The organism is Lentibacillus salicampi (genome assembly GCF_004565465.1).
Lineage (GTDB): Bacteria > Bacillota > Bacilli > Bacillales > Amphibacillaceae > Lentibacillus > Lentibacillus salicampi.
Genome location: NZ_SRHY01000009.1, coordinates 1 through 57,671 on the forward strand (window position 1 = coordinate 1; position 57,671 = coordinate 57,671).

At 43.9% G+C, this 57,671-nt stretch carries 44 protein-coding genes and 1 riboswitch; of the genes, 7 read left to right on the top strand and 37 right to left on the bottom strand.

All coding sequences use genetic code 11. The annotated features are described in order from the left end of the window. Positions 1 to 141: 141 nt before the first annotated feature. Complete coding sequence (locus tag E4U82_RS08150; protein WP_135109706.1) at positions 142 to 669, top strand: hypothetical protein; 528 nt, start codon at positions 142 to 144, stop codon at positions 667 to 669. 320 nt (positions 670 to 989) lie between these two features. Here the strand turns inward: E4U82_RS08150 and E4U82_RS08155 are convergent, their stop codons facing one another. From E4U82_RS08155 to E4U82_RS08240, 18 genes are all read right to left on the bottom strand, one after another. Then, positions 990 to 2,210, bottom strand: a complete 1,221-nt coding sequence (locus E4U82_RS08155) for a threonine synthase (RefSeq protein WP_135109707.1) — start codon at positions 2,208 to 2,210, stop codon at positions 990 to 992. A gap of 212 nt (positions 2,211 to 2,422) precedes the next feature. Next, complete coding sequence (locus E4U82_RS08160) at positions 2,423 to 3,625, bottom strand: Gfo/Idh/MocA family protein (RefSeq protein WP_425339513.1); 1,203 nt, start codon at positions 3,623 to 3,625, stop codon at positions 2,423 to 2,425. A 32-nt stretch (positions 3,626 to 3,657) separates the two neighbouring features. Next, positions 3,658 to 4,392, bottom strand: a complete 735-nt coding sequence (locus E4U82_RS08165; RefSeq protein ID WP_135109709.1) for a GntR family transcriptional regulator — start codon at positions 4,390 to 4,392, stop codon at positions 3,658 to 3,660. Between the two features lie 4 nt (positions 4,393 to 4,396). Continuing rightward, entirely contained in the window at positions 4,397 to 5,545 is a 1,149-nt protein-coding gene (locus E4U82_RS08170; RefSeq protein WP_245183539.1) for a diphosphate--fructose-6-phosphate 1-phosphotransferase, read from the bottom strand. Between the two features lie 17 nt (positions 5,546 to 5,562). Further along, positions 5,563 to 6,909, bottom strand: a complete 1,347-nt coding sequence (sftI, locus tag E4U82_RS08175; protein ID WP_135109711.1) for a sulfoquinovose isomerase — start codon at positions 6,907 to 6,909, stop codon at positions 5,563 to 5,565. Positions 6,910 to 6,940: 31 nt separating this feature from the next. Beyond that, positions 6,941 to 7,750: a carbohydrate ABC transporter permease gene (locus E4U82_RS08180; RefSeq protein WP_209300548.1), complete on the bottom strand. Its 810-nt coding sequence runs from the start codon at positions 7,748 to 7,750 to the stop codon at positions 6,941 to 6,943. 18 nt (positions 7,751 to 7,768) lie between these two features. Continuing rightward, positions 7,769 to 8,644, bottom strand: coding sequence for a carbohydrate ABC transporter permease (locus tag E4U82_RS08185; RefSeq protein ID WP_135109712.1), 876 nt, complete (start codon positions 8,642 to 8,644; stop codon positions 7,769 to 7,771). 49 nt (positions 8,645 to 8,693) lie between these two features. Beyond that, positions 8,694 to 9,971, bottom strand: a complete 1,278-nt coding sequence (locus E4U82_RS08190; protein WP_135109713.1) for an ABC transporter substrate-binding protein — start codon at positions 9,969 to 9,971, stop codon at positions 8,694 to 8,696. 407 nt (positions 9,972 to 10,378) lie between these two features. Continuing rightward, positions 10,379 to 10,756, bottom strand: coding sequence for an asparagine synthase-related protein (locus tag E4U82_RS08195; protein WP_342447727.1), 378 nt, complete (start codon positions 10,754 to 10,756; stop codon positions 10,379 to 10,381). Positions 10,757 to 11,083: 327 nt separating this feature from the next. After that, on the bottom strand, positions 11,084 to 12,211 hold the full coding sequence (locus tag E4U82_RS08200; protein WP_135109715.1) for an N-acetylglucosamine kinase: 1,128 nt from the start codon (positions 12,209 to 12,211) through the stop codon (positions 11,084 to 11,086). After that, a complete protein-coding gene (argH, locus tag E4U82_RS08205) occupies positions 12,201 to 13,724 on the bottom strand; it encodes an argininosuccinate lyase (protein WP_135109716.1) in 1,524 nt (507 codons plus the stop codon). Before argH ends, E4U82_RS08200 begins: the two co-directional genes overlap by 11 nt. Positions 13,725 to 13,771: 47 nt before the next feature. Then, entirely contained in the window at positions 13,772 to 15,496 is a 1,725-nt protein-coding gene (locus E4U82_RS08210; RefSeq protein WP_135109717.1) for an ABC transporter permease, read from the bottom strand. Between the two features lie 4 nt (positions 15,497 to 15,500). After that, positions 15,501 to 16,577 carry an ABC transporter ATP-binding protein gene (locus E4U82_RS08215; protein ID WP_135109762.1) on the bottom strand — a complete coding sequence of 359 codons (1,077 nt, stop codon included), beginning with the start codon at positions 16,575 to 16,577 and terminating at the stop codon, positions 15,501 to 15,503. Between the two features lie 245 nt (positions 16,578 to 16,822). Then, positions 16,823 to 17,554, bottom strand: coding sequence for a creatininase family protein (locus E4U82_RS08220; RefSeq protein ID WP_135109718.1), 732 nt, complete (start codon positions 17,552 to 17,554; stop codon positions 16,823 to 16,825). A 121-nt stretch (positions 17,555 to 17,675) separates the two neighbouring features. Continuing rightward, positions 17,676 to 18,755, bottom strand: a complete 1,080-nt coding sequence (locus E4U82_RS08225) for an extracellular solute-binding protein (protein ID WP_135109719.1) — start codon at positions 18,753 to 18,755, stop codon at positions 17,676 to 17,678. 24 nt (positions 18,756 to 18,779) lie between these two features. Next, the gene (locus E4U82_RS08230; protein WP_135109720.1) at positions 18,780 to 19,937 is read right to left on the bottom strand and encodes an ROK family transcriptional regulator; all 1,158 of its coding nucleotides are present in this window, start codon (positions 19,935 to 19,937) and stop codon (positions 18,780 to 18,782) included. Positions 19,938 to 20,280: 343 nt separating this feature from the next. Beyond that, on the bottom strand, positions 20,281 to 23,061 hold the full coding sequence (locus E4U82_RS08235) for a PIG-L family deacetylase (RefSeq protein WP_135109721.1): 2,781 nt from the start codon (positions 23,059 to 23,061) through the stop codon (positions 20,281 to 20,283). A 379-nt stretch (positions 23,062 to 23,440) separates the two neighbouring features. After that, a complete protein-coding gene (locus E4U82_RS08240) occupies positions 23,441 to 26,869 on the bottom strand; it encodes a hypothetical protein (protein WP_135109722.1) in 3,429 nt (1,142 codons plus the stop codon). Positions 26,870 to 27,272: 403 nt separating this feature from the next. Here E4U82_RS08240 and E4U82_RS08245 point away from each other — a divergent pair, with 403 nt between their 5' ends. Beyond that, positions 27,273 to 28,007, top strand: a complete 735-nt coding sequence (locus tag E4U82_RS08245) for a glucose 1-dehydrogenase (RefSeq protein WP_135109723.1) — start codon at positions 27,273 to 27,275, stop codon at positions 28,005 to 28,007. Positions 28,008 to 28,107: 100 nt separating this feature from the next. Here the strand turns inward: E4U82_RS08245 and prpB are convergent, their stop codons facing one another. From prpB to mmgD, 3 genes are all read right to left on the bottom strand, one after another. Then, complete coding sequence (gene prpB, locus E4U82_RS08250; RefSeq protein ID WP_135109724.1) at positions 28,108 to 29,013, bottom strand: methylisocitrate lyase; 906 nt, start codon at positions 29,011 to 29,013, stop codon at positions 28,108 to 28,110. 86 nt (positions 29,014 to 29,099) lie between these two features. Continuing rightward, on the bottom strand, positions 29,100 to 30,533 hold the full coding sequence (locus tag E4U82_RS08255) for a bifunctional 2-methylcitrate dehydratase/aconitate hydratase (RefSeq protein WP_135109725.1): 1,434 nt from the start codon (positions 30,531 to 30,533) through the stop codon (positions 29,100 to 29,102). 106 nt (positions 30,534 to 30,639) lie between these two features. After that, entirely contained in the window at positions 30,640 to 31,749 is a 1,110-nt protein-coding gene (gene mmgD, locus E4U82_RS08260) for a citrate synthase (RefSeq protein WP_135109726.1), read from the bottom strand. A 163-nt stretch (positions 31,750 to 31,912) separates the two neighbouring features. Between mmgD and E4U82_RS08265 the strand changes: the two genes are divergently transcribed. Further along, on the top strand, positions 31,913 to 32,782 hold the full coding sequence (locus tag E4U82_RS08265; RefSeq protein ID WP_135109727.1) for a LysR family transcriptional regulator: 870 nt from the start codon (positions 31,913 to 31,915) through the stop codon (positions 32,780 to 32,782). A 113-nt stretch (positions 32,783 to 32,895) separates the two neighbouring features. On the opposite strand, the gene E4U82_RS08270 is transcribed toward E4U82_RS08265, so the two are convergent. Then, positions 32,896 to 33,996 carry a carbohydrate kinase gene (locus E4U82_RS08270; RefSeq protein WP_135109728.1) on the bottom strand — a complete coding sequence of 367 codons (1,101 nt, stop codon included), beginning with the start codon at positions 33,994 to 33,996 and terminating at the stop codon, positions 32,896 to 32,898. Positions 33,997 to 34,139: 143 nt separating this feature from the next. On the opposite strand from E4U82_RS08270, the gene E4U82_RS08275 reads away from it, so the two are divergent. The 3 genes from E4U82_RS08275 (at position 34,140) to E4U82_RS08285 (ending at position 37,559) form a co-directional block, all read left to right on the top strand. Beyond that, the gene (locus tag E4U82_RS08275) at positions 34,140 to 35,099 is read left to right on the top strand and encodes a carbohydrate kinase family protein (protein WP_135109729.1); all 960 of its coding nucleotides are present in this window, start codon (positions 34,140 to 34,142) and stop codon (positions 35,097 to 35,099) included. Positions 35,100 to 35,134: 35 nt separating this feature from the next. Next, positions 35,135 to 36,058 (top strand): pseudouridine-5'-phosphate glycosidase, encoded by a 924-nt coding sequence (locus tag E4U82_RS08280; RefSeq protein WP_135109730.1) that lies wholly within the window; start codon positions 35,135 to 35,137, stop codon positions 36,056 to 36,058. A 319-nt stretch (positions 36,059 to 36,377) separates the two neighbouring features. Next, the gene (locus E4U82_RS08285; RefSeq protein ID WP_135109731.1) at positions 36,378 to 37,559 is read left to right on the top strand and encodes a NupC/NupG family nucleoside CNT transporter; all 1,182 of its coding nucleotides are present in this window, start codon (positions 36,378 to 36,380) and stop codon (positions 37,557 to 37,559) included. Positions 37,560 to 37,772: 213 nt separating this feature from the next. Here E4U82_RS08285 and E4U82_RS08290 read toward each other — a convergent pair whose 3' ends face one another. From E4U82_RS08290 to E4U82_RS08330, 9 genes are all read right to left on the bottom strand, one after another. Further along, entirely contained in the window at positions 37,773 to 38,204 is a 432-nt protein-coding gene (locus E4U82_RS08290) for a glycosyltransferase family 2 protein (RefSeq protein WP_135109732.1), read from the bottom strand. Between the two features lie 521 nt (positions 38,205 to 38,725). After that, positions 38,726 to 39,328: an adenylyl-sulfate kinase gene (cysC, locus tag E4U82_RS08295; RefSeq protein ID WP_135109733.1), complete on the bottom strand. Its 603-nt coding sequence runs from the start codon at positions 39,326 to 39,328 to the stop codon at positions 38,726 to 38,728. 73 nt (positions 39,329 to 39,401) lie between these two features. Beyond that, positions 39,402 to 41,180, bottom strand: a complete 1,779-nt coding sequence (locus E4U82_RS08300) for an SLC13 family permease (RefSeq protein ID WP_135109734.1) — start codon at positions 41,178 to 41,180, stop codon at positions 39,402 to 39,404. 60 nt (positions 41,181 to 41,240) lie between these two features. After that, a complete protein-coding gene (gene sat, locus E4U82_RS08305; protein ID WP_135109735.1) occupies positions 41,241 to 42,398 on the bottom strand; it encodes a sulfate adenylyltransferase in 1,158 nt (385 codons plus the stop codon). 374 nt (positions 42,399 to 42,772) lie between these two features. After that, positions 42,773 to 44,200 carry an aldehyde dehydrogenase family protein gene (locus E4U82_RS08310; RefSeq protein ID WP_135109736.1) on the bottom strand — a complete coding sequence of 476 codons (1,428 nt, stop codon included), beginning with the start codon at positions 44,198 to 44,200 and terminating at the stop codon, positions 42,773 to 42,775. A gap of 180 nt (positions 44,201 to 44,380) precedes the next feature. Further along, on the bottom strand, positions 44,381 to 46,045 hold the full coding sequence (locus tag E4U82_RS08315; protein ID WP_135109737.1) for a peptide ABC transporter substrate-binding protein: 1,665 nt from the start codon (positions 46,043 to 46,045) through the stop codon (positions 44,381 to 44,383). A 113-nt stretch (positions 46,046 to 46,158) separates the two neighbouring features. Continuing rightward, positions 46,159 to 46,262: riboswitch (TPP riboswitch) on the bottom strand. Between the two features lie 134 nt (positions 46,263 to 46,396). Beyond that, positions 46,397 to 47,305 carry an EamA family transporter gene (locus E4U82_RS08320; RefSeq protein WP_135109738.1) on the bottom strand — a complete coding sequence of 303 codons (909 nt, stop codon included), beginning with the start codon at positions 47,303 to 47,305 and terminating at the stop codon, positions 46,397 to 46,399. Positions 47,306 to 47,775: 470 nt separating this feature from the next. After that, entirely contained in the window at positions 47,776 to 49,182 is a 1,407-nt protein-coding gene (locus tag E4U82_RS08325) for an MDR family MFS transporter (RefSeq protein WP_135109739.1), read from the bottom strand. Between the two features lie 166 nt (positions 49,183 to 49,348). Continuing rightward, the gene (locus tag E4U82_RS08330; RefSeq protein ID WP_135109740.1) at positions 49,349 to 50,827 is read right to left on the bottom strand and encodes a peptide MFS transporter; all 1,479 of its coding nucleotides are present in this window, start codon (positions 50,825 to 50,827) and stop codon (positions 49,349 to 49,351) included. A 308-nt stretch (positions 50,828 to 51,135) separates the two neighbouring features. Between E4U82_RS08330 and E4U82_RS08335 the strand changes: the two genes are divergently transcribed. Next, on the top strand, positions 51,136 to 51,486 hold the full coding sequence (locus E4U82_RS08335; protein WP_135109741.1) for a SpoIIAA family protein: 351 nt from the start codon (positions 51,136 to 51,138) through the stop codon (positions 51,484 to 51,486). A gap of 372 nt (positions 51,487 to 51,858) precedes the next feature. On the opposite strand, the gene E4U82_RS08340 is transcribed toward E4U82_RS08335, so the two are convergent. The 6 genes from E4U82_RS08340 to E4U82_RS08365 form a co-directional block, all read right to left on the bottom strand. Further along, positions 51,859 to 52,755, bottom strand: coding sequence for a glycine betaine ABC transporter substrate-binding protein (locus E4U82_RS08340; RefSeq protein WP_135109742.1), 897 nt, complete (start codon positions 52,753 to 52,755; stop codon positions 51,859 to 51,861). 199 nt (positions 52,756 to 52,954) lie between these two features. Further along, a complete protein-coding gene (locus E4U82_RS08345) occupies positions 52,955 to 54,196 on the bottom strand; it encodes an NAD(P)/FAD-dependent oxidoreductase (RefSeq protein ID WP_135109743.1) in 1,242 nt (413 codons plus the stop codon). Positions 54,197 to 54,200: 4 nt separating this feature from the next. Next, positions 54,201 to 54,551, bottom strand: a complete 351-nt coding sequence (locus E4U82_RS08350) for a Rieske (2Fe-2S) protein (RefSeq protein WP_135109744.1) — start codon at positions 54,549 to 54,551, stop codon at positions 54,201 to 54,203. A gap of 67 nt (positions 54,552 to 54,618) precedes the next feature. Continuing rightward, complete coding sequence (gene betB, locus E4U82_RS08355) at positions 54,619 to 56,082, bottom strand: betaine-aldehyde dehydrogenase (RefSeq protein WP_135109745.1); 1,464 nt, start codon at positions 56,080 to 56,082, stop codon at positions 54,619 to 54,621. A gap of 30 nt (positions 56,083 to 56,112) precedes the next feature. Further along, a complete protein-coding gene (locus E4U82_RS08360; protein ID WP_135109746.1) occupies positions 56,113 to 56,469 on the bottom strand; it encodes a Rieske (2Fe-2S) protein in 357 nt (118 codons plus the stop codon). Continuing rightward, on the bottom strand, positions 56,469 to 57,566 hold the full coding sequence (locus E4U82_RS08365; protein ID WP_135109747.1) for an amidohydrolase family protein: 1,098 nt from the start codon (positions 57,564 to 57,566) through the stop codon (positions 56,469 to 56,471). Before E4U82_RS08365 ends, E4U82_RS08360 begins: the two co-directional genes overlap by 1 nt. Positions 57,567 to 57,671 lie beyond the last annotated feature (105 nt).

Below are 57,671 nucleotides of genomic sequence, written 5' to 3' on the forward strand. Positions count from 1 at the left end.
CCTCAATTTTGGCTTGTTTTTTGTGGTAAATTAACAATACCTTATATTTGAGTGTGCTGCCACTTTAATTTACTGAGATATTTGAGAGGGATGGTTTTAAGCCATCGCGATAGCGATTTTGTTCAATAATAGAATCGATACATGGACAAGGATGGTGTCGTCTTTGGATCAATATTTATTCAAACTGGACAAGGAATTGCTGGATTTGCAGGCCATAGAAATGGACGGGACATTGTGCACTTTTTTGGGGATCTGATTATAACCGATGAGACGTTTGAAATGGAAAACGACCGCGGCTTGAAGCGGACATTTACTATCAACTGGGATGAACGATTGCTTCAGGGACGGGGCATCAAAGGATTTTTCTCCAACTATACAGCAACTCATTTATGGATTGGTCAGACCGAAGCGCAACACATTAAAGTTGCTGAACGTGAACAACCGTCACTCCCCGGAGACAATCATTATTACAATGCGCTGATCGCGGAAAATGATAAACGCAAAAACCGGAAAGGCCTGAGTGAAACAAAACAGCAGGAATTTAGCGCCAAAACAGGAACCATCGAACTGGAACGGGACAAACAGCTTGAAGAAATCTATAACAAAGCAAACGGCGAAGTCCAAATCAGCCTTGAAAACGCCATTGTCTATTTCGTTCCGCTCCTGTAATATACCGTCAATCAGCAGCTAAGAGGGAATCAGAACCTGGAGAAACTCTATTATAATCCGGTTACGAAGGGGTTTTTCAAATAGTGGACGTTGGTTAATGTAACATCCAAACCTTACCGAATTTAGCCTGAACTCTATGTCTTAACCATAAATTGGAACACGGGGGTCAGACCCTTTGCCCCCGTGGCGAAGCACCTCTATTTATCCTGTTTAGCACCTGAGCTAACGCGAAAGTCCAAGCTTTTAAAGCTACATAAAGGTCTTCGTTCGCACCTGGAAATACGGGTCACGAAATAGCGGATCCCTGAATAGGTATTGTTCTACTTCTCAACCCTGCTTATTGTATCTTCTTTCTCCAACATTTCCGGCTCCACCTGAACCGTATCCGGATACTTTATCCCGGTACCTGTATTCAGGGCAACGACTGTTTCATTCGGATTGATCCAGCCGTTTTCCTGCAGCCTGCGTACAGCTGCAAATGTGGCAGCACCTTCCGGACAGATAAAGTTTCCTTCCATCTGTGCAACTTTCTCCTGCTCCCGAACCATCGATTCATCATCAACAGCAGCCGCACAGCCATCGGTATCGTAAAGTGCATCCAATACCAGAAAATCACCCAATGCTTTCGGAACGTTGATACCGAAAGCAAGTGTCTCGGAATCCTTCCAGAACTCGGATTCACGCTTTCCTTCCTCCCATGCTTTGACAATTGGGGCGCATCCTGCAGACTGAACGGCTACCAATCGGGGCAGTTCTCCTTTTACCCAGCCCAGTTCTTTTAATTCTTTCAGAGCCTTGTGGATGCCAATTAATCCGACACCACCGCCAGTCGGGTATAGGATGACATCCGGCATTTCCCAATTAAGCTGTTCCGAAATTTCCAATCCCATCGTTTTCTTGCCTTCAATCCGATAAGGTTCCTTCAAGGTAGACGCATCGTACAGGTTGTAATCCTTCACCGCTTTTCCAACGATCTTCCCGGCATCACTAATCAGTCCATTGACTAAATAAAGATTGGCTCCTGATAATGCGACTTCATTCCGGGTGATCTTCGGCGCATCATTCGGCATCACAATGGTCGATTCAATTCCTGCCCTGGCAGCATACAGCCCCCATGCTGCGCCGGCATTTCCATTCGTTGGCATGGCCAATTCTTTCACGCCAATTTCTTTTGCCTTTGATACCCCGACAGCTGCACCCCTCGCCTTGAAAGTTCCTGTTGGGATTAGCCCCTCATCCTTCATGTACAGATTCTCGACAGTCATGTCACTTCCGAGTTCACGAAAGGGTATTAATGGTGTCATCCCCTCGCCTAATGACACAACATTGAATTGTTCTTTAACAGGCAATAATTCATGATAACGCCATAGCGTCGGTTCTCGTGATGTTAAATCATCAGCCGTCACATTTTTCTTCACCTCGTCCAGGTCATAGTCCACTAATAAAGGTGAACCGCACGTGCAAAGTTGATTCTGTTCCTTTGTATCAAATGTATTATCGCATTTCGGACAATAAAGATGCGAAATATAACTGTACTTCAAAAATATCCACCCCCATTTTTACTTTTCTTAGTTGTCTATCATATTAAACTTTCATACAAAAAATCCGTATTTAATATGATTCTATTATATAAAAAGCCTTTATCTGTTATGCCGCAGGAAGCGTTAAAAATAGATACATGAAATTTGTCAGTCATACCTCTTTTTTGTTAAGCCGCTTGCTCCAGGTAGACTACCGCTAATACTTAACGGTCTTATACTTTGGAATAAATATCTTGTTCCAGCATTTTATTTATACTGATCACCTCACCGGTTTTTATTGAATGTTCAGCAGCTTCTCCAACAACAATGGACCAAAACCCTTCTTCAACCGAAGCTGTCGGTTTATGATTCCCTTCCATATTATCTATAAAATGCTTATGTTCGTAGTAAGTGCCACCACTATGGCCACTTTCCTGTATGACGGTTGGATAGCAGGGATTTGTTGTTTTTGCTGCACCATCTTCGCCACTTAATATTTCCAGATACGAATTATTATGATTCAAAGGTAGAAAATTTTCATTTTCATATGCTTTCAGTCTGCCTTTATCGCCACATACCATGATCTCTTCATAAAACATCGGTGCGAACATGCATAAGTTAAACTGGGTTTTGATACCATTTTCGTAAAGGATATTAACCATCGCGTTGTCAATGATATTCGACTTGTTTCCTTCATACTCGAAGTCTTTATAATTGACGTCCATACCGCCTGTTGCATAAACCTTTTCCGGCTTCGACTGGGCGAACAAATTCAGTAAATCAAAATAATGGCAGCATTTTTCAATGAACGTTCCGCCCGAATATTCGGTGAATTTGTTCCACTGATTGACTTTATCCAAAAACGGCACGCGATGCTCCACAATGCTGATACTTTTGATGTCACCGGCTGATTTTCTTTCCAGCATTTCATGGATGGCTTCCGTATAGATAGGTTTATGACGGTATTGAAGACCGATTTGAAAAACAGATTGATAGTCTTTTGCCATCTCTTTTATCTCCCAGGCATCCCCCAGTGTTGTTGCCATCGGTTTTTCCAATAAAATATGCTTACCTGACTTAACAGCCTCTTTGACAATATCAATATGCGTAAAATTCGGCGTACAAATGATCAGTCCGTCGACTTCCGGGTCATGGCAGGCATTTTCCAACGTATCGTATACTTTTAATTCTTTCTCGTCAGGGTATTCCTCCCTGAAAAATCGACATGTATTGTTTATGCTGTCTTCACTGAGATCAAATATGCCATTGATCCCCGCTCGTCCTTCCAGCATGGTAACCATTATATGCTCCTGACCAATCATTCCCGCGCCAATGATGTTAAATTTATATTTGGGGCTTTTTTTTGAAAATAAATACTTATCCTTTTCTGATAAATGATCTGATTTGAAAAAGCCGGTATAAAAATTGTTGTTCAACCGGGACACCTCCTGCTTTTTAATTGCTCCTTTTATCTTTTCAGCTCAATATCATAATGATACTGATCACTTCGGTATTTTGTTACGGTATATTCAATCGGGTGGTTACTCATGCCAAAACTCAATCGGTTCATTTCAAGCATTGCTTCACCTGGCCGTATACCCAGCAAATCCGCCTCATCCTGAGTGGCGTTAATAGCAGCTATTTTTTCATTTGCCTTGTTCAAATAAATATTATGATCTTCCAGGATTTCATAATACCGTGCTTCATCCAGGTCATATTGCATTAAAATATTTCCAATGTCATACGGCCAACAGGTACGCTCCAAAGCAATCGGGGTCTCATCAGCAAACCGGATACGTTCCACCAGGAGAATCAATTCGTCTTCTTTCACCTCAAGCATTGTCTTTTCGGTATACAGTTGGTCTTTAAATCCTGCCCTTATCAGTTTTGATTGAGGGACCTGACCTCTTTTGACGACTTCTTCGGCAAACCCTTTGAGCCGCCCTAAACGACCGACTAATTTCTGAGGTTTGACAATCGTTCCCCGGCCTTGTGTTTTTTCCAGTAACCCGGTTTGAACAAGAATGGAAATGGACTGCCTGACTGTCGTTCGGCTTACATTGAATTCCTTCATCAGTTCACGCTCGGTAGGGATGAGTGACTGTTCTCTCCATTCACCATTCTGAATGCGTTTAACCAGTATATCCTTTATTTGAAGGTATAAGGCTTCATTTTTGTTATGATCCAATTCATATATCTCCATGCCTTTATCTCCTTTGCAATGGCGGCGGATAAGAGGCTAAGTCATATCCAACTAGCGGACGCAGCCACTCATGATATGCTTCCTGGTCATCCAAAAATGCTTTAGGAAGTTTCCGTTCACCGTTTTGGACAATTGTTTTCAATGAAACCGGTATAAACTTGATTCCATATGAAGAGCTTTTGGACCGCTGCAACGACACCATGACATCCGATACGTCATTAATAAGCCAGCAGGCACCTACTTGGCCGACTTGAACAGCCTCTTTAAAGTCAGTTGGAGATACAGAAACAGAACAGCTTCTTTGGTTCATCCCCAGCAGTTCGGAGCGCACCATGACATCCATTTTTTCCTTGACGGCATGTTCAATCTCCTTCGAAATGCCGCCTAAAACGGAACGGCCGTTGACACGATCTTTAGCTACCTGATTTCCTGTCTCCCAGCATACACCTTCACTGACAACAATGAGTGCAACCCCGTAATCCTTGATTGCCCTCCTGATATGATGCATTAAAAGCTCCGGTTCCAGCGATTTTTCGGGCAGCACGATAAAATGTGGGCTGTCATGATCGTATTCTTTGAGAAGACCGGAAGCAGCGCTCAGCCAGCCCGCATTCCTGCCCATTGTTTCAATAATCCGCACTTGTTCAAAATTATTCATTGTCAAAAGATCGCGCCCCATATCCCTTGTTACTTGAGCCACGTATCGTGCGGCACTGCCAAAACCCGGTGAATGATCTGTTCCGCCAAGATCGTTATCAACGGTTTTTGGAAGACCTAATATTTGCAGTGGATAGCGTTGACGATCAGATTCATCTTTTATTTTATCCAGTGCCTCCATCGTTCCATTGCCACCAATGAACACAAGCGTATCAACCTGAAAATCCCTGAGTGTCCTGACAGATTCAGCTATTCCTTCTTCACTTAACGCATAACGGCCGGCACCCAGCGCTGCTCCGGGGATTTTTTCATGCGTCAGTACATTGTCAATCACCTGAGCATCGGCCTGTCGAAACATTTTGTTGGCTAATCCTTCAAAACCATTCATGATGAATGTAAGGGAGTGGTCCTGATATAACGCACGGACAAACCCTGCCAATGTAGCATTAATCACGGCTGTCGGACCCCCAGCTTGCCCTATAGCGATTTGCTTCATCAATCCCTCTACTCCCTTCAATCTATTGTGTACACAGATACCGGCATTTTGAGCTGCCTGCCCAATTCAACCAGATCATCGGCAATGTCTGCATAAACGAGACCATAATGCGGTTCAAACCCTTCATCCATCAGTCCATAAAGCGTGTCGGTTACATCCGTTTCCAGTTGAACCTCGACTGAAGTGCCATTAAAACGCTGAGGTGTATCAAGTGCCTCGCCCCGCATAACAAGGAGTCTGTATCCATCCGTTGTATACCCGACCCGGAATATGGTCACTTTGCCTGGTTTGAGGCCGAATTCCATTGTAAATCCAAGCTTGCGATTAGGATGGACGCCGGGCTGAGCACCCTGCTCAGGATGAGCCAATGAATACGCTCCCGCCCCGCAGTGCCAGAAAACAACAGAATTACTTGCTTCATTAACGTGTACCATATCACCCAGATACGGCGCTTCTCCGTCTGAAAGTTCCTGTAATATAAACATGGTGACAGCCCCATGGATATCCGATTCGCAGGAAGAAACAACCCCCTCTTCAGTGAATTGAGATAACGTGGAACATGCAGCCGCCCCGAGCTCATTGAAAAATTCCGGCCAGCAGCGGATTGACAGCGCAGAAATATTAAGCCGATCTATTTCTTCCCTTACAAACGATGTGAATTGTGCAAAGCGTTTAACCGTCTCATCTTTGGGATTTAAGCCGACTACCTGCTCCCTGGCACGGTCGATTTCGTTTTTCCATTTACTCTCTGGTATCTCTTTGCTTTTATCAAAGGCTTCCTGTAAATCCATCCGGACAACATCGATGCCAAATTGATCTTTCAGCTGTTTCTCATCTGTTCCGGAAAAGTAAAACCCTGGCTGGTGATCACCCAGTACACCAATATTAAAATCTTTTATCCGATTAATCAGCTTTTGTATGTTTAGCTGCTGTTTTATTTTCAGCTGAACATGAGCTTCTTCGGTGTTTCCAAATACAAACGCATAAGGGTGACGATCACTAAACAGCACATGACACGTGCTGTTTCCGCCTGTCAGCGAATTGAGCCGCAGTCGTTCGCCGACAGCCGGTTCTCTAATCGACCAGACGATAACCGCCGCTGAAATATAATCCAGCAGCATTCTGATAAATTGACCGTCAGCAAAAGTAATGCTCTGATAGATTGCCGCATCGATCTCATCATCTTTTATACCTTCAAGAATTTTTTGAAGTTCACTGGGGGTCGTGATAACACCCTCTGGTTCAATAAGCTCATCGGTTAAGTGATTTAGGAATGACGAACTTTTTTCCCTTTCTTTTTCACCGGTTTCAATATCAAAAGTCTGTCTGCCGATTGGAAGGTACAAAACTTTACCCAATGACACTCACTTCCTTTCTGTGAATTTCTTGTAAGTATTAGCCTTTAACCGTACCGGATGTCATGCCTGCCACAAAATAACGTTGCAAAAAGATATACATGATAACCATTGGAACAGAAGCGATCAGGACCCCGGTAAACAACATCGGATAATTCGTGGAATACTGACCCTGAAAGTCCAATAGTGCCAGCGGAAGTGTTTTATAGGCATTATCTGTGATGAATAACAGCGGATACAGCAGGTCGTTCCAGTGCATCACGAGCAAAAATATCGCTGTAGCTGAAAGTGATGGCAATGATAACGGTACAACGACTTTTGTAAATATACGCCAATTCCCCGCACCATCGATCGTTGATGCTTCTAACAGTTCCTTTGGCAGTGTCTTCATGAACCCAGTCAAAATAAATACAGCAACAGGTATTGTGGACGATATATTAACTAAAACCAGACCTAACAAACTATTTGTTAAGCCTAAATTTAAAATTAAAGAATATAGTGGAACCATATTAACCTGGGGCGGGATCATCATGCCTATCGTGAACAAGGCAAAAAGCACATTCCCTTTCCAGTCATTGAGCCGTGTTATGCCAAATGCAATCATGGCAGCAAAAATTAAGGTGAACGACACGGAGAAAAGGGTCACGACAGAGCTGTTCACAAAATACCCGGCCATTGTCTGTTCCTGAAATATATTGATGAAGTTTTCGACGATCAACCCATCTGTTGGGATCCCCAATGGGTTATCAAATGTCTGCTCCAATGTCTTCATGGAAGTCAGCACGACCATGGTAAGCGGCACCAGTATTAGAATGGCATAGATGAATATCGCAAACCTTCTGAATAACAACCTTGTTGCCCCCTTTTCCTAGTAAGAGACCCGATTGGAACGCAATACTTTAAATTGAATGTACGTTATCAGGGCAATAATACCCATGAATATAACAGAAATAGCAGACGCATATCCGAAATCATAGCCTCTGAAAGCAATACTATAAATGTAGGTGGCTATAATTTCAGTGGAATAGTTAGGCCCGCCGCCTGTCAGTGCAAAGACCAAATCAAAAGCCTGGAACGATTGTATCGTGGTGTAGGCGATCACGATTGTGGCTGACGGTGCCAATAATGGCCAGGTAATTTTTTTAAAGATCTGCCATCTGGAAGCACCTTCGATTTTTGCCGCTTCATATAAATCATTGGGAATAGCATGCAACCCGGCAACAAAAATGATCAGCATTTGTCCTGCATGGAACCATACCTGTGTAAAAGCCAGTGAATAAATCGCAATATCACCATTTCCAAGCCAGTTCTGAGTTAAAAATTCAAGACCCAGCAGACTCAGCAATTGATTCAGGATCCCCAAATTCGGATCATAAACAAATGCCCAGATAAATGCCACGGAAACGGAGGATAAGATAGTCGGAAAGAAAAACAAGGCCCGTAAAAAGTAATTGAATTTTGTGTTTTTCACAAGAAATATCGCAAACACCAAGGCAACCAGTGTTTGAAATACGGCAACAAAAAACATAAACTCCAGGTTGTTTCCGACAGATTTCATGAATATACTATCGCCCGCAGCTGCCCTTTGGTAATTTTCAAATCCGATGAAATTGAAATCAGCGCTTATGCCATCCCAGTCGGTAAAGGAATAAAATAATGCGCTCAAAGTCGGAAAGACAAAAAATATTGAGTAGAGTACCAAACCCGGAATGAAGAATAGATAGATAGATTTGGATATTTTCATGAAATCAGTCCTTCTTGAATACTTTTGAATACGGGCCTTTCGCTATCAATTAATCTATATTTTCTTCAACAATCTGCTGCGCTTCTTTAGCTGCTTCCTCAGGAGATGCACCGCCCAGAACGTTTTCGATTGAGCCAAGCACAGCTTCTTCCACAGCAGCTTCAGTTATCAAATACCTTGGCTGGAATCTTGTATTTTTATCCGTAATCCAATGGGCTGTGTTCTGCAATTCCTCCGATTCATACTCCACATCTGTGACAGTTAAATGCTGACCTGTCCCATTTGCGTATTGAGAAGCAATCTCCGGTTCACTTAAAAAATTGATAAACTTTTTCGCTTCCTCTTTTTTCTCTGAATTGCTGTTGATTGCCAGCATGAATGTTGCCGTATGAATGCCTTCATAATCCACTTCACCTTCTTCAACCGTTATCGGCGGAAGAAAGCCCAGTTTGAGATCTGGATTCAATTCCTTTAATGTCGCCATATGGTAGGATCCTGTAGCGATCATGGCAGCTTCCTCATTGGCAACCATTTGCATGGCAGAGTCCTGATTTGTACCTAAGGCATTCTCCTGGAAATAGCCGTTTTCATTGAAAAACTGGAAGTCTTCCAATGTTGTTACCCACCATTCATTTGTAAGTGACTCTTCACCGCTTTCAAGCTTCTGGAAAATATCCTCATCTTTAGCATTGTTCATCATCATACTGTTCATGGTCTGGTTAGGTCCGATGTCAGCACCAGGGAAGACAACTGGAATGATGTCATTTTCCATCAATGTATCCGCCATCTCCTGATATTCTGACCAACTGCCTGGCACTTCAAGCCCTAACTCCTCAAACATGCCTTTATTGTAAACAGGCATATTAAAAACCATCTGATAAGGAATGGCCAACTGTTTGCCGTCAGCCTGCCCCACACTGAGAGATCCTTCCGAAAACTTACTCACAAAATCCTCATCCGTTAAGTCAGTAAAAAGACCCGCTTCCTTCATTGCTTCAAATTGCGTCCCCGGTTGTGATGTGAATACATCACCGGTGGAACCATCACGCAGCAATTGCTGCGCATTTGACTGATATTGTTCTGATGGGTAAATATTCATCTCTACATTAATGTTAGGGTTCTCTTCTTCAAATTGCGAAATGATATCTTCAAATACTTCCTTATCTTCTCCGCGCCAATGAATAAAGCTCAGCTGTGTCGTATCTTCACCTTCAGATGCTGATGCCGAGTCATCTTCACTCTGTTTTTCCTGACTTGATTCATCCGCACAGGCAGCAAGCACAATCATTCCAAGAAACGCTATGAAACAGATCAGCCACTTTTTCATGGAGTAATAACCTCCCATTTAAATTTGTAGTAACAGGTTTTCAAAGGTACGTACCTTTGAGGATAAACATAGCAAACTCTCCGCCGGACAGAATTTAAAGCGCTTTCATAAAACTGCAAAGTGTTGGTTTTTTGAATGATCCCCCCTGTTCGAATATTAACTACTACTCTAATTTAAACACTAACTACTTATTTTTTCAACACTTTTTTTATTCGAATTATTTTGACTCCTAAATAAATAAGACCAGACATTTGAAGTGCCTGGTCTTATAAGAATTAAACAGATATTTAATCGGCAATATCTTCGGTCAGCAATGAGTCGTTCCAAAAGGGGGGGGGCAGCGCAAGGTTAAAATATTAATTTCACCCGCTCCAATCCGGCCGCTTTGGTGACAGGTCATTACGCCCTTACTCAAAGGCTGCCGGGGCACTCGCATCGCCTAAACTTTTGCCCCAATGTCCAACAGTCGAAAGTACAGATTGATGCGGAAAGTATTTCTTGAAAATATTGTAATACATGAATTCCTGTTTGGAGCGGACCCACTTATTTTCCCTGTTGGCGCGTTCAAGTTCAGCGTCACCCAATTTATCTTCCGCATAACCTTCCAGAATATCGAGTGCACCACTGCCTTCGGAAAATCCCGCTTTATCACGCCAGATAATATCATCTGAAAGCCGACCATCATAAGCCTCTCTCAGGATCCACATTTCAACCTGATCATCATTTAATTTCATCTTAGCCGTTATTTTCAGCGCATATTCCAGGCCCCCGGTGATGCATTGAATTCAATACTATAATGATTTAAATTGCTTACATAATATAAGTCAAAAGACTAATAACAAACACCAGTGCAGGCGACGTTTGCTATTAGTCCAAATCAAATTTCAATCTAAACCAACACAGATTAGAGAGTACTTTTCCGGTCAGTTTATCATGGTCATGCCATTTTAGTAAGTAAGGGAGCGTCCGTAAAAGATGTTGATAGAATTAATAATGAACGCGAACCATACCACTTAAACCTGTTTCTTTGATGGAAGCAAAGTTTAGGGGGCATAGACAGGGCACAATTCCCTGAATCTGCCCCAAGTTTAAGAAAATCTAAATTGAATATTTCATCCATTCAATCCTCTTTGAACGATCAAATCAATAGGCTTGTCGTGATTGGTGATGATATCTACATTAGGCATTTCGTTTTTCACCTTATACATTAATTCACTTTTAACGTAATCACTATTTTGTAAGACCCCACCCAAAAATAATAGCTTAAACGGACCACCTGAGATATTTATCCGTTTGACGACCGCAGATACCAAGCAATAAAGCTCCGAAACGGCACGATCTAAAATGTTTTTGCTGGCTGGATCGCCTAGATGGTATGCATCTTCAACGATGGTCGATAATTCTCCAACATCGTGAATGGAATAATTGGGGCCATACACCCAATTATAAAGATCTTCATGGTTGTCGAGTTGAAATTGGTTTAACACCAGATCGGATAGGGCTGTTTCAGGCCCCCTGCCATCATGCATTTTCAGGATAGTAAGTATCGCCTCTTTTCCAATCCAGTAGCCGCCACCTTCATCACCAAGTCTATGACCCCATCCTCCAGCACGAGCATAATTCCCCCTTCCATCGTGCCCAAAAGCAATCGAGCCGGTTCCGGAAATGAGAATGACACCAGGTGAATGATTGGTCTCCCCAAACAACACGGACAATGCGTCATTCTCTACAATTACTCTTTTGATTTGCACTCCGCTTTCCTCAATAACCTGTTTCACAATCTCCTGCACATTTGTTTCATCTTTTATCGTATCTATCCCTGCCAAAGCAAACACGCCGACATTAAAATTTATTTCTGTATCATGATGCAAAACATTTTCATTTAATTGACCGATTGCTTTTTTTATCACGCGTTTCAAAGTTTTAATGGTGCCCTTAAACCCAGCAACCTGGTAGTTTGAAGTGCCGGATTTTCCGGAACTTAATACATTTCCATCTGCATCTGTAATGACAGCAATAGTTTTTGTCCCGCCACCATCTATAGCTAGGAGCGGAAAGTCCGTGCGACCTCCGCCCTGTATCGTTGAATGAATTGTTTTTTCCTTTTGGTTGTGTGGTAGGCCATTTGTTGTAGATTTTTTAGATAAAGATTCAGCCTTACTGTTGCCAAATCCCTCTCTTGAAAAATCTTTATTATTCATTTCTGCTTCTGAATGAAAAAAGCTTTCCTTATTTATCATAGCTCATCATTCTTTTAAGTCTCTCATCAATCATTCCATTAGCAGACTCTAATATACCTTTCTTTTCTTTCAACCAGTTGTCTAAATCATTTTGTTGCTGAACGCGCTCTTCAATTGCCTTTTTCACTCTGTCTTTGCTTGGACCGCCTTCAAGTGAACGAATTTTGATAAAATGCTCCGGATCGAGTGCATCTTCCAATTCTTCTTCCGTTAAATTCAATTTATTCCCTGTTATTTTTTCAGCATGAGCATTTAAATGGTCTAAATGGAACTCTTCTAAAGACTCTTTTTCTTTAGCCACCAAATCCTTCACTGCAGAGCTAACGATTTCATGCGCTTTTCGAAAGGAGAGGTCATTTGTCCGTACTAGTGTATCGGCAAGTTCCGTGACGTTAGCGAAACTTTCTTGTGCACGTTTGAGCAACTTTTCCTTATTGACTTCCATTGTCATTAACACGCTTGATAACAGATAATAAATACTTCCAAGCTTCTCCATTGCATGCCACATATATGGCTGCATGTCATCTTCTGTGTCGACAATATCGCCAAAAGGCGTATTATGCATCATTGTCAAAACAGTTTGTGCATCACCCAGAACGCTTGATAACAAACCACGCATATGTTCAATAGAAACTGGGTTTTGCTTTTGTGGCATGATGGAGCTGATTTGCACGTATGGCTCATACAGCTTGAAGGCACCGTATTCCTGAGTTCCCCACAAAAGAAAATCTTGCATTGATCGGCCCAAATCGATTGCAGCCAATTGAACAGACGTTGCGGTCTCACCGATATAATCCGCTCCAGCAACAGCATCCCAAGCGTTGTCAATTCTCTCCTCAAAACCCAATAACTCTTGCACTAACTTACGATTGATTGAAAACCCTGAAGTTGTCAACGCTGCTGCACCCATACTGCTCCGGTTTACCGTATTATAAGCTGACATAAGACGATTAATATCCCTTGTCAGTAAATCCGTCATCGCATTCAGATAATGGCCAAGTGTGGTAGGCTGTGCCTGCTGTGTATGCGTATATCCGATCATGATTGTATCGATATGTTCTTCAGTCAATTCAATCAGGCTTCTACGTAAGTGAAGTGTTGCCTCAACCAGGTTAAGTAATCTATCCCGTAGATTCATTCTGTAAATGGCAATCCCCATATCATTCCGACTGCGGGCAATATGAAGGTTGCCAGCAATTTCACCTGCCTGTTCAATTAAAAAATGCTCAATTTCAAAGAACAAATCTTCATAGGATGAATCATAGTTTCTATTTTTAACATCTTCTACATCAATCTTATTAATTGCGTTGACGATTTTGATTGCTTCGTCCTTATCCACAATCCCTTCTTCAACAAGCATGATTAAATGCGCATAGTGTATTTGAAGCATTGGACGAATGGAGTTTACTTTTGCTTGATTATACGCGGGTTCCAAAACAAGTTCCTTATAGGTTTTTGACGGAAAATTCTTTCCTTCCGTATCCAAGATTTTTTGTCGATGTAATGAGCTCATCTCAATCACTCCCTCAGTATTTTCTATACGTTTGTATCATATTGTGCCTAAAAAGCTGCACCAGTATCATTATCACCTTTAATTTTTTCATTTACTAATAACACAATAACAATCAAGATCGTTTGAAGTACCCCATAAGCACACGCTGTTCCAAATTCAAATGAGTACATTTTATTCCAAATACCCACAGACAATGGCATTGTGGAAGGTGTATAAATCAATATTGAAGCTACAAATTCTGTCAAGCCTTGAACAAAGGCCAATAATGTACCAGCTAAGATTCCCGGCATAATAATAGGTAAAACAACTCTCCTGAACGAATGCCACCAAGTTGCGCCCAGACTTTGTGCCGCTTCTTCAACTGACTGATCCATCTGTATTAAACTTGCTTGTGAGTTCCGGAAGACGAGTGGCAGCTGTCTGACAAAGTAAGCTAAAGGCAAGATCCAAAAGGTACCAACCAATACCTGATTAAATGCGAAAGCACTCGGCTCGCTGAAAGCTGAAATCATATTAACAGCCACGACAGTACCTGGCAGAGCCCAAGGTACCATAATCAATATATCCATAAAGGCCTTCCCTTTAAAATTAAAACGGACCATGGCATACGCAGCTGCAACACCAAAAATAATATTTCCGATTACTGCAACTGTACTCATTTGGATACTATTCCAGATTGGCCCCCATGTATCAGGGTCAGTAAATAATTCAACATAGTGTTGGATTGTATAGGCCGCCGGTATAATTTGTGTTGTCCAAGACCCGTCTACAGCAAACGAAATCAGCGCAATAACCATGATTGGCAGCATTAAAACAACAACACCGATAATGGACAGTAATACCGCCAAATACCTAACGATCGGCGAGCGGACTTCCGTACGATGAACGCCGGTACCTTTACTCTGATTCTGGTAATTTCTTCGGTTTTGATACCAGGTCATCAATATTAAAAAAGCAATTGACACGATTGAAAGAACAGTAGATTGTGTTGCCGACATGTCTAAATTACCATTTGTCCGGGACAGTGTTATTTGCATGGTCATGGTTCTTTGGACACCAAACATTAATGGTGCAGTATATGAAGCCATTGAAATCATAAACACCAATAGCGAAGATGCAACCATAGCTGGTGTCAGCATTGGCAAAATGATTTTTGTCCAGATTCTCAAGCGACCGGAGCCCAAACTTGTCGCAGCTTCTTCTAATGATAGATCCAAACCTTTAATCGCCGCAGATGCACTCAGATAAAAATAGGTATACATCGTAAAGGTATGAACCATTATAATGCCCCAAATTCCCTCAAGGGAGAATGGCACTTCCTCCAAGTTAAAAATCTGCTGGAAAAACCGAGGAAATATACCTGTTTCACCATATAAAAAATAGAAAGAAATGGCACCGATTAAAGGTGGTAATGCCATTGGCACCAATACAAGTACTGATAAAAATTTCCTGCCAGGAAATTCGTATCGGTTTAACAAGAAAGCCATTGCAACACCGACAATAGCACATGTAATGACACTTACTACCGATATAAACACACTATTTCTAAGTGACTCAAGATTAGCCTCGGTAGTAAAAAAGTTTATATAATTAGAAAATGATAAAGCGCCTTCCTGGTCCATTACACTTTGTGAGAATGTCTTGTACATTGGATAAATCACGTATGCCAATAAAACCAAAACCAGAGGCGAAATTAAAACATAAACAAAATACTTTGATTGGGTTATTTTCGCCCAAATACTTTTCTTGGGGGCGATTGCTTCACTGGTCATGTTGTCACCCCTTTTCACTCATAAAATAGATACTATTTTCAGGAATACTCAGAGTGATTGAATCACCACGTTCCAATATATTTGAACCCGAGTTAATAATCATCACGTTCAATTCATGGTTGCCAATCTTTACAAGATAGTTAATACTTACACCAGAAAACTCTGTTAGTTGAATTTTTCCTTGGATTGAATTACTACCTTTTCCAACCTCAATGATTTCAGGCCGTATGGAAAGGGATACCTTTTTGTCCTCTGCGATATCAACATGCGGGGAGCTATTTTCCCTTATACCCTTTAGTAAAATTCCATCCCCAACATCGACAGTGACATGATTATCCGACACTTCTTTGATCGTACCTTCCAAAATATTGGATTCACCGATAAACGATGCGACAAAATGATTGTCAGGTTTATTATAAATCTCTTGAGGCGTTCCAATTTGTTGAACTTCACCTTCACTCATAACCATAATTCTGTCAGACATTGCCATAGCTTCATGCTGATCGTGTGTGACATAGACTGTGGTAATCCCCAACTCAACCTGAAGCCGCTTAATCTCTACCCGTGTTTCTTCACGTAATTTTGCATCTAGGTTGGACAATGGTTCGTCCAATAATAAAATATCCGGTTCAATGACAAGTGCCCTCGCAAGCGCAACTCGTTGCTGCTGGCCACCGGATAATTCTGTTATTTTTCTATCTCCATAGCCTACCAAACGGACAAACTCCTGTGCTTTTTCTACCTTTTCTCTTATAACACTTTTTGATAGTTTTCTTACCTGCAGACCAAATGCAATGTTTTCAAAGACAGTCATATGTGGGAATAGTGCATAGTTTTGAAAAACCATTCCGATATTTCGTTTGTTCGGTTTCACCGTTGTAATATCTTCATTGTCAAAGGCTATCTTACCGCTTGTAGGAAAGTAAAACCCGGCTATCATTCTTAAAGTTGTCGTTTTACCACAGCCACTTGGGCCCAGAAAAGTGAAGAATTCTCCACTTTTTATATCAATGTTGATATCTTCAACCGCTCTGGATTTTCCAAACATTTTAGTTATCTGTTCAAGTCTTACGCTTTTCATTTCTTTCACCTTTCTTTTCCCAAAGGATGATGTTCATCACCTTACTTTTCCAGGCTTGTTTTTTTACTCACTTTCTTTATCAGATATTCATGGGACCGAACTCCAACACGTTCTCCCGACCAATATCATAAAAAGTATGCTTATGCTTCATGTTATACGGGATCCAGAACCAACGTCCTAGAAGGAAAAGTCAAACCTTCAATATTGATTACGAAATGAACGCTTTTCCCCAGATTCCGTTTGAATTATTTCTTAATCCAATTTTCAATAAGCGTATTTAGATTGCCAGTTGCTTCATCAACAATTTTTTTGCCCATTTCGAGTGAGGTTTGTTGAATTAATCCTGTGTACCCATCCCAGGATCCCGGCGTTCCTTCAACAAGAATATATGGATGGGGAGAGAGTTTTTCTAAATCAGGAAACTCCGTATCATCTTCCTCAACATGGACGAGGTGAGGTTGAAATGCCTTAGTTGCTGACATCTCGTATGGTCCACCATGGCCCCTTCCCTTTGTTCCGACCATACCCAGTTCATCTGCTTTATCGATTTCAACCATTTGCCACCAGTTGAGTAATAAAAAACTGGCGCTATTATGTTTACCTGTGATATGTTCAGCAACAGCTCGTGATATTCCCATATTTCCATCATGAGCGTTCAAAAGCACAATCCGCTCTATACCTTGGTTGACAATCCCCTCGACTATATCTATCAAATATTCTTGAATGATAGAAGGCCGAATAGGAATGGTACCTTTATATTTATTGGTTTTCCCTGGACACGCCGTATATGGTACAGTAGGAAAAACTACACCGCCGAGCTCTGGATTAATTTTATTTCCAAATCCATCTGCTAAAAAAATGTCGGTTCCCAGCGGAGAATGTGGCCCATGATATTCAAAACTGCCCAAAGGCAATATAGCAAATTTGGCATCAGAAAGTTCGTTTAATTCTCTTCCATGTATATCTGTTGCTTCCACCGTTATCACTCCTGTACTTCGACTGATCAAACTTTTACCTAATCTTTTCCAAAAATAGATTATCAGAGATAGAACAGGGTGAAGAGTCCACCCTGTTCTTGTTAATTCAACTTAATAAATCCTAGTTGGAATTTTTAATATTTTGATCCCAGTGTTCCATCCATTCTGTTTCATTTTCAGCCATGATCTTCCAGTCCAAATCCATTTGATTCATTTCAAGATCTTTCAACCAATCCGGCTGCTGCTCATCTTCTAAATCAGTGCGAGTTGGGATTTGGAAGAAATCCTCTGATAATTTTGATCTGATATCCGGTGAAAACAGAAATTCAGAGAAAAGCTTGGCATTTTCCGCGTTTTGTGCATCTTTTATAACACCGACACCATCTACCAAAATCGGAGCACCGCTTTCAGGCATGACATAACCAAATGGTTGATTATGCTGCTCCTTCTGCAGCAATATGTCCTGAAGGTTCCATAATGAAACCGTTCCTTCCTGACGGGCCAATTTTAAATACAAATTAGTTGGATCTTGGGCATAATCTGTTGTGTTTGCATCAAGCTTATTTAACCACTCATAACCTGCTTCAGGATCCTCATGGTCCTGGCGATAAATCATTGCTGAATAAATAGTCCTCATTGTTCCAGATTGCAATACGCCACGGATAATTATTTCATCTTCCCATTTTGGATCAAGCAAGTCATCCCAGTCCTGTGGTGCCTCATCTTTAGAAAGTTCATCTGTGTTATACATGATGACTTCAGGTAAAATAATTTCTCCGTACCAATGTCCTTCGGGATCTTTGTACTCTTCCGGTATTGCTTCTGCGAAATCTGGTTCATAAGATTGAAGCAGATCTTCTTCAACAGCAGTATCAAAAGCAGATTGTGTTCCGCCCCACCAAAAATCAGCCTGTGGATTTGACTTTTCACCGCGCACACGCTCAAGTATCTGCTGTGCACCCATTGTTAACACTTCCACATTTATATCCGGATATTCTTCCTCAAATAATGGAATAACTTCATCAACAACGGTTTGATCTCTTGCGGTATAAATAACCAGATCTCCACTTCCGCCCTCACCTTCCTCGTTTCCTCCTTCGCTATCGCCATCGCTTGAGCCGTCATCATTGCCACAAGCTGCAAGCAGCATTAAAGGAATAGCAATTAAAAATATGAAGAGCCACGTCTTTTTACTTCCCATAATAATCCTCCTTTTAGAAACAAATTATTTTAAAGCCGATGTGGAGTAGTTCTCTAACGCTAAATAGACCGCCCCATACAATCCAGCTTTAGAACCTAGTCTGGTTACTTTTATCTCAGGCATTTTGGGAACAAATTTTTCTATGGTTTGTTTATACTGACTGAAAGATGATTGATTCATATTTATGAGTTCTCCTGAAATAATGACCACTTGAGGATCTACTATACTAATAATATTGATAGCTGCTTTTGCCCAATGATAAATCGTTTCCTTCAGAATTTTTTCAACTTCTTCATGGTTTTTATTATCTTGGAGAACCCTTAATAGAGAATCGGCGTTTTCATCTACAATATTTATATTTTCTTGTCTTAGTTTTTTAGTAACACCAAACAATCCGTAATTTGTTTCAAAAACACCTAAATCCGGATTCAGTTTTTTTTCATCGCCTATCATCATATAGCCGATTTCACCTGAAGCAGAATGAAATCCTTTGTAGAACTTTCCATTTAAAAAGAGACCGCTTCCAATCCCGTTTCCAATAAACAAATAAACAAAATTGGAAATATCTTTTCCTTGACCATTATAAAACTCGCCGATTGTCATAAGATTTACATCATTTTCAATGATGACATCCTTATTTAATAGATTTGATAATTCTTTCCTTAGATTAATCTCCCCCCACTTGATTGTAGGAGAAGAAATAATAATATCTTCCGAATCCATTTCAATTCCCGAAACACCAACAACCAAACCTAATACCTTTTCTAAGTCAACCTTTTCTGATTCTAATATTCTCATAATCCCTTCGATTATGGAATCAACAATCACCTGGCCTTCAGTTAGCGGAGTAAATTTTTCTTGAATAGTATTGACGATTTCACCATTCATATCACCAAGGGTGAAAAAAATCGTATCATTTTCAATCAAAATACCAACTACATAATTTGAACGGGCATTGTAAATAAGGTTTATCGGCTTTTTTCCTCCGCTGGACGGCCCTACTCCCGTTTCAAAAACGAGTTCTTCCTTAATTAACTCTTTGACAATTTCCGATACCGTTGGTTTACTGAGCTGCGTTTTTTTAGAAAGATCTGCCCGGGACTGCCTTGGATTCTGTTTTAACTCATTAATAATCAAGTCCCGATTCATCATTTTTACAAGTTTTGGAGTAGTTTTTTTCATTTTTATCACATTCCAATCTGCATCAGCTTCAAATTTGATACATTTTTAACCATCCCCTTATGCAAACAAAATAGGACAAACTTAGTTAGTTAAGTTTACTATCTAAGTGAGAGTATAATACGAAAGCGATTTCAAGTCAATGCTTTTTTTAATTTAATAACTTATTTTAATAAATAGTTTCAGGATTGGGGCATATCGGGGCAGACACACGCGTTTTAAGGCTTGTTTTATCCAATGTCAGCATGATAGATTGTAGATTTTTAAAGGATTAACTAAAAGAAAAGACTGACCCCAAATGCAACTTTTAGTGACATTGTTTGAGTCAGCCTTTATATAAGATTTTTTACAGCCATTTGTCGATTAATACATCCGCATCATTATCCAATGTTTCAAATGCCTCCTCAGATATAAGGTCTTTTTTCTTATGATATGCAATTAATTGTTTAAATCCGTTCATATGCTTAACAATTTTCCCACCTGTTCCTTTGTCCTCGTAATGACTAACCGCAGATAAATGAGTTGTTAATGCTCGCACAGTTGTCTCATCTTCAAATTCACCTTCATCAGCAAACCGCTCCACCTTTGCCTTTATTTCATCAGCTCTGATCTCTGCGGATTCCTCTGTACCATATGATAAAAGATTTGTGAATATACGGTAGCCACCAGGGACCTGATTGGCAATTTGCCGGTAGAATACTAAATTCGTATAAATATATGATCCTTCCCCATAGTCTGTCATTAGAATTCCACTATCAAATGAATCTTCATTTGGATCCGCCATACTTACAAAAGTCTCATAGTGGTCATCCCATTCACTTGGAAAGTACAGACCGCGTTCTTGCACCCAACCATCCCAATCTTTGTCCGTAATGTTATTTGGAAAATTAAATAATGGATGATCCGGCTTTGTCATTGTCACTTCTGCATTCTCATCTGTCACACGCCATTCAATGGATGGAGAACCAATTTCTAATTCGTACGGTGGCGTCTTATCTTTGTCCCAATTGTCTCCCGGTTTATGGTATTGGACAACGACATGCCCACCATTTTCAGCATATTCCAGTAAACGATCATTATTCTCAATCAAATCCTCACGTGCCAGATTTGCTCTAATTCCGGTTACAATCGTGTCAAACTGGTCTAAATCACCGGTACTGAGATCTGCTTCCGTTAATTTAGTCACGTTAAATCCTAATTCCAATAAATAGTCAGCTACTTCATCAAAGCCGCTTTCAATATACCCAATTTTCAAGGAATCAGGCTTCAACAATTCGAATGCTACACCATCCATGGTTGAAGGATATAGGAAAAAGGAATCTTTAATATGGTCGTAACTGATTTCCTGAACAGTTGTATCAAATACATTTTTCCCTGATTCAACCATCGCGCCAATGTTAAATTCACCTTTCTCCACGTCTTCCGGTGGAATAACCTTAAATGATGCTTGCTGTTCCTCTAACCTTTTTTCGAGGCTCACATCAACTTCCTTCGGCTCACTCGTCCATCCTTCGGGGAGATTTAGTGAAACTGATCCCTTTTTTGCACCATTATAATAGTTTTTGATGTTTACCTTCACGTCGTATGAATCTTCCACATCAGCCGTATTTACAACAATATCCTCTGGTTCGGTTGATACACCTAACTCCGGCAATACAGCGAACGTCTCTTCCAATTCCAATAGATTCACTGTTTTTGTTCCTTCTTCTTCAAAAGTTATACGCGGCTGAATCAATGGGTCATCATATGGATGATAATGTTCAGCATCTGCTGAAACATTTACCTGAAAAGTGACGTTTTTGGACTCTCCAGCTTCCAGTATGTCAATCTCTGCTTCATCTTTGGTGGTAATCTTCCAGTCTTCCGGCGCAATTAAGCCGGCACTCACCTGATGTATTGACTGGTCACCGTTATTTGTGATTGACATATCGATCTGTGTCTTTTCTCCTTTTGTTATAACTTTTGATGCAGGAGTTGCTTCCACTTCTAGTCCAGAGGCTATCAGACTTACTTTTTGCAGTTGCTTTTCTTTTAATGTCAGCTTATGATCTAATTCTTTTTTTACATCCTCACTCATTGTTCCATTTTCAATGGCTTCAGATAATGCCTGTACATCTTGTAATGCCTGCTGTGAATTTGGCAGTATCGCTTCTCTGTCCGGATACAAATCCACTATCTCATCCAAACTTTCCTGCAATTCTGCCAGGTCATTACTAATCCCATCATCTGAAACGATTTCTGACCATTCATTGAAGTCGTATGGGATATTTGTAAAAATACCTTTATCTGTGTAGTCAACTGATTTTACCAATTCCAAATGGGATTGTCTTGGCTCAACTGGTACATCCTTACCCATCCCCTGACTCTTATGCAAATACCTGGATTGTTCACCTATTTGCGGATAAGATTTCTCGTAAATAGGGTCATAGTCACCAATTTCTATGGATGTAGTTGCTTTTTCCTCTGATTCGGCAGGCAAATAGACTTTTTTCACCTGCCATACTGATAACCCATCTTCTTCGATTTGATCAGGAAATACAGTTGGGTCTGCCGCATCCTCAAAAGCACGTATACTTAAGATGGACATAGCTCTGTGATGGCCATGCTGACTTTTCACATTTCGGAATGAAGGCATCAAAATATCCGGTTTGTAGCTTCTTATAAAACGAATGAACCGTTCATATGTTAATGTTTCCCCCCATTTCTCTAATGTTTCCTCGGGAGACTTTGAAAAACCAAAATCATAAATAGGATCTGATGTTGTTTCACTTAAATGGTATGCTTGTACCCCAGTAATTTTAGCTGCTTCTTTCATTTCGTTGGATCGGATAATTCCTAATGCATTACCAAGTTCATTACCGATCTCATTTTGGCCACCTTCCCCACGATTGGCAATTAGACTGGAGGTTTTGACTCCCAGCCCCCTGGATAAGTAAGCCAATAGGTCACTGCGTTCGTCATCAGGATGTGCACCTGTATTTAAGAAGGTTACTGTTGTATTAAGGGGATTGACAGCGTTCCACAAGTCAACATCCTTATTATCATTTTTTTTCGCAGCCAACTCTTGCGCTGGCAACAAAGTAACTACCAATAGTAACGATAACAATACATATAGATATTTCTTCAATTTGTAACCCCTTTCATATTTAGCGATTGTTTACGCATTGCCCGCCGCTTCTATACCCCCTCCACATTATTATTTAGTTAGTTAATTTAACTAACCAACTGATGGCAATAGCTTTATTAACAAGTAATTTATCACCCCTGAGAAATAATGTAAATAGTAGGAAAATACTATTTTTTAGTCAAGATCCGTTTAAAATCATAAGAGGTAAAGCATTCCTAGATCTAATGATCATCCCATTAAAAGAGAATCTACCTCTCACATAAACGAGCAATTCACTTCATACAAACTACTTTTTTCCCTTTCCTATATTATGTTGAGGGACATCCGGACAGCGCCTTGCCTGAAAAATCCTTGGAAAACCGTACAACCATTTCCGCTCCTATTCCCACCGCTTTATCCTCTGTACCACTTTTTGATAAAACTTGGAGGCCAGTGTTGTTCTGCCGTCTGCGGTTTTCTGCTTGTGCCATTCATTGTAGCTTGCCACGGCAATCAAAATGGACCCTGCAATCAGGAGGTACGCCCACCATGGCAGATTTCCCCAGTAGGGACGGGTTTGCAGAAAAACGTTCAAGAGCAATACACCTGCACCGACAAAGAAGAATGCCTTTAGCTGATAAGCCATCCCACCAAGCATGGAGGCAAGAGAAAGGACACCAACAATCAATGCATCGTAAATCGTCGAGCTCGCCATGCCATCCTGGATAAGCAGAAGCGAAACTATAACAAGCACCGCCCACTGCCCATAGTTTACAAGTCTATTATATTTCTCGTCTGTGACTTTTTTCAGGAAAATAACGGCCGCAACCCATGGCAATACATACAGCTCCCGTTCGATTAAATCGAAAATTTGTATATTGCCAAGCAGCACATAATACGGCTGCAACAAATAAATGCATGCACCGAAAACAATCCATTTTGCCGAGACATATGGCGTGCGTTTACGCTGCAATATCAAGTAAAGTGACACGAGCAGTCCGGGCAGCAGTTTTGCCCAAAATGCTTCCGCTGGGACAACATATATACTGCACAGCGCCGCAAAACCGATAACCGAATACCAATCAATCTTAACGGGTATTTCCTTATCCCTTTGTTCTTGATAGGTCACCGGATACATAAGCAGACCAGCTGCCAGCAGCAGCCCGGCAAACACAACAAGTCTGAACAACATATCGTATTCCGTTGAAAAAATAGTACCATCATATAGCCATAAAGTACTGTAGACAAGCGCGAGTGGTAGTGCAGTAAATACATCCCATTTTTCCCGATGCATGATAAACAGTGTCATCACAGCATATAGCAGTGTTACAACAAACAACGTCACATCAAAAACCGGTACGATCACAAATAGAAACATGCCCAATACGGAAAACGGCACGACATAAAATGCCATTCGCCGTGTCCATGCCCCTTTACTAAAGTACCAGCCAATAGCTATCATGACACTCGTGAGCAGCGCCGCATATTGAATGGATTCCGGGGCATCCAGCAACACAAATCCTTGAGTAACCCCGATCCAAAACGCCGTGAAACCACCATATAAAAAGCTTCCAATCAGCCATTCTGCTCGAGCCCAGCGCAGGCTTAAGCCATAAACGGCAGCGGCGATTAAAAATGCCCAGACCGTTTCTTCTGCAAAAAACACTAGACTCACAAGTGAAGCGAACGGCAGGAAAAGGTGTCCGGTCCACCAGAAGCTTTTCCTGAGACCCGCATCATATTTACCGATCAAGACACCGGCAATCAGCAACAATAGCGCGCCAATCACAAATTGCAGCGACTGGAAAAGATCCGACTGAATCGTCATTTCCGAATGAACCGCATAAAGAGCGGTCATATAAAACAACAAGGACATGCCACTGACAACATACGATACGGCCATCCATTTTGTTTTCCGGTATAGCAAATAAGCCATAGCCACGCCACCCAGCATGATCACCGCACGCAGCACAGCATCAAAGTCAAAAGTGAATGTCAGCCATATTCCCAGCACATAGAAGCCGTATGCAGCAAAAAAACTGTGCTCTGCAAACATCGTCCGTTTCCCGTATTTCCACCCGATGCTTGCCAACAGAACAACAAGACCTGCCAAAACAAAGCTCTCCGCTTCCATCGGATTTCGGCCATAAGAAGTGCGCTCACCAAACGTCTCAGCATAAAACATCATCACAGCGAGTCCTAATGATACGGCATGAATCCATGATGAACTTTTAGCCAAAGCTTCCCTGCCTTCATATCGTTTTGTGAGCAATGTGGTGATGCTTATGAATAAAAGCATCGTCCCAGCCTGCCACCAGTTTATTAAGACAAAATCCGTTAAAATGGCCACCAGCAGAACAACGCCGCCAACATCCCTGGAACTTCTCTTCATCGTCTGGAAAAGGGCCATTTTTATTAAACAGCCAAACCCGATATAGAGGACCAGCCCCATGACAAACAACGGCAGCATCAATCCGTCATAACCAAACCATTCCCGGCCAAACAACGCAACTTCGTACAGGGCACCCATCAAAAATACTGGACTTAAATAAGCGAACAATAATCGTTTTGTCTGATTAGCCAGGAACGTGAAATTAAATGCGATCAACACATATGCCAAAAGCAGGACAAATGATGGCTCATGCATTCTCAAAACGAGTCCTTCCAAACTGATGTACAAAAATGCACACGCCGACACAACAGCACTTGTGTAACGAAAGATTCGTTTCAATGCATGGTCATCGCCAATGAGCCTTGGAATCGTCAAAAAGACAAACCCGAGTAAAGCATAAACAATGGCACTGGCATCCTCTACAGTAGTAAACTCAATCAGCTGATAGGCCCCATACACAAGCATCGCACTGAAAACAAAGCTGTATTCCTTGTGCTCCGTCACATAAATCATGGCAAAATAAAGAACCGCTGTAAGCAGTACATTAAAGCCGTACAACACCTCATGATTATAAAAAATGAGCATCAGTAATGTTGAGAGCACCAGATTACATTGAATATAGAGCACAAATTCCTTCATAAACAATCGTGTTCGCTGATTGTCTTTTAACCGAATATAGATGAGTAGTAGCAATGCATTAAATAGCATGATGCCAAGGTAAAAACCATCTACTGGCAAATCGAACGCTGCCAGCAAAAATCCTGCCAAAACCGTCACCGTAATATACGAAAACCAGACAAACAGCCGTGATGACCGTTTATCGGCAAGCGCAATATAGATTGGCAGGATAACAGCACTCCCGGCAGCCCCAAATAAGTAACGCCCGCCACCGGTAAATGAAAAATACGGACCAAGCAATTCAAAAAAGCCGACAGACAGAATCGCGATCGGCAAAAACAAGGCGCCAAGTACATAAAAGGCGAATGCTGTTTTTTCGATTTTTAACATACGCTCCGTAAACACGGCAAGCCCGAAAAATAACAGAGATACGAGGGCAATCATTCCTGACTTCATCCAATTGGCGAGCGTCTCCCATGTGCTTGTCGCAAGAACCAGCCCGCCAATCAAGAGCAGAACAACCCCAAGATTTAATGACCAGGTAATGTTACGCTCCCGTAGTTCCTTTGGTGACAATGTTTTCTTTTCTTTTATCGGCTTCTTTTCCTGAACTTCATGAGGCTGTTCTTCAATTTGAGCCTCTCTATCCGGCCCTTCTTTTGCAGCTTCTGCTTCCTTTTGCTCAAGATCTGCATAATACTGATCATGTGCCTCCACAACTTGTGTATGCACGTCAGATGATATGTATTCAGCCTTTTCCAGCTTCTCCAGCTCTTCCTTAACGATTCGCTGTTTTGATCTTTTTTGCAAATGACCCATGGTGCGCCTCCTTTCTGCAGACCAAATCTATCTCAACTTCCGGAATGTCAAAGGGGCCTCGAAATGGTTCACTGACCCATTTTATGTACATACTAAGCCAAATACGACCGCAAAATGGTAAATAAAAATGCATTTTTATTCTAACACACCGTTTGTGGTATCTGAATCACTGTTTCCAATACTTTGATAGATTTTGAAAATAAGATAGAAATCGTTCCGCTATTATAATAATGGTTTAGTGTTAAAATAATAACTGATAAATAGTTTAACGTTAAACTATTTTTTCAATACTAAACGAATAGGTGATCTAGCATTAGCAGCTTCCAAAAGACAGGAAAAACATGCCACATAACAGTAAGGAGCAGCTATTTATACCAGTCACCTTATGATGGAGGAATAAAACATGGACAGATTAACGGGAAAAGTTGCCATCATTACGGGGGCGGCGCGCGGAATGGGTGCTTCCCACGCCCGTAAATTCGTAAGCGAAGGCGCTAAAGTTGTGATAGCGGATATCCTTGAAGACGAAGGTAAAGCATTAGCAGATGAACTTGGGAAAAACGCTAAATTCTTAGAACTTGATGTTACCAACAAAGACAATTGGGAAAAAGTTGTCGCAGCAACCGAAAAAGCCTTTGGCCCGGTTAATGTACTGGTCAATAATGCTGGCATCAGCATGAACAAATCAATCGATGACATAACCGAAGAGGACTACCGAAAAATTGTTGATATCAATCAGGTATCCGTATTCCTTGGCATGAAAACAATCGTGCCATCAATAAGAAAGGCAGACGGCGGTTCCATCGTCAATATTTCATCGATGAATGGTATCGTTGGCGGCGCTATCGGTTATACAGACACAAAATTTGCCGTACGCGGAAGCACGAAAGCCGCCGCACTCAGTTTGTCGCATGAAGGGATCCGTGTGAATTCCGTCCACCCCGGTGTGATTGAAACACCAATGATTGCACAAGGGGATTCCAAAGATGTCATTCAGGAATTTGCAAAACACATCCCGAACAAAAGAATCGCAAAGCCTGAAGAGGTATCCAATCTAGTATTATATCTCGCTTCCGACGATTCCAGTTACAGCACCGGCTCTGAATTCGTCGTTGACGGCGGATTGACAGCACAGTAAGCAATGCCATGCCCACATAAGACCTCATAGAACATCTTTATACCTATAATCGAAACAAATTTGGATTTGGGGACACGGGGTCAGACCCTTTGTCCCAAGCTCATTTTTCACCCAAAACGGTCTTGGCAATGTTCCCGTCCAGTGCCTCAAATTCAGCAAGTGAATTGATATCATACAACTCCTCGCGCGTCTGCATATCCGAGAGGCCATCTTTCTGGGTGCCTTCCTCCATAATAAGCTGGAAGATCCGCTCGTAGGCCTTTGCAGCGACCCTCAACGACGTAACCGGATAAATCACCATGCTGAAGCCCATGTCCTGAAATGCCTGGGCCGTAAAATACGGCGTCTTGCCAAATTCCGTCATATTGGCAAGCAGCGGAACATCGAGTTTTTCGGCCACCAAACGAAATTCTTCTTCTGTCTGTAATGCTTCTGGAAAAATCGCGTCAGCTCCAGCTTCGACATAGAACTGAGCCCGTTCAACCGCCGCATCAATCCCTTCAACCGCTTTCGCATCTGTACGTGCCACAACGACCAGGGACGGGGCCACTTCTTTAATCGCCCTGATTTTTTGCCCCAGTTCTTCTTTTGTCACAAGCTGTTTCCCGTTCAAATGTCCGCATTTTTTCGGAAGCTGCTGATCTTCAATCTGCACGGCCGCCACCTTGGCCTCCATCATTTCGGCAGCCGTGCGGGCGACATTCAACACACCACCAAATCCGGTATCGATATCAACAAGCACCGGGAGATTGGCAGCCCGGACCAATTCCCTGGCACGATCCGCCATTTCAGTTGACGTCACCATGCCAAGATCAGGCAGTCCCCGGCTTGCTGTGTAGGCGCCGCCTGACAGATACAAGGATGAGAATCCCGCTTTTTTGGCAACAAGCGCTGCCATTGCATCATGGGCGCCGGGAATTTGTAAAATATCGTCCTGCTCAATCAATTCCTTAAACTCATGTGCTAAATCTTCCTGCGTTGATGTCTGGTCAACAATCCAAACCATTCTCGGGTCCTCCTTTAAAAACACTCTGGGGCCGCAAGAAAACATCACGTCAGCCCCGTACCATTTTACTTTAGACAAACCTGCCTTCAGACAAATAATGCCACAAACTCATTCACATTCATCGTCGAAAGCTTCCCATAATCATAACTGAATGCTTCAATTTTTTCCAGTTGCTTTTTCGTATATTGGGTCGATAAATTATACTTATATTTCTCCCGGATTTGCGGCATTGCTTCCTCTCGGCGGAACCGGTGACCCAGCGGATATTCAACAGCCACGTTCTCAGTTGAGGTTCCATCTGTAAAATGAACCTGAACTGCATTCGCGATCGACCGTTTATCCGGATTAAGGTAGTCTGTTGTGTAGGCTTCTTTTTCCTCAAGCACCATTTTATCACGCAATTCGTCGATCAGCGGATCAGCAGCCGCTTCCTCTTCATAGTCCTCGGCTGTAATCCCGCCTTTTATCAGCCCGACTGCTGTGATGTATTGGATGCAATGATCCCGGTCAGCCGGGTTATAGAGTGGTCCTTGTTTATCAATAATCCGAATCGCGGACTCATGTGTCGTAATCGTGATCTGCTCAATCTCATCCAAGCGGTTCTGCACTTCCGGATGCAACTGTACAGCGGCCTCTGCTGCTGTTTGCGCATGGAACTCTGCAGGGAATGAAACTTTAAATAGGATATTTTCCATCACATAACTATCAAGCGGTTGGCTAAGCACGAGGTCCTGCTTGTTAAACAGCACATCCTGGAACCCCCATCCTGGCGCACTTAGAGGGGTTTCATATCCCATTTCGCCGTCCATTGCCATCATGGCCAGCCGAACACCTCGGCTCGTGGCATCGCCGGCTGCCCATGATTTCCGGGAGCCAGTGTTCGGCGCATGCCGGTACGTACGTAGGCTCGAGTTATCAATCCAGGCATTGGACAAGGCATTCATGATTTCCTCATGCCCACCGCCGAGCATTTTCGTCACCACAGCCGTTGTAGCGACTTTCACATATAATACGTGATCAAGGCCAACGCGATTCAGGCTGTTTTCCAAGGCCAGGACCCCCTGGATTTCATGGGCTTTAACCATCATTTCCAAAACTTCCTCAACCTTAACAGGCTCCTGCCCGTTGGCAAGGCGTTCCTGACTGACATAGTCTGCAACGGCCAAAATCCCGCCAAGATTATCAGATGGGTGCCCCCATTCAGCGGCAAGCCATGTGTCATTATAGTCGAGCCAGCGAATCATCGCCCCGATATTAAACGCCCCCTGCACTGGATCCAGCACGTGCGGCGTCCCGGGCACACGCGTACCGTTTGGAACGACCGTGCCTGACACAACTGGACCGAGGAGTTTCGTGCATTCCGGGTAATTCAGGGCCAGAATCCCGCATCCGAGCGTATCAAGCAAAATATAATGAGCGGTCGAAAAAGCTTCTTCGCTCGTAATGTCTTGATTTAGAACATAATCAGCAATTTCTTCCAAAATCGCGTCTGCCGTTTTCTGTTCGTCCACTTTTTCCATTGTCAACGTCCTTTCCCGCGGTCAGGCCAATCTCGCATGCTATTTTAAGATGCGAGACATATAACCTGACCCTTTATGCTTGTTCGTAAGCCTATTAAAATCGTACTTATAAATTCCGCTCACCGGTATATTTGACTCTCGGCCGAAACAAACGATTATTGTTATGCTGTTCAATAATGTGCGCACACAACCCCGCCGTTCTGGAACTGAAAAAGATTGGCGTATACAGCGGAATGGGGATCCCGAGCATCCAATAAACCGGTGCGGCATAGTAATCGAGATTCGGATACAGCCCCTTTTCCTGGGCCATCAGTTTTTCCCCCGCTTCACACATATCAAGCAGGAGCGAATCTCCATGCAGATCACATAGCTGCCGCAACGATTCCTTCATCATCGCAGCGCGCGGATCCATTTTTTTCATATAGACACGATGTCCGAAGCCCATAATTTTTTCTTTGTGTAAGAGTTTCTCTTTCAATATATTCTCAAATTCATCAACCGATCGGGCGTCCTGCAGCATGTACATAACCGCTTCATTGGCACCGCCATGCAGATTGCCTTTTAACGAGGCGACAGCACCCGACAGTGCCCCGTACATATCCGAATGTGTGGAGGCAATCACGCGTGATGTAAAGGTCGAATTCGGCATCTCGTGTTCACTATATAACAGTAGGGAACGGTCAAAAATGTCCGCTTCCAATTCGGTCGGTTTTTCACCCGTAATCATGTACAAAAAGTTGGCACTGTATGGGAGTACGGGATCCGGATCGACCGGTTCCTTGTTATTCAAAATCCGATAACTATTCACCGTTATGGCCGGGAGTTGCCCCAAAATTTCATAAGCCCGGCGTTTATTCGCTTCAAGCGAGCGGTCATCAAGGTTCTTATCAAACCCTGCCGAGGCCGATATAGCTGTCCGCTGTCCGTCCATTGGGTGCGTTTCTTTCGGCAGTAAATTAAGAATATCCATGACCGTGTCAGGCACTTGGTAATGAGCTTTCAATTTTTCCTCAACCGCCTGCCGCTCAGCGTCTGACGACAAAGTCCCTTCCAATAACAAATAAACAAGATCAGCATACGTTTTCCGAGTTGACAAATCAATCAAATCATAACCCCTGATAATGATCTTTTCCTGTTCCGTATCCAAAAGCGAAATCCCCGTCTCAGACGCGATCACACCTTCCAGACCCGGCACAAACGTATCTTCTGTTTTCATCGTGAACCTCCTTATCCCATCTATATTGAAATCCCTTTCATCAAAAAATGGCACTATCTGTCTATAAGTCTATTATAAAGTTGAAATCGCAATCGGAAAAATATATAATTTTAATCATTAGACATAATTTTTTTCAATATCACGATGAAGGAGACGACCTCGCATGAAACTTCAAGACTGGGAAATGCTGAATGCCTTATATGTAACGGAGAACATAACGCAGGCTGCAAAACGTCTATTCCTGTCGCAGCCCACATTAACGTCACGAGTCAGAAGTCTAGAGGATTATTACGGGGTCAAACTGATCATCCGGAAACAAAGAGGGATTACGTTCACACCTGAGGGGGAAGTGCTCGCCCGCCATGCGCGAAAAATGCTGCATGAGCAGACCAAAATCGAAGAACGATTGAACAACATGAAAGAGCAGGTCGCCGGCACATTAAGGGTAGGAGCCTCTAACTTCTTTGCGCTGAATAAAATGCCCAAATTACTGCGCTTGTTTAAGCAAAAATATCCGAATGTCGAGTTCCAGGTCGTGACCGGCTGGAGCAGTGAAATGTACCGGCGTATCCTGAATCACGATGTTCACATCAGCTTCATCAAGGGGGATTACAGTTGGAAAGATAATAAGGAACTGCTTTACGAAGAGGAACTATGTATGGCCTCCCCATGGGAATTTACGTGGGATATGCTGCCTGATTTACCTCGCATCGATTACAATACGGATGAAAAAATGCGGCACATCGTCGACAATTGGTGGTACAACAACTATAAACAACATCCCAACATCAACATACAGGTCAATCAGGTGGAAACGTGCAAAGAAATGGTCATCAACGGTCTTGGCTACGCGATATTAGCCAACCTTGTCGTGCGCCCGTATCCAAACCTTGTGATCAAACCACTGACCCTTCCTTCAGGGGAAGCCATCACCCGCAAAACGTGGATGTATTATCACGAGGATTCGCTGCAGCTGAACATCGTCGAAGCGTTTGTCCATTTCATCCGAACACTGGACGTCAAGGCATTATAGGGAAGTTTGCCCCACTCGTGCAGAAAACCCGCAAACTCGTGCGGGCTCCTCCATAACTCGAGCGAGAAACCCTCAACTCGTGCGGGAATCTCCCTACTCATCCAGAATCTTCCCTACTCACTCTGATCCAAATTCACCACCATCTCATAGAGTTTCTCGAGGCTTAGAAAATCCGATATCGAAGCCTCTGTTTGCGACGTCAATGCCATACCGGCAAGCCCCAGCTGACAAGAACGGTGTAACGACTCGCCATTTAAAATGCCGTAAATCACACATGCTCCTAAAGCATCCGTTATCCCAGTATCATCAGCTACTTCAGTATGAATAGGTGATAAATGACCAGCTTCTTCATCAGTATAATAGTAGACACTGCCATCATCCAGGATGACAATCACTCGTTTGACCCCACGCTGCCGAAGTTGTTGACATGCATTCTCACAATCCGTCATGGAATCAATCGATTTTCCGGATAATGCTTCGGCTTCTTCCTGATCAAGTATTAACAATCCCAGACCATCCAACCGTTCGGGTAATTTAAGGGCTTTAGCGGACGAAACCGGATCAATGTACATTGGAATGTTTTCCTGATAGCAGCGGTTGATTATGTAATGAACACAATCCACCGGCAAATTCGTATCCAAAAAAACAGCCCTTGCCGTGGAAATGGCCGCCCATTTTTCTTCTATCATCGAAACAGTTAAATTTTCATAAATCGTCATGTCAGACATCGATACAACACTTCGCCCGCTGACATCCAATAAAGTGGTAAAAGTCCCTGTGCCTCTCGCAGGAAATTGCCAAACCTGGCTCACATCGATGCCCGCGTTTTTCGTTTCGGTTAACAGCCACTCGCCCGCTTTATCCTCTCCTACGCATGCCATTAATATGGTGCTGCAGCCGAGATGGCTTAAATTTTCCGCAAAATTGCGTGCAACACCGCCACACGTTTCCTGCGTTTCCACCGGATTGGAGGTATATAGCCGAACGTCTTGTTCTGACTTTGCTTTGCGATCAATGTTCACCCCGCCGATACAAACAATGGCGGACGTTTCCTTTAACACATACGCGCGCCCCCTGATCTCGCCGCTTTTTATCAGATTCGCGATATAATTCGCTACCGCCGGCCGTGACAACCCGACTCTCTTTGATAGTTCCTGCTGGGAAATAAAAGGGTCCATTCGAATGTATTGTAAGATTTCTTTTCTCTTATCCATTTGCACGACCTCACTTTTTAGAATCAGTTTAGGGTATAAGTGAAAATCTGTAAACACTGAAGCCACTTGACAATTCCATGAGAAAACGATAACATAAACTTGTGTTTTAATACTAAACAAATGTTTATAAACGAGGTGAGGAAGTGAATACCAACGAAGCCTCCCCGATCATTTGCATCGGTGGTTCCAATGTGGACCGGAAATTCTATTTGAACCAGCAGATCATACAAGGAACATCCAATCCTGTATCTTCATCAAGTTCAGTCGGCGGGGTAGCCAGGAATATTGCAGAAAACCTTGGAAGACTGGGCGGGAACGTTAAATTGATAACGGCAGGTGGAAATGATGCAGCCTGGAAAGAAATTGCGCAAGCCTCATCGCCTTTTATGGATTTAGATTTTGCAGCGCAATATGAAAACCAGTCAACCGGCAACTACACGGCTGTGCTTGACGAACGTGGCGACTTGTCGGTGGCATTTGCCGACATGGATATTTTTGACGATATTACGCCGGAACTTCTGCAAAGGAATCAGGCCATTCTGCAACAGGCGGCATGCATCGTAGCCGATCTGAATTGCCCGGCGGAAACGATCGATTTTCTTTGTTCATTCACTGCCCAGGAAGCGATTCCACTCGTTGTGATTCCCGTGTCTGCCCCAAAGATGGACAGGCTGCCACGATCACTCAGTTCTGTCAGCTGGCTCATCGTCAATAAAGATGAAACCGAAACATTTCTGAACATCGACATCCAAACTGATCAGGACTGGAAAGAATCAGTTAAAAAATGGCTGGATTCAGGTGTGGAAAATGTCGTGGTAACCAATGGTTCGGAAGGGGCAATGGCAGGTGCCCAAAGCGGAGAAACAGGCCACTATCAGGCTGTTGAAACCCCCGATATCATTGATGTGACAGGTGCGGGCGATTCATTTTGCTCCGCTGTTATTCATGCCTGGCTGCAGAAACAGCCACTCGATGCCATTATTCAATCCGGCATGGTCAACGCTCATAAAACCATCCTGTCGAACGAAACGGTCAGAACAGATTTGTCGTTTAATCAGCTTGCTGAAGACGTACAACGAATCAACGCTTCCGGCAATCACTGACCGCATTGATATAAACCCAAGGGAGGAACATTAACATGAAAAAATATCTTGAATTTTCACAAGAGGTACAGCAAGCAAAAGAAAATGGACAAGCCATTGTGGCACTGGAATCGACCATCATTTCACACGGTATGCCTTATCCGCAAAACGTAAAAATGGCACGTGATGTCGAAGCAATTGTCCGTGAAAACGGAGCCGTTCCAGCGACCATCGCCATTATGGACGGTAAAATTAAGATAGGCTTATCGGACGATGAACTGGAGGTATTTGGTAAAAGTGACGATGTTGCCAAAGTGTCAAGACGTGATATCGCACCCGTCATTGCATCCGGAAAACTCGGCGCGACAACGGTTGCCACGACCATGGTTTGTGCCGAACTGGCCGGAATCGAAACGTTTGTAACCGGCGGAATCGGCGGTGTACACAGAGGTGCCGAAACGACCATGGATATATCAGCTGACCTTGAAGAATTAGCCCAAACAAATGTAGCGGTTATTTGTGCAGGAGCCAAATCGATTTTGGACTTGGGACTGACAATGGAATACCTGGAAACCAAAGGCGTCCCTGTCCTTGGCTTCGAAACCGACTATCTGCCTGCATTTTACACAAGGGAAAGTGAATTCCCGTTAGCATTCTCGACTGATTCAACGGACGTATTAGCTGAAACCATGAAAACAAAATGGGACTTGCAGCTTAATGGCGGGCTTGTCATTGCGAACCCGGTTCCTGAAGAAGATGCCATGGATGCCGATTACATTAATGGTGTGATCGGGGATGCCGTCAAGGAAGCGAAAGAAAATCATATTTCAGGTAAAGACACGACACCATTCCTGCTTGCCAAAGTAAAAGAGATGACAGAAGGAAAAAGTCTTGATGTCAATATAGCACTGGTAAAACACAATGCAAAAATCGGAAGTCAAATTGCCGTCAGTTACAACAAGCAGGTTCATGAATCCTAAAGCTTCCGTATAGCCCGGGACTTCTGCAAAAAAGACCGGCTCTGTTTTGCAGAAGTTCTTTAAATGTGTGTTCAAAAAGAGGATGAAAAGGACCGTCATCGGCTAAGTTCGCGACGTCCTGTCGCAACGCCGATATTAGCACGTCCTGTTCGTCGAAGTTCGAGGCAGCGTAGTTTTGAGCAACGGCATGTATCCTTTAGATACATGAGTAGCGGAAAAGCAAGCTAACGATGAAATTCGAAGTGTCATTTTCACCGGACTTTTTGAACAACTCCTTTAACCCGCATTGTAAACGCTGACATCTTAAGAGGGCGCTGAAATGAATATTGTATTCCTGGTAACCGGATTATTATTGGTATTTGCCATTGGCTATTTATTCAGTAATGACAGGAAACATATCAACTATAAACGAATTGGCATCATGCTGGCTGCGCAGCTGATTCTGGTTTTCACGCTGATGAACACGAGCTTCGGATTGACCATCGTCCGAAATATCGGGAATTTTTTCGAGGAACTGATGGCGATTGCCGACGCTGGTATCGAATTCGTACTGGGCGGCATTGTCAATGAAGGCGAAGAGCCGTTTATATTTACAGCATTACTGCCGCTTGTTTTTATTTCCGTTTTGATTGGGATTCTCAATCATATCAAAATATTGCCTGTGCTTATTAAGTACACAGGACTCATTTTAAGCAAAATCACGGGAATGGGAAAATTGGAAAGCTATTTTGCCGTATCCACTGCCGTGCTCGGACAGCCAGAGGTATTTTTAACGATTATGAAACAAATTCCCCTGTTGTCTCAAAGACGCCTATATACCATTTGCACATCCGCTATGAGCGCCGTCAGTATGGCAATGGTCGGTGCTTATATGACGATGCTTGAGCCGAAGTATGTCGTAACAGCCGTCGCATTGAATATATTCAGTGCACTCATTGTCGCGAATATCATTAACCCCTATGATGTTGCGGAGGAAGACGATTTAGCACAGACCGAAGAACAGGAGCGTGTTCCCTTTTTTCAAATGGTATCGCAAAGTGTCATGGACGGTCTCAAACTTGTTGTAACCGTTGCCGCCATGCTGTTAGGTTTTATTTCGCTGATGGAATTAATCAACGTTCTATTTCTCGGCGTGTTTAACATCTCCTTCCAAACGTTATTGGGCTATATTTTTGCACCCATTGCCTTTTTAATGGGGGTGCCGTGGTCAGAAGTTGTGGATGCAGGGAGCATCATGGCAACAAAACTGGTGACAAACGAATTTGTAGCCATGTTAAACTTTGGGGACATCTCAGCGGGGCTATCCGAAAAAACAACCGCGATTGTCTCCGTCTACCTTGTCAGCTTTGCCAACTTCGGGACGGTCGGTATTATTGCTGGTTCGATCAGATCGATCAGTGAAAAGCAGGGTAATTATATATCCAAAGTTGCCCTGAAGTTATTGCTGGGTGCCACCTTGGCCTCTGTCATATCAGGTACCATGATGGGGCTGGTTATTTAAAGGAAGTAAAGATGCTTTTGGGTGTGTTCTCTCAGGCACGGTTGATTGGAATGACAAATTATATTTCCAAACGGCAAATTCAATCACTGTGGTGAGCATTCACCCAAATACGCATTATGAAAAAAAGAAAACCATTCAATAGAAGACTTGTTATCCCGAATAGTGCAATGGCTGCGATATCACTCTTAAAAACGAAGAAACCGACGACAAACGCTAAGCTGCGGCTGCAACCAGGACGATCGTATAAATCAAATGCAGGCGCTGCGCATTTAAGACGGGCATTGAGTGCACAAACTCATAGGCGGCACCATAAGCACCCGCTCTCGGATATTTTTTGATAAGATCATTTATAATCGCTAAAAAATCCGGCTTCCACGCATCATCAGCATCCAAGAAACCAATATAATCATAGGATGCATACCATATTCCATGGTTTCTGGCCGAGGCCACGCCGCCATTCTGTTTGATGATTACCTTTACTCTTGCGTCTTTTGGACGTTTTACTTCCTCATAACTGGAATCAGTGGAACCATCATCAACAACGATCACCTCAAATTCCTGATGCGTTTTTGCCAGAACGGAATGGATCGCCCGTCTGATATGTTCTTCCTTATTGTATAGCGGGATCACCACTAAAAAATACATCTGACGTCTTCTCCTCCGACTTTTCCTGGAATTAAAGGAAGCACTTCTGGAATCTGGAACTAATGAGGAGACAAAGCATATCTGTCATTTTCTCCATATTACGCTCTTCCTATAAGTTTCGAGCCCGTAAATTCATCAGCACAACCATTTCGCGTGGGTAAAATTGTCCCTGAATAATGCTGCAACGCTCGTGATGGGCTTCTATCGATTAAAACTGCCCCCTTTTCGCTACGAATTCATCGTGAGAAACCTTCTATCGATTAAAACCTCCCTCTTTTCGCTCCGAATTCATCGTGAGGACCCTTCTATCGATTAAAACCACTCCCTTTTCGCTCCGGATTCATCGTGAGAAACCTTCTATCGATTAAAACCTCCCTCTTTTCGCTCCGAATTCATCGTGAGAAACCTTCTATCGATTGAAACCTCCCTCTTTTCGCTCCGAATTCATCGTGAGGACCCTTCTATCGATTAAAACCACCTTCCTCAGTCGTGAAATGCCGTCTTTCGATCACGGCCGGGCATTATTCCAGATATCCCTGCCCTTTCAAATAAGCTACAATCTCCGCCACCGACTCCGCTAGACTCTGCTTATCCGTGTCCACGGTGATTTCCGGATTCACGGGGGCTTCATATGGTGCGTCAATTCCCGTAAACCCTTTGATTTCACCGGCGCGTGCTTTCTTGTACAGCCCTTTTGGGTCTCTGGATTCACACGTCTCAACACTGGCATCGACAAACACTTCAATGAACTCATGGTCACCCAAGAGACTTCGGACATCATCACGGTCTTCACGATATGGTGAAATAAATGCGGATAATGTCAACAACCCGGCATCGACCATCAGCTTGGAAACTTCACCAATGCGACGGATGTTTTCTTTACGGTCTTCGGGGCTAAAGCCGAGATTTTTATTCAGACCGTGGCGGATGTTGTCACCATCCAAACGATACGTTCGCACGCCCATTTGATAAAGCTCTTTTTCCAGTGCCACCGAAATAGTCGACTTCCCTGATCCGGACAAGCCGGTGAACCAGACCACAGCACTCTTGTGGTTATTCAGCTTTCGCCGGTGTTCTTTCATTACTTGCGAATCATGCCATACGATATTTTCTGACTTAGCCATAAACACGTCCCTCCTTTTGGGACACGGGGTCTGACCCCGTGTCCCTATATGATTTAGCCATAAACACGCCCCCCTAAAACCATACATGATAAATAATCAAAACGGATGTAACCATCACTAACAAACTGAGTGGGAGTCCCACTTTCACATAATCCGAAAATGTGTAGCCGCCAGGACCATATACGATCAAGTTGGTCTGATAGCCGATGGGTGTGATGAAACTTGCAGAAGCGGCAATCGCAATGACTACAGCAAATCCCATTGGCTCAAGTGAGAGCGCACGGGCCATTTCAATTCCGATCGGCAGCATGATGACGGCGGCTGCACTGTTGGTGATCAGCTCGGTAAACACATTGGTCAGAATATAGACCGTAAACAGGATGGCCATGAGTCCCAATGGCTCAGCCAAACCCAGCAGGCCGTCCGCAATCCATTCGGCAAGACCCGTTTTCCTGATGGCGACGCCGATCCCCAGTGCACTGGCAATCAGCAGCAGCACATTGAAGTGCACATAGTCCCTGGCTTCCCCGGGTGTAATAATTTTTGCTAGCCAAAAAACCATGACAGCCAGCGCCATTGCCTTAAACATGCTTAGCCATCCCAGTGTCACCGTTATAATCATTGCCAGCAGCACGATGATCGAAAACCACCCTTTCGTTGTGCTCTGATTCAGGGTGGCCGGTGTATCCAGCGGCGACACGACAAAAAAATCATTCGATCGCTGATGTTTTTTAACAAAATCGGTACCAGCCAGCAACAACAGCGAATCACCGGGTTTCAACACGATATCCCCGACTTTGCTCCGGATCCGTTCATGATGTCGGTGCACCGCAATGACCCCAGCATCATAACGAGAGCGGAACTGCGCCTGTTTAATCGACTTGGATAAAAGTGACGACTGGTCCGACACGACGGCATCCACCAGACTGGTCGACCCATCCCTCAACTCATCAAGCCCAATATACGTCCCGGTTTCCAGCTGCAGGCCTTTCTTTTTTTGCAAATCAGCAATCGTTGAAATCAACCCGGTGAAAATTAGACGATCGCCCACTTGAATAAGCGTTGTCGACTTAACCGGCGAAATCCGTTCATCCCCACGAATGATCTCAATCAGATAAAGACCTTTCAAATCACGCAGCCCGGCTTGCCGGACACTACGGTTAAGGTAACCGAACGCTCGTGTCACTTGCATTTCAGCCATATATTCTTTGGAGTCTTCCACCATTTTCCGGCTAAAACCTTTATGATCCGGCAAAAGTTTGTTTCCGATTGTAAATAGATAAATGAGTCCGATGACTGCAGCCGGTATGCCAACGACAGCCAATGTGAAAAACGAAAAACCCTCCAGCCCAAAGTCGAGCAGCAAACCGTGCACAACCAGGTTCGTGGATGTCCCCATTAATGTGATGGTGCCGCCCAGAATGGTGGCATAGGACAAGGGGATCAAAAATTTAGATGGGGCGATCCCGCGGTCTTCACACCACTTTTTAATGATCGGCGTAAATGTCACAACGATGGGGGTGTTGTTCAAAAAAGCGGAAAACGCAGACGTCGGGACAAAAAAGCGGACCATCGACTCAGTATATGTGTTGCTGTTCTGTAGCCATTTCTGCATCAGTTGATCAACCAGCCCGTTTTTCTGCACAGCGCCAGCAACGATGAACAATAATGCAACCGTCAGCATCCCCTCGTTGGAAAAACCGCTCAATGCCTCATCAACCGTTAGGACACCGGACAGTAGCAGGATCACCAATACGGAAAAAATAACCATGTCCGGCCGGGCAACTTCAAACAGCAGCCCGGCAAGCATGGCCAGCAGCAAACTTAGAACAAACATCATTTCAAACGACATGGGATCGATCCCCTTTAACCTGTGTTCAAAAAATGCGCCTGAACTAGACTTTTTGAACCGCTACGCTTCATTTTTCTGCATACCTTTGATTAGCACATCAGCCACTTCCGGACGTGAAAATTCCTTTGGTGGACGTTTGCCGTTCCGAAGCAGTTCACGCACTTTGGTGCCACTTAAATGGACATGATTCCCCCTGTCGTGCGGGCATGTTTTGGAAGACGCCATATTTTCACAAACCGTGCAGTAAAAGGCATGCTCAAATTTGAAAATCTGAATGCCAAGTTCCTCTTCATACTGGGCGATCATCTGCTGGGCCTCATACGTGCCGTAATAATCCCCGACGCCGGCGTGGTCGCGCCCGACAATAAAGTGCGTGCAACCATAATTTTTCCGGACGATCGCATGCAAAATCGCCTCTTTCGGTCCGGCATAGCGCATGGCTGCCGGATAGATGACAAGAAGTACTCGATCTTTCACGTAATAATTGCGCAGTATCGTTTCATAGCTTTCCATCCGCACATCCGCCGGGATATCATCTGACTTGGTTTCACCGACAAGCGGGTTCAACAGCAAACCATCGACTGATTCAAGGGCTGTTTTTTGAATATGCTCGTGTGCCCGGTGGACCGGGTTACGTGTTTGGAAGCCAACAATGGTTTTCCAACCCAAGTCCTCGAACATCTTCCGTGTTTCCACCGGGTCCATGTAATAGCTTGCAAACTCACTGTGGTCCGGACGATTGAAAAGCGTAATCGGCCCACCAAGATACACATCCCCTTTCGCATAAACTTTCTTCACACCAGGGTGCGCACCATCAGTCGTGCCATAAATATTCACCACTTCTTTCGCTTTATCATATGCATATTTTTCTTCCACGGTGATGGTTCCATAGATGACACCATCTTCCCCTTTGAGGGCAATTTCTTCGTCAATGTTAAAATTCTTAGTCTGTTCTTCAGCTGCCGGCAGTGTTATCGGAATACTCCAGATGGTGCCATCCGCAAGACGTGTATTCCGAACGACATTCTCATAATCAGCCTGCCCCATGAACCCTGTCAGAGGACTGAAACCGCCCGTCCCGATCAGTTCCAAATCGGAAATCACCCAAGAACTGACCGTCAGTGACGGAAGCGCCTCAGCATGCCTGATGGCCCGCGCGCGATTAGGCCCCGTTAATTCACGGCTGATTAACCTGCCGCCATGTGGTTGATTGACCATACGATACCCTCCCGAATTCCGTTTCCATACACTAACATATTGCTGAAAAGTTTCGGATGGAACCACTTTTGCCATATGTTTGGGCGGTACGTGACACCATTTTGTGTTATGCAGGGCTCAAAGTTCGGGCAAAATAAAAAAACACCGATCGTTAAGGCGCTTTACCAAATCTAAGGTTTATCAACCATAGATTTTGTTGTTGATCCATTGTTAAATCAGCGGATTATTTATGCGAAAATGAAATTATTGATAAGCATATCGATGCGGGGGTGTTTCTTGTTCTATTATGTGAACATGAGGTGAAAACCAGTCGATCTGAATAAAAAAAGCACCCGCCCTCCTTCTTACGGAGGACGCGTGCTTGTTGCGTTTACTTAGAACGGGAAGCCCTTAATCGCTCGCGGCTCCAGATATTCATCAATACCATAGTCGCCCCATTCACGGCCATTTCCTGATTGTTTAAAGCCGCCAAATGGTGCTGAGAAGTCCTGCGCGGCATTATTGACGGTAATTTGGCCAGCACGTATGCTAGTGGCCACTTTTCTTAGTGTGTCAGCATCTTTACCAACAACATACCCAGCCAATCCATAAATGGTATCATTCGCAATTTCAATGGCTTCATCAATACCCTCGTACGTAATCACTGACATGACAGGCCCGAAAATTTCTTCTTGGGCAATGACCATATCATTGCTAACATTTGTGAAGACGGTTGGTTTCACGTAATAGCCTTCCTCAAGCCCATCAGGTTTTCCAGTGCCGCCTGTGACAAGAGTTGCTCCTTCTGCCGATCCTTTTTCGATATACGACTGGACACGGTCCCATTGTTTGGCCGAAACAAGCGGACCCATAAAGTTCTCTTTATCGGTAGGATCACCAACATTGTACTTGGATAAGACGTCTTTTACGGCTGCAATGAAATCATCGTGAATCGATTTCGGAACAAGGGTACGTGTTGCCGCCGTACAAACCTGACCGGTGTTCATGATCACATTGGTCACCGCTGTTTTGGCAGCCGTTTGAATGTCCGCATCACCGAGGACAACCAACGGTGATTTTCCGCCAAGTTCAAGGGAAACCTTTTTAATATCTTTTGCGGCGTTTTCCGAAATCTTCTGCCCGGTACCGCCTGATCCGGTAAATGAGATGAAGTCAATATCCGGGTGCGAACTGATCCCATTTCCAATGGTGTCACCTGTCCCATTAACGAGATTAAAGACCCCTTTCGGTACGCCTGCTTTCTCAAATATTTCAGCTAGAAGGATGGCTGCATAAGGGGTAAGCTCCGATGGTTTCATAACAACTGTACTACCGGAAGCAAAAGCGCCAGCTAATTTCGTCGATGTCTGATTCGTCGGGAAATTCCACGGTGTAATCAGTCCGGCAACACCGATCGGCTCTTTTTGAATCAATGTATCACCGCGCTGTTCCGTGAACGTAAAATGTTTGAGCTGCTCGGCTGCTTGTTTAAAATGCTGCAGCCCCATATTGTAATGAACTTTCTCACTAAGACTGACAGGCGATCCAAGTTCTTCGGTGATCACCTCGATGATATCGTCTTTCCGCTTTTCATATTCGTTTGCAATTTTTTCAAGAAGTTCAATCCGCTCGTCTTTTGTGGTATTGGAGAATGCCGGAAATGCCTCACGTGCTGCCTGGACAGCCTTGTTCAGATCCTCCTGTGTCCCATTACTGACTTTCCCGATAACCTGTTCGGTTGCCGGATTGATGACGTCGATGGTTTCAGAACCTGTGGAATCTACCCATTCGCCGTTAATATAGTGCTTAATATAATCACGCATATCGTTATTCACTCCTTACATGAAGCTTGTATGTTTAGCTTATGTTTATGCTGTACCCCTATACATCAAGATAAAAACCTCAAAAAGCGGGATACGGATTATGAAAAATTTTTCTTCCATCCATACCCCGCGTGTTCGATTTGTTCAGTCGCCTCCATAAAATTCTATCCAGTTTCGATGTTACGATTCCACGTCAACCCATTTATAGTTATCCGCACTGACCTGATAGGTGATCAAATCGCTCACATTATTTTTTTGCAGATATGCTGTACCGGTTTGATAAAGCGGTACAAGCACAGCACTTTCCTCAATCAGCAGCTGCTCCGCTTTTAGCAAGGCATTCCAACGCTTCATCGGCTCATCTGCAAGGGAAGATTTCGAATCAAGGACGAGTTTATCATATTCTTCGTCCGAATAACCCGTATGGTTGCCTGGACTGTCGGTAATAAACAGATTCAAATAAGTCATCGGGTCCTGGTAGTCGCCACCCCATCCCGTTAAAATCAGCTCATATTCCTGATTGACATTAGCGGCCACACTCTGTTCAGGCGGGACGTTTTTTATCGTGATGGTCAGCCCTGGAAGTCTGGATTCCCACTGATGCTTAAGATTTTCCGCAATGAGTTTGGATGAACTGGAATCAGAGGTCGTCAAGGCAAATTCCAACTCGTCTTTTCCCAGCTCCTCCAGTCCCTGCTGCCAGTGGTCTTTGGCTTCATCCACATCGTAATGAATCAATTCACCATTTTCCGCACGAAAGTCCTTTCCGGTTTCCGGATTTTCTGATAACCCCTGTGGCACCGTGCCATACAAAACATTGGAACCGTTATTGAGAATGTCATTGACGATCACGTCCCTGTCCAGTGCCATATTCAATGCTTTTCGGATTTGTAAATTGGCAAGGTTCGTTTCTTCCCCATCTTTTCCTTGATTCATTTTTAAAAATTTGACCCCACCCGTCAGAAAGGTGTGGTATTCCTCATCTGATGCATACTGATCGACAAAGTCGCCCGTCAAATCAACACGATCCAACTGATCATTTTGGTAAAGATCGACCGCGGTTTGGGTATCTTTCACCACATTAACCTCAATCCTGTCAACATTCACGGCATCCTTATCCCAGTACTGATCATTTTTTTCGTATGTCCATGTATTTCCAGTTCCATTCCAGTCATCCAGGACAAATGGACCGTTATACAAGGTGTGTTCACTGCCTGTTGCGTATTGATCGCCTTGCTCCTTGATGAACTCCTCGGGCTGCGGAAAAAATACAGCTGTCGTCAATAAATCTTTAAAATAGGGCACCGGCTCTTCCAGCGTCACTTTTAATGTTTGCTCATCCAGTGCTTTAACACCCAGTTCGTCAACCGGTTTGTTGCCTTTTAAAATTTCTGATGCACCTGCGACAATTTCCTCAAACTGTGGTCCGTATGCGGCGCCTGTTTCCGGATCGACTGCTTTTTTCCAGGCGTATTCAAAATCATCTGCCGTAACCGGTGAACCATCTGACCAGGTGGCATCTTCCCGTATTTTAAACGTATAGACTCTATTATCTTCGCTGACTTCAGGTTCACTTGCCGCCATGGCCAATTGTGGGTCTCCATCTCGATCCAGACGGTATAAGCCTTCAAACACTTGGTTGATGACATTAAAGCTAAAGTCGTTATCGGCCATTGTTGGATTCAGGCCGGGAATTTCGCCGGACGCACTCAGCTGGAGTACGTTTTCTTCTTCGCCGCCGGAATCTCCTTCGCTCGCTGTGTTCTCCTGGTCCTCGCCATTGCAAGCTGCCAATAGAAGCAGAGACAGCAGTAAAAGTGGTAATAATTTTCGTATAAAGTTCATCTCGTCTTCCCCTTTCTAATTCATCAGGCAACGCAGGTCACCTCGAACTTTTTTACAGTAAAAAACTGCACCCCCGTGAGAATGCAGTTTGTTTAGGACCGTAACGAGTCACGTTATACAAACACACACTTCCTCACGCCGGTATTATCCGGATCGAGTGCGTAGGGTCAGAACATGTTGTTCTTCTCAGCTATTCATAGCTCCCCTAGTGCTACCATCTTTTATGTAATTTAATTATCTATTCTAACATGCAGAAATCTTTTTTCAAGTTTTTCCACCCGTCTGCAATTCCCGGCAAAAAAACCAATACCCCTTTTGATTTGCTGTCTCAATAATCGGTTCGTGTTACGCTCACATAGCATCCGAGACCCCAAGCATAATAATCCCAGTCATCACAATACCAATCATGATGTAGTGTCTCGTGGATAGCACTTCCTTCAAAAAAATCCATGACAAAATGACCGAAAAAATGCCATGCGCTGCGATGAGTGGTGCTGCAATCATGGCATTTCCCGCCATGGCAAAAACATAGAAAAATTGCCCCGTCGTCTCCAATATCGCGGCATAGCCTTTGTCCCGCTCTGTGAAAAAGTTGAAGCGCTCTTTCTTGATCAGTGTTATGTAGATAAAACAGACAACAGCACAGATGAAAAAGGTCAATTCATAAGCAATCAGCGCGGAACTTTCGCTGATCAATTTCAGCTCATCCAGATAAATGCCGTCAGCAAACGTCCCGAGCCCATCGATCAGGCTGTAAAGGATGGGAAATGTAATCGCCAGTACACCAATCTGATATTTCTTATCGAGCTCGCCGTTCGCATGTTTCAGTACTTCCATCTCATCCTGTTTTTCCAAAGTCGCCAGCCCAATCACCCCAGCTGTGACAACCACAACGCCAACGATTTCCAACATATGCAGTTCTCTTGGAAAAAACAGAAACAATAGGACCGCACTGACGGCCCCGGACGAATTTTGCACCGGCGCAGCAATCGAAAGTTCAATATAGCGCAAGCCGATGTATCCGAATGTCATGGAGATAATATAAAGTGCCGAAACGGGAAGATAGCGCACCATATCAAATGGATCGAACGCAATATCCTTAATGATCATGTACAAGACTGCATGAATACCCATGACAAGTCCCACCATGACAACAATTTTCAAGTGACTGTGCTTGTCATCCGGATCAGACCCTTTTTTATAAAATAAGTTCGCACCGCCCCATGCCATTGCAGTCAAAAGGGAAAAAATAAACCACATACGAAAGCCCCCATATCATTACGAAGTTTCAAGTACTTGTTTTACCTTATGCACGCACAAGTTGTTATTATATCATGGGGAGGTTTATCCGTGAATTGCTTTATACCAATTGATTCAATTCATGGGAAGAGGCGGCCAAATGACTTTGCCACATTTTCTAAGCTAATATTACGAATTAACCACGTTCTTCGACATCGTTTCACAATTTTATTTCCCGGGCAATATTTCAAGGAAATATGTCATAAAAACGAGTATTGGCACCTAAATTTTTAAACTTCGCAACATTTCTCATGTACCTCTTTTTGATGCATGATCCCCTTACAACCCATTAGCGCTTTTCAATAGGCTGATCGTATCACCACTGTTTAAACCTTCATACCATTTTCATGATCCACGGTGCTTTTATTATAATATGTGATCGTTGGCATATCACTTGGATCCTCCATGTCAATTCAACTAATGACGTACCATCAACCGCTTTTGGCATCCCGTTTCTCCTTCTTTAAAAAGAGAGACAGAATCAACCCCGTCACCGCAAACAAAAACGCGACGAAAAAGGCCGTTTTCACACCGGTCAGGTAAACAGCAGGCTCAATGGTTCCCGACCCAGCCTGAGCGCTGCTGATAAAGGAGATAATAAACGTAAGTCCAAGCGACCCTCCAAATTGACGGGCCGTATTGATGACCGCCGTCCCATGGGGAATCAATTTATCAGAGAGCGCATTGATACCGGCCGTCATGATCGGCATATTAATCAATGCCACACCAGCCATGGCAAGCATAAACAAGAACATCGTAATCGCGAATGGTGTATTCAATTCAAGTATGACATGAAAACCAAGTGTACTTACGACAAGCAACATAAATCCAATAATGGCAATGATTTTACCACCATATTGATCGAACAGTCTCCCCGCAAAGAGGGACATCACGGCGAGCGTCAAGGCCCCTGGCATCACAATTAAGCCACCATAAAATGCGGAAAACTGCTGCGCGTTCTGCACATACATCGGTAATATCGTTTCAGTAGATATAAGTAAACTGAACGACAGGATGGAAATAACAGCCACAAGGGCAAAAATCGGTACCTTAAGCACACGAATTTCCAAAATAGGTGCCGTGAGCCGCAACTGCCGAACTGCAAATAAAACAAGTGCCAGGACACCGACAAAGAGACTCACGATCGCAGCTGTGTCACCTACACCACCCTCCTGAACTTTGTTAAAGCCATAAAGCATGCCGCCAAAACCAACCGTTGACAGCAAAATGGAGAAAACATCAATAGCTGTTTGACGCAGCTCGGTAACATTGCGCATATACAAATAAACCAGAAGCAAAATCAACGCGGCAATCGGTAGGGTTAACAGGAACAAAGCGCGCCAATCGAAATAGTTTACCAGTACGCCGGATATCGGTGGCCCAACCGCAGGCGCAACGTTAATCACAAGGCCGGCCAGCCCCATCGCATACCCTCTTTTTTCCTTGGGATACAGAAGAAATAAGATCGTTTGCATTAACGGAATCATAATGCCGGAACCCATCCCCTGAATAATGCGTCCCGCCAGCAGGACAGGAAAAGAAGGCGCAACCAAGCCGATTAAAGTGCCCGTCAAAAACAGGAACATGGCACTCATCATTAATGTCCGTGTTTTAAACGTATCGATAAAATAAGCCGTGATCGGAATAAGCACGGCAATCGTAATCATATAGCCGGTTGTCAGCCATTGCACTTCCGTTGAGTTAATCGCAAACTCATCCATGATTTTAGGAAAAGCTGTAATGAGCAGAAATTGCGTCAGTACAGATAAAAAAGATGCCGATAATGTAATCGCCACAAGTAAACGTCTATGAAAACGGGATAAATCCGTCGAAGTCATCTCGTCTGCCTCCTCTGCATGCTAACCTCCACTATTCATCTCTATACTATAATACATGTCACAGGATGTTTCAGCAAAGCATCAGTTGATCATGACCCGCCTGTTGTGATCTTTCATCAAAAGGCGGGATTTCTGATCTTATAACTCATCTATCAGCTCATGTCCATCAGTGCAACCCGCGCATATACGAACTGATCTTAGGGGACAAGAACAATAGAATAAGCGCAATTACAACACTGATCATCCCAATAATTCCAAAGTATGCTATTTCAGTATCCGCTCCATACAATGGCGTGATTTGAGCGTTGATGCCCTGTCCGGCTGCATTCGCGAGCCCCCAGACACTCATGGTCTGCGCCGCAAACGCCTTGGGTGCTAATTTCGTTGTGGCAGAGAGACCAACAGGCGATAGACACAATTCTCCCATCGTCACCAGGAAGAAGAAACCAACAAGCCACAACGGACTGGCCAATGCATCTGTTCCATGGAGAAGTCCCGGCAGCGTCATCAGTAAAAAGGACATACCTGCTAAAAATATGCCAATTGTAAATTTATGCGGCGTTGATGGCTGCCTGCTGCCTAATTTCGTCCAGAGAGTAGCAAACACCGGCGCAAATAAAATAATAAACAAAGGGTTAACGGATTGAAACCATGCTGGATCAATGTTAAAATCTAAAAATTCCAATTGTGTTCGCTGATCGGCGAATCGGGCCATAATCACCGCCCCTTGCTCCTGTATCGTCCAAAACATCATTGCACCAACAAATAACGGAATATAAGCGTAGATACGTGAGCGTTCCACATCTGTTGTCTTTTTGCTTGTAATCATCATAATAAAATAACTGGCTGGAATCGCAACCCCTAAAACACTGATAAAATTAATGAACATCTGAACAGTCAGGTTATCTGTGAGAAACGCAATTAAAACGAGAAATAGAAAAGCAACAGTCCCCAGCATAATGCGTTTCGACATCGTTTTACGTTCGCCGGACTCAAGCGGGTTCTTAACCTCTTTTCCTATGTCACCGATATTCCTGCGAGCCGTCAGTATATAAACGATCAGACCGATTGCCATACCGATTGCCGCTAAACTGAAACCTAAGTGAAAATTGACATTACGTCCGACAGGCCCGACAATCAGTGGCGAAACAAAGGCACCAATGTTGACAGCCATATAGAAAAGACTGAAAGCTGCATCACGCTTCTCACTTGTCGGGCTGTATAAGTCACCAACAATATTGGAAATGTTGGGTTTCATTAAGCCGGACCCTAAAATGATAAACAACATGCCAATAAATAAAGGACCTACGCCACCGGGAAGCGATAATGTAAGATGGCCAAGCATAATCGTGATCGCACCCCAGAACAGCGTGTTCCGATTGCCAAAAACCCTGTCAGCAACCCAACCGCCGATAATGCCTGATAGAAATACAAGCGATCCGTAGACTGACATGATTGAAGAAGCTAAATCCTTGGATAAACCAAGTCCACCTTGTGATACTTCATAGTACATATAATAAATGACAAGCGCTTTCATACCATAATATGAAAACCGCTCCCATAGTTCCATGTTGAATAACGTGAACATCGCAGGGGGGTGCCCAAAAAACCCTTTTCGTTTCGTCTTTTGCTGATTTGAGGACAATGATAAAACTCCCTTAAATATTTTTAAAATTAGTATAAATACCGTTAAATATTTTACCTTGTATAGAATACCATCTATCACTCGAATACCGTCAAGAAGTTTTGTTCAAATGTAAAAAATAGAATTTATTATTAATTTTAATTGGATTCTGATAGGCAAAAACTGTAAGCCTGTCACCTCCACCGCCCTGAAAAATTGAAGGATTGCAAGTTAATGCGGTGTCAGGCCCGTCCCGCCACTCCCCATGTTTCATTTCACATTCGGGGTGAAATACTGTATACAAAGATAAACCTGAAAGGATGAGATAAATGCTGGAGATAAAAGGTGAAAACAAGGGTGAGATTTTGGAAGTGACGACTGAGGGAACAGCGACACAGGATGACTTACAAAAATTTGAAAAGGCCTTAAAGGCTAAAAAACTTCAAGAAGAACCTATTAACATCCTGTTTATTTTCAAGGATATTGATGGTAACACGCCAAAAGCACTTTTGGAAGGCTGGAAAATCGCAACCCATCTGAAAAGCATCAAGAAAAGTGCTATTGTCGCAGATGAATCGTTTGTAGGCCTGAACGACAAAATAGAGAAACTTATACCGGGTGTGGAAATAAACCAGTATCCGTTGGAAGAACTGGAAGCAGCGAGAGAATGGCTTTCGTGAAGAAGGCAAAAGCGGAAACGCCCGTTTAGCGACGTACAAACTGCGCCTGTGCATCACAGGTGGGTCGGCGTTGCTGCGCATCGCGGTGGGGTTAGCCGATCCTCCCCACTAGCCCCAATGAGATAAAGGAAACATGCCCCTGCATCAGGGGTATGCCGACGTTGGCCGGCAAGGCCGTTCTTAGTCGGCCTTCCTTTATCAAGCGAACCGATGTGGACTTATCATAGCGGAGGAGTGTGAAGTTTGCCGGGCGCTGGAGCTGGACGTGACTGACAAGGCTGCCAGTTATCCACGGCGCTTTCAAACTATAATTTCCTAGACCATGAAAAAAGACTACCCCGTTTACATGAAGTGGGTAGTCTTTTTGAAAACTTATTTCGTTGGTAAATCCTCGATGCTGTCGATATCCATATATTCTGGTACAACTAACCCTTGCTGAGCCCCCTCTAAATTCGGACCCAAATCGACAATCTCGTCTTTATATTCTTCATAATAGGAAGCTGCACCCACAGGGAGCCAGGCAATTAGCATACCATCAACATCACCACTGGAAAGGGCCTCAAATGCGATCCCCATATCAACCATCGTCAACTTGACATTGTAACCCAATTCCTCAAGAACAAGGGCAACGACATTCGTTGATGCGGTTTCGGTATCCCAATTAACATAAGCCAGCTCAATCGTCTCACCTTCAACCGGTTCAATACTTTCCATCCAAGCGTCAACTCTATCCCGATTGTTTTCAATCCATTCCGCAGCTGCTTCGCGTGGTTCCACATCGTCTGCTCTAAATTTCCCCATAACCTCATTCATGTCAGCTACTTCCCAGTGAAAATTATCCAACAACTGGTAAGCAGGCCCCTTTTCATCTTCCAGGCCTTTTCTGACCATCGTATGTATATTTTCAGAGGCTCCCATAGTTTCTTTTGGATCCTCCAAAAACTTCAAATCATAATCTTTAAATGCCCAGTGCGGCTGCCAAAGGGTAACGACAATCGGTTCTTCATTTTCAATAGCACGTTTTAATTCCGATAACATGCCTGCTTCTGAACTTGTCGTCAGTTCCAAATCCAAGTTGTAGCCGTCAACTGTTTTCTGGGCGATGTCCATGGTTCCTGACCCCGGCTCAATTCCAACAATTTCCTCAATATCCGCTGCATCATTGCTTTCTTCCGCGCTGTCTACGCTGGATTTTTCCTGACAACCCACCAACATGACGACAATACTAATACTTATAAGTGTAACCCATTTTTTTGATAATGCTAGCATACTGTTTACTATCAACCTTTCTGGATTAAGATTTTCATTAATTTCTTGGTATTGAACTTTGTCAAATCGTGCGTTTAATCATTAGAAAAACTCGGCATTCGCCTCGTCTTATAGCGAGTGCCGAAGTTTTTCTTATAAGGTCAACCATAATTTATACTTTCTGACGTTGAAATAGATAACCATAAAATTTTCAATTATCCTATGTGTTGTTCATAACGGATTTCTGCGGCACTTTTTTCAATGCGATCGTTTCATCTGCCAAGGCCTCTGGATCGATAACTTTTTGCTGTTTAATCATCCGTCTTACGGGTAAGGCATTTTTCGGCTGGTTCGCAATAAATGCTGCTTGGACGCGATTCTGGTCATCCAGGTAAAAATTTGTAAATGCATGTGATTCCAGCGATCCCCGCAGGACGGTTTTGGACCATTGCTTGGCATGCCCGAAATATTGGAAGCGGCTGCCATGCTGGTCTGACCAAAAATACGGTGTATACGTATAGGGAGTTGAGCGAGGTTGCAGCATGTTTTGGGCAACTGTCCTGGCATGGTTGACGGCATGATCCCAATGTTCCACACGGATGGGCGTGCCGCGATACGGCCATAACGTACAATCCCCTGCAGCATAAATGTCCGGAATCGATGTCTCACCAAATTCATTCACAGCATAGCCGCCTTCTGCCTCTAACTGCGGATGCGACACCACCGTGTTTGGTGTGGCACCGACACCTATCATAACCGCTTGACATGGAAGACGCCGCCCTTCAGCTGTTATGGCTTCCTCAACGGTTGACTCCCCGTTGAACTGCACAACTGAATCATTGAGAATTACATTGACACCATGACGATCGTGTAAATTTAATAAAGAAGCAGATATGTCTCGGCCAACGACTGCTTCCATGGGGTACGAAGACCGCTCCACAATCGTCACGTCGATGCCCAGTTTCCTCAATGACGAAGCTAGTTCAGCACCAATAAAACCAGCTCCAATAATCACAACCTCGTTCACATGCTGCATATGTTGTTTCATAGCGACGGCATCTGCCATTCGCCGTAAGTAAAAAATGCCTTGAAGGTCATCGCCCGCAATCGACAAGGTGCGCAATTTGGATCCTGTTGCGAGCAGAAGTTTCTCCCAGTCATAAGAAGAACCATCTTTGGCCGTGATGGTTTTCCGAACGGGATCGATGTCGTTCACCTCGACACCCAGCTTCAATTCTATGTCTAACTTTCCATAAATCTCAGGGTCGCGTAATAACATGCTTGCTTCATCCGTATCGTCGGTTAGCCACTCTTTTGACAAGGGCGGACGATCGTAAGGCATTTGCCTGTCGCGGTCCATCAGCACAACCCGGCCTTGATAGCCTTCCGCTCGCAGGCTCTCGGCGGCATGCACCCCTGCAATGCCCGCTCCGGCAATCACCATTGTGTTTTCTGCAGCCACCCTATCATCCCCTTTCCTTGCTCACCCAAACGGATCCGTCAGCTTCGATTGCTTTGTAGACTTGGAGCGGGGCTTCCGCCGGTCCTTCCAGCACCGAACCATCACGGATATCAAAGCAGGCAAAATGCAGCGGGCACGTCAGGCACGTGCCATCCAATTCCCCGTCAACCAACTCAGCATGCGCGTGCGAACATATTCCCTGCACGGCATACACGTTTGCTTCGCCCCGGCCGACAACAATCGTCTCCGTTCCTATTTCACACTCAAAAAGATCATCTTCTTCAAGTTCAGAGCTTGAACACACATACATATAAGCGTCATTCAACACGGGATCTATCCCCTCTGATTGTGGCATGGCTATCCCCCTCGCAATTGATTTTTCATTTCACTTGTCTCTGTTTGCAACGCAGCAACTTTCTACACTAAAACCAGTTGACCGGTTCAGGCTTCAGGTTTTGAAAAATATGCTTCGTTTCCTGATATTCTTCCAGTCCCGTTTTGCCAAGCTCACGACCGATTCCGGACTGTTTATAGCCGCCCCAAGGTGCGTGTGGGAAGTATAGGTTCACGTCGTTGATCCAGACAGTGCCCATCCGCATTTTTCGGACACAGCGCTCAGCCTTGGCAATATCATTGGTAAAAACACCGCCCGAAAGACCGTAAATGGAATCATTAGCAAGTCGGACAGCTTCTTCCTCACGCGCGAACGATTCCACCGTAATCACCGGGCCGAAACCTTCATCCTGCACAACACGCATGTCTGTCGTGCAATTGGTCAATACAGTCGGCAAATAGAAAAAGCCATTTTGCAGCTCCGGATCATGAGGTTGATCACCACCGATAGCAACTGTTGCGCCTTCTTTTTTGCCGTTTTCAACATAATCGACCACTTTACTTAAATGTTCTTTGGAAATGAGCGGGCCCATTTGGGTTGATGCATCAAACCCACTGCCAAGCTTGATGTTTTTCACGCGATTGACGAGCGCATTGACAAAATCATCATGAATGCTCTCTTCAACCAGCAGACGGGTGCCCGCTGAACAAATTTGTCCGGCATGGAAAAATACAGCATTCATCGCCTGGTCGACAGCTGTTTCAAATTCAGCATCGGCAAAAACAATATTCGGATTCTTACCACCCAGTTCCAACGCCAAATTCTTTACATTGGAGCTGGCAGCCTGCATGATTTTTTTGCCGGTGTGGATGCCGCCTGTAAAGGAAATCAGATCGACATCTTGATTCCCGGAAAGCTCTGCGCCAACGCTGTCACCGGAACCGAGCACAAGATTGACAACACCTGCCGGAACGCCGGCTTCTTCCATTAACTCAAAAGTTTTCACCGATGTAAGCGGCGTAATTTCACTCGGCTTCATCACGAGTGTATTCCCCGCCGCCAGGGCCGGTGCCAATTTCCATGATGCCTGCAAGAGTGGATAGTTCCACGGCGTAATCTGACCGCAGACGCCGACAGGTTCATGAACCACTCTGCTGGTGGAATGGGGGATAGGCGACTCGATGATCTCCCCGCCATCCTTATCCGCCATTTCCGCAAAGTAGCGGAAAACCCCGGCGATATCATTCATGTCCCCAAGGCTTTCTTCGACTGTTTTACCCGTGTCGAGTGACTCAAGCTCAGCTAATTCTTGCTGGTCCCGTTCGATCAGATTGGCAATCTGATGGACCATCTTACCACGTTCGGCAGCAGGGATTGCAGCCCATTCCTTGTAATCGAAAGCCTCCCGGGCGGCTGCAATCGCGCGTTTCGCATCCTGTTCATTTCCTTCAGCTGCCGTTGCAATGACTTCCTGATTGTAAGGGTTGATAATATCCCTTGTTTCGCCGGAACTGGCTTCCACCCATTCGCCATTGATCAACATCTTTTTCATTGCGTTCACCTCATGCATCCTCTGGCAGATTTATTTGTGTACGACCACATAGTCATCCTCGATGGTTACTTTAAAACTGCGTAACTTTTTGTCAGGCTCAGCCAGCATGCAACCGTCATTTTTAATGTCATATTCAAGCCCATGCCACGGACAACGAAGGATTTCACCTTCTTTAATATATTCATAGTTACCATGAACATCCGTCCGTTTGGTATCACCAACTAAAGCACCTTCTGAAAGCGGAGCGCCCTGGTGCAGACAACGATTGGCATACGCGTAGAATTCCCCGTCTTTCGTGCGGCAAACAACAATCGGAATCTTCCCTAATGACGCACTTTTCATCTTGCCGGGCTCAATATCTTCTTTTTTTAATACAACTTCTTTCATCATGTCACACTCCCTTGTTTTTGGGGCAATTTTGGATAGGACGCCCGCGCATTTTCGGAATAGACTTTTTCCGCCAGCGCTTCATCCAATTTAGGAAGTGCCTCCAATGGGGAATCATAATCCCAATGCGGATAATCCGTTGCAAAACAGACCATATCCTCCGACCCCATTTGATCAATATACTGCATAAATTCTTTCTGGTTCATCTCTTCCACAGGCTGTGTTGTGAACCGAACGTGCTCCCGCATAATGTCACTCGGCATCCGCTTCACCCAAGGAATCTCATGACGAAGTTCCTTGTACTGCTGATCCATCTTTTTCATTAAATGCGGGGCATGCGTGAACCCACCCTCAATCATAATCAGGTGTAAGCCAGGGAATTTATCAAAAACGCCATTAAACACCATATTGGAAACTTCAATCATATGCGCGGTCGGCAGCATCGTATGCCACTCGATGAAGTAACGCGGCCATTCCCCGAAATGGGTAGGTGGTTCATTATGATGCATCCCAATGGATAAATGATAACGCTCGGCTGCTTCATAAATGGGATGGTAAAATGGATCCCCCCACGGCGTCTTATCAATCGGCAGCAGGATTTGCACCATTTTCGGATGAGAACCGACCCGTTCGATCTCACGTACTGCTTGCTGGGGATCCTGCGCCGCAATGTGGACCGAGCCGTATAAACGGTCATCCTTTTCCAGCCAATTCTCAATTTGCCAATCGTTATAAGCACTTGCCAAGGCTGTGGCCATTTCGTACCAACCATGCATGGACGACGGTGACGGGTCTAGAGCACCGGTTAAAATACCGTATTCATGCCCTTCCGCGTCGAGTAATTGTTGTTGCATAAAACTGAGATCCGTGCCTGCAGCACCCCCATCTGGTGTGACAGCATCCGCCCGATCGACACCCGCGACCGTTGGCTGTGTGTAAGGCATATGTTTTTCCTGCATCCAATGATTATCTGTTATATATCGTTTCCATGGATGATCTAAGTATGGGACAAGATCCGCGTAGGTTGCCCTTTCATGGACGTCGGTGTCAATGATACGACGTTGTTTCTGCTTCTTGCCAGCAGACTTTTGCGACATCTGAAACCCTCCTGTTTAATTCTTAACGACTGATGAAATCAACTTGATCAATCCATGCGCATGAACTACATATAGTCTACAAAAGCTCCTAATGACTGACAAATC

Excerpts from the sequence above, each read along its gene's own strand:
- E4U82_RS08335 (WP_135109741.1), top strand. The coding sequence starts at position 51,136 with ATGCTGGAGATAAAAGGTGAAAACAAGGGTGAGATTTTGGAAGTGACG.
- E4U82_RS08315 (WP_135109737.1), bottom strand. The coding sequence starts at position 46,045 with ATGAACTTTATACGAAAATTATTACCACTTTTACTGCTGTCTCTGCTT.
- E4U82_RS08150 (WP_135109706.1), top strand. The coding sequence starts at position 142 with ATGGACAAGGATGGTGTCGTCTTTGGATCAATATTTATTCAAACTGGA.
- E4U82_RS08255 (WP_135109725.1), bottom strand. The coding sequence starts at position 30,533 with ATGGAAAAAGTGGACGAACAGAAAACGGCAGACGCGATTTTGGAAGAA.
- E4U82_RS08225 (WP_135109719.1), bottom strand. The coding sequence starts at position 18,755 with ATGGGAAGTAAAAAGACGTGGCTCTTCATATTTTTAATTGCTATTCCT.
- betB (WP_135109745.1), bottom strand. The coding sequence starts at position 56,082 with ATGAAAAAGATGTTGATCAATGGCGAATGGGTGGAAGCCAGTTCCGGC.
- E4U82_RS08190 (WP_135109713.1), bottom strand. The coding sequence starts at position 9,971 with ATGAAAAAGTGGCTGATCTGTTTCATAGCGTTTCTTGGAATGATTGTG.
- E4U82_RS08300 (WP_135109734.1), bottom strand. The coding sequence starts at position 41,180 with ATGTCGTTTGAAATGATGTTTGTTCTAAGTTTGCTGCTGGCCATGCTT.
- cysC (WP_135109733.1), bottom strand. The coding sequence starts at position 39,328 with ATGGCTAAGTCAGAAAATATCGTATGGCATGATTCGCAAGTAATGAAA.
- mmgD (WP_135109726.1), bottom strand. The coding sequence starts at position 31,749 with ATGAAAACAGAAGATACGTTTGTGCCGGGTCTGGAAGGTGTGATCGCG.
- E4U82_RS08290 (WP_135109732.1), bottom strand. The coding sequence starts at position 38,204 with ATGTATTTTTTAGTGGTGATCCCGCTATACAATAAGGAAGAACATATC.
- E4U82_RS08360 (WP_135109746.1), bottom strand. The coding sequence starts at position 56,469 with ATGAAAGAAGTTGTATTAAAAAAAGAAGATATTGAGCCCGGCAAGATG.
- E4U82_RS08280 (WP_135109730.1), top strand. The coding sequence starts at position 35,135 with ATGAAAAAATATCTTGAATTTTCACAAGAGGTACAGCAAGCAAAAGAA.
- E4U82_RS08185 (WP_135109712.1), bottom strand. The coding sequence starts at position 8,644 with ATGAAAATATCCAAATCTATCTATCTATTCTTCATTCCGGGTTTGGTA.
- E4U82_RS08350 (WP_135109744.1), bottom strand. The coding sequence starts at position 54,551 with ATGCCACAATCAGAGGGGATAGATCCCGTGTTGAATGACGCTTATATG.
- E4U82_RS08245 (WP_135109723.1), top strand. The coding sequence starts at position 27,273 with ATGGACAGATTAACGGGAAAAGTTGCCATCATTACGGGGGCGGCGCGC.
- sat (WP_135109735.1), bottom strand. The coding sequence starts at position 42,398 with ATGGTCAATCAACCACATGGCGGCAGGTTAATCAGCCGTGAATTAACG.
- E4U82_RS08165 (WP_135109709.1), bottom strand. The coding sequence starts at position 4,392 with ATGGAGATATATGAATTGGATCATAACAAAAATGAAGCCTTATACCTT.
- E4U82_RS08285 (WP_135109731.1), top strand. The coding sequence starts at position 36,378 with ATGAATATTGTATTCCTGGTAACCGGATTATTATTGGTATTTGCCATT.
- E4U82_RS08265 (WP_135109727.1), top strand. The coding sequence starts at position 31,913 with ATGAAACTTCAAGACTGGGAAATGCTGAATGCCTTATATGTAACGGAG.
- E4U82_RS08365 (WP_135109747.1), bottom strand. The coding sequence starts at position 57,566 with ATGTCGCAAAAGTCTGCTGGCAAGAAGCAGAAACAACGTCGTATCATT.
- E4U82_RS08320 (WP_135109738.1), bottom strand. The coding sequence starts at position 47,305 with ATGTGGTTTATTTTTTCCCTTTTGACTGCAATGGCATGGGGCGGTGCG.
- E4U82_RS08230 (WP_135109720.1), bottom strand. The coding sequence starts at position 19,937 with ATGAAAAAAACTACTCCAAAACTTGTAAAAATGATGAATCGGGACTTG.
- E4U82_RS08240 (WP_135109722.1), bottom strand. The coding sequence starts at position 26,869 with ATGGGTCATTTGCAAAAAAGATCAAAACAGCGAATCGTTAAGGAAGAG.
- E4U82_RS08310 (WP_135109736.1), bottom strand. The coding sequence starts at position 44,200 with ATGCGTGATTATATTAAGCACTATATTAACGGCGAATGGGTAGATTCC.
- E4U82_RS08170 (WP_245183539.1), bottom strand. The coding sequence starts at position 5,545 with ATGAAGCAAATCGCTATAGGGCAAGCTGGGGGTCCGACAGCCGTGATT.
- E4U82_RS08200 (WP_135109715.1), bottom strand. The coding sequence starts at position 12,211 with ATGATAAATAAGGAAAGCTTTTTTCATTCAGAAGCAGAAATGAATAAT.
- E4U82_RS08340 (WP_135109742.1), bottom strand. The coding sequence starts at position 52,755 with ATGCTAGCATTATCAAAAAAATGGGTTACACTTATAAGTATTAGTATT.
- E4U82_RS08215 (WP_135109762.1), bottom strand. The coding sequence starts at position 16,577 with ATGAAAAGCGTAAGACTTGAACAGATAACTAAAATGTTTGGAAAATCC.
- E4U82_RS08270 (WP_135109728.1), bottom strand. The coding sequence starts at position 33,996 with ATGGATAAGAGAAAAGAAATCTTACAATACATTCGAATGGACCCTTTT.
- prpB (WP_135109724.1), bottom strand. The coding sequence starts at position 29,013 with ATGGTTTGGATTGTTGACCAGACATCAACGCAGGAAGATTTAGCACAT.
- argH (WP_135109716.1), bottom strand. The coding sequence starts at position 13,724 with ATGAGCTCATTACATCGACAAAAAATCTTGGATACGGAAGGAAAGAAT.
- E4U82_RS08325 (WP_135109739.1), bottom strand. The coding sequence starts at position 49,182 with ATGACTTCGACGGATTTATCCCGTTTTCATAGACGTTTACTTGTGGCG.
- E4U82_RS08210 (WP_135109717.1), bottom strand. The coding sequence starts at position 15,496 with ATGACCAGTGAAGCAATCGCCCCCAAGAAAAGTATTTGGGCGAAAATA.